The following is a 57,671-nucleotide window of genomic DNA, read 5'->3' as shown; positions in this document are numbered from 1 at the left end:
CAGCTCATTATGCAACTGATTGCTGGTTATTCGGCAGACTCGTCAGCTAATCTGTTACGACAGGATCCAGTCTTTCAAATGGTGTTAGGCAGAAAACAATTAGCCTCACAATCGTCAATTTCACGGTTTCTGGATCGTTTCACCACGGAAAATGTGGGTCAATTACAATCATTAAATCAGTCGCTCATTGATAAAGCGCGTTTGATTCGCAATGACACCGAGTTAATCATTGATCTCGATTCCACACATTCAGATACTTTTGGTCATCAAGAACAAGCAGATTATAATGCCCATTATCAAACCTACGGCTATCACCCATTAGTTGCCTTTGACGGATTGACCGGAGATTTTTTGAAAGCTGAACTGCGTTCAGGCAATCAGTACACATCTAAAGGGGTGAAAGCCTTTATCGACCCGCTGTTACACCACTACAAGAGCACGTTACCTCATACCGAGATATTAGTTCGTGGGGACAGCGGCTTCGCAACACCAGAGGTGTATGAGGCTTGTGAAGAAAATGAAAGTCAGTATGTGATCCGATTAAAGAACAATCGGAGGTTAAGTCAATTAGCTGAGCAATCCGTTCTTTACGGGGATAACCAAAAATGGGAAGATCGGGAAGTTCAGTATTTTTCAATGCCTTATCAAGCACAATCATGGTCGAAACCCCGTCGTGTCTGTATTCGATCAATCCGTGAAGCAGGAGAACTCCTCTTTCAACACGCATTCATTGTGACCAATCTGTCAGATAACGTATCGCCTCAAGTTATATTTTCTCTTTACGGCAAGCGAGGGACAATGGAGAATTTCATCAAAGAAGCGAAAGGTGGCTTTTATTTCGATAAAACAGATAGTCCACGCTTCTTAGAAAATCATGTAAGAATGATGATTAGTCTGCTTGCATACAACCTCATCAACTGTCTAAAGACTATCGGCTTTGATAAAAAGAACCAAGGGATGACTATTCATTCCATCCGACTAACATTCCTTAAAGTCGCTGGCAAACTTGTGCAAACAGGCAGACGAGCCTATCTAAAATTGTCGAGTTATCATGTGTATCAAACTGAATTCTATAGGGGCTTCGAGCGCCTACGGCGATCCAGTCAATGGATTTAAATCAGTCATCACGTTAATTTTTTGAATCAATCGTCTACAAGGGAGAAGTATGCCTTCAAACAAACAAGAGAATCGTAAGAAGGTTCATTTAGTTAAAATCTACTTCGAGAACGCACTATTTTGTAGAAAAAACCCCAATTTTTCCAAGAACGATTAATTTATTCAAGAAACCAGCTTAAATTATAGAGCTATGAATTATTCAGGTATTACCTTCAAAATTTATTTTTTTTATTTTAATATCCACTTTAAAACTTCCTTTCTGATAAACTTACAAGCCTTAATTGGCTTGTAAGTATTTTTTTTCTTCTTTATCTTCCTTCACCTTTTGACTTCCATACATTCCCCTTATTGTGTCCATATCATAATTTTTTCGACTACGTTTTTTATAATCGCTTGGTGCTTTATACCATGCGTATTTTTTTGGTGAATAACGAAATTCTAGGGCTTTTATGTCGTCCTTATAAGGTTTTGTATTACCTGTTAGCCATATAAATGTTCCTACTACTTCGATTGCTACGCCGTCCATTTTTAGGTTGAACAATTTATTAATAATATCCTTAAACTGTTCGGGTGTTTCTGTTGTTTCTTTGGTGTAAGTTTCACCTTCTTTATTCTTATGAGTGTTTTTAAGTTTGCTAAACAGTTCGTCATATTCATTGTTCAAAATTTTCATTTCTTCTTCATTCCCGCCACAATCGGGGTGTAACTTCAAAGCTAACTTTTTGTAGGCTTTTTTCAATTCTTCCAATGTTTCAACGTTTTTAATGTATTTCATTTTTATCATTCCTTTTCTTTTTTATTTTTGGCTTTTTGACAACCATTTTTGTTAGGCGTTTGAGGAAGTGAAGCTGTTTTCCTCGAATGGTAAAAGCTGTGAATGTTCTACATATCTTGCTCCTTTCTTTTTTCGTTTAGGTGGTTCATTTTCGCCAGTGTGTTCGTTTCGTTTGCTGTGGCGAGAACGCAACATAGACACAAAGAAAACACAAGGGCGAGCTTGCTCGTTTATATACCCTTGTGTTTTTGACTGGATATGTTAAGGTAACAAACAGTAAGTGACACGTTACAGACTGCAAAATGTACCAACTGAAAAAAGAAAGTATCTGAGGTAGAGTAACGAACGGTTAGCTTTTACCATTCGAGGAAAGGTGTTAGTCAAATACAAATATCTTTGCAAAGAAATAAGTTGGGTTTGGAACGAGGAGCAACTGCACCGCAAGTGGAACAACTTATTTTATCCTTCTTAGGTTTTTCTTTTTGGTGTTTTACCTAAAAGAAAAACCTAGCTTTTTTTGCTAGGCTTTTTTTTACATTTCTTTAATTTTCAAATTTTTTATTTCCCACTCAAACCATTCGCTAAAATCTTGTTTAAAGCCGTTAATAGAATATTGCTCTTGTTCTTCTGCTTCTTTATCGTTTTGAGGGTCTAAGTAGGTCGGTTTATCTTTTGGTCTTGCGTATACACCTATCCATGTTTTAAAATCGCCCTCAAAACTGCTATCTATGATAAAGCCTTGCTCTTTTAGCTCTTCTCTTACTTGAGCTTTTAGATATTGCTGTTCTTGTGTTCCATAAAACCCATTTTCTGTAAAATCTTCTAATTGTAATTTTTTTGTTTTTTCCATTTTCTTTTCCTCTTTTCTTTTTTTGATTTTTAGTTTTTTGACAACCATTTTTGTTAGGCGTTTGAGGAAGTGAAGCTGTTTTCCTCATGTTTTAAAAGCTAGAAATAAATTACAGTGTACGCTCCTTTCTTTTTTCGTTTTGTTGGTTCATTTTCGCCAGTGTGTTCGTGTCGTTTGCTGTGACGAGTACGCAACATAGACACAAAGAAAACACAAGGGCGAGCTTGCTCGTTTATATACCCTTGTGTTTTCGACTGGATATGTTAAGGTAACAAACAGTAAATGACACGTTACAGACTGCAAAATGTACCAACTGAAAAAAGAAAGAATACCGTTGTGTGCTTTATTTCTCGATCAGCTTTTAAAACATGAGGAAATGTTTTTATAAAAAAAGAGTAGTTACCGTTTTTTGGTAACTACTCTTTTCCTTTTTTAATGTTTAAAGTCCTGGAAGTTTAGGTGTCTTGGGTATTGGTGGTGTAGGTGGCTGCAAGCTTTCCATTTTTTGTTGAATTGCTTTAAATTCAGGGGTTTCTTGGTGTTGATTTTGAACCATTTTTTGCTCTATTCTCTCCAAAGTCGGTTGAATTTCTTTCCCTGATACTTTACGATTTAATTCTCTTTCTAAGGTCTCTTTCGGACTAATGGAAGGCGTTTCTAAGCTTGAATAGAGTTTCACTCCTTCTCTATTGTAAAGCCTTATATCGCTAAATAAGCCCGTTTTTTGAAGGGTTTCTAAATTGTTAGGTAAATTTTTAACCACAATATCATGTGCTTGTTTTGGTGTTGCCCTGGCTGTCATTGGATCATCTGCATACATGGTTTCATATCGTTCAATCGTTCCTAAGTATGATTCAATTTTCGGTACTGCCATGACGTATATTTTTGTTTCATAACCTTTGGCTTGAAGCATTGTTGCGGTTTGAATAGGAACGTCTGTTGTTCGTCCTGTTCCTTCAATCACTAAATTATAGCCTTGATCGCTTAAACGGCTAATAAGTGCTTCTGTCATACGATTAGAATAAGGGGTAACGTGTTTTACCACGTCTTTTTCATAAAGTTTCACTAATTCGTCAAAATTTGGGTGCTGTTGTTTGAAGGTATCATTATCAATGACAACAACATTCCCTTGTGTTTCTTCAAAAATTGCTGATCGCAAACTGGTTTTTCCTGACCCTGGTTGCCCACCAAGTAAAAAAGCGGTTGGCGATTCAACCGCTTTTTTTCCTTGAACCAATTCTTCTAAATTATCATTTAAGCGATTCTCAAACTGTTTGTCAGTAAAATTGACTATATTTGCCATATTAAGCCACTTTCTCTTTATTCAAAACTTGTTTTGAGTAACGATTCATTGACCGCCAATACTCATGAACGGCTTTTAATTCTTCTAAAGAATAATCAAAAAGATTTACACGTTTTGCAAGCTTTAATTGGTTTAATAAATTGACTTCCAATAATTGAGAGTCATTTTTATTTAATTCATGGTTCAAAACATAGTTTAATACTCGATTATAAACGCTTGCCGATAATTCGTTAATGATCTCTATTTCAAATGTTTTTTCATACGTAACTGCCATTTCATTTTCACTCCCTTTAAAGTTTGTCAGGTAAATATTTCCGTATATATTCTTCTAAGGCTTGATCCATAACTTCTTTTACGTTTCCGCCATTCTTTGCTGTTTCAATTTTTATAATATGGTGTAAGTCAGCACGAACACGAACCGTCTTATCTCCCATTATATCTTTTTTTGCACTGATTGGTGTATCATTTCGTTTTGCTTTTTGTGCGCCTAAATTTCCCACAATCACTCACTTCTTTCTATTTCTTCTTATTCTTATTTTATCATCAACAATCACAAATCACAAGTGATTTGTGATTAATCACTTGTGATTTGTGATTCTATTCTTTTTCGTTTTCTAATTGAATAATTCGCTCAAGCATTTCAAAAAATACGTTCTCATACATGGATAAAACTTTTTTGTCATAGCCTTTGTGTTCTGTAATTCCGTTTTTAGACCAGGTACTTACTTTATTACTTCGCTTGATAATATTTTGGAAAACCAAGTTATCTTCTTTATGTTGCTTGTACAGTTCTTCCAGGTTTGATTTTATCGTTGCGCTGTCCGTATCAACTAAATAAGGAACAAAACCGATCATATCTAGTCCAGGGTTAAATTGTTCTTGTAAATCAATCAAATAGGAAATATAGTTTTGAATGTTGTTTGTACTTTCTTCTTCTGCTTGTAAAGGGATCATAACGTAATCACTCGCCACAATTGCATTATTTGTATAAACGCTTGGCGTTGGTACAGTATCAATAATAATGAGATCATAGTCACTTTTTAAAGGTGCTAAAAGAGTAGCAAGCAATCTACTTTCATTTTCAAACGTCCATGAGCGAGTTAATTTTGGTAATAACATCAAATCAAACGTGCCAGGGATCAAGTCTAAATTATCAGTCAAATGAATAATAGAAGAAGCCAAGTTTCCGTTTTTCAGTCCTTCATAAAAATTGACACGTGGCAATTCAACCTTAAATGTTTTTGCTAAGTCTTTTGTCAATGTTGCTTGTAAGTCCTTATCGATCATTAAAACTTTTAAATTCAATTTGTCTGTCAAGTAAGCAAACATAGTCGATAATTTTGACTTTCCAACACCACCTTTAAAGTAATTATTCAAGATAACAATTGCTTCATTTTTATTGCTTAAAATACGTCTTAATTCTTCAAGTATTTTGAGTTCTTCCTTCTCCATAACTACGCCCCATTCTTTTTTTGTATAGTAATATTGTATCATTAAGAATCACAAATCACAAGTGATTTGTGATTAATCACTTGTGATTTGTGATAAGTGATTTGTGATTAATATATAAAAGCCCTATTTAAAGGGCTTTTATATTTATTTTGAGAAAGATATAAAATCAATATATCCCTTTTCCCCAATTTTTACAACGGCATTGTAGGGCTTTTTCTCTTTGTTTTTGATTCCTTTTACCAGAGTTTCTTTTCCCTCTAGTAATTCTTTTACATTTGTTTTGGTTAGTTTTTTCTTTCTAAAATGTTCAGCTAAAGTAAACTTACATTCAGGATAATTTGAACAACCATAAAACGATTTTTTTAATACAATATTGTTGCCACACTTAGGACATTTGCCTACAATACTTTTTTCTGCTTCTTTTTCTTTCTGTTCCTGGTAATCAGAAAAATTTAGTTTTTCTATATCGTTAGGTACAGCTTCCAGTAAATGAACAATGAATTTTTTGATATTCGTAATAAAGTTCTCTTGATTGCCTTCTCTTTTACCGATTTTTTTTAAATACGTTTCCCATTTAGCCGTCATTTCAGCACTCGTTAAAAGGTGCTGACTTTCAACTGCCTGGCACAATAATTTTCCTTTTTCAGTCACAACAAGCTTATTCTTAATCACTTGGATATATTCTTTTTGTTTCAAGGCTTCAATAATGCTTGCTCTTGTCGCTTCTGTTCCAATCCCCTCAACTTCTTGTAAAATCTTGATTGCTTCTTCATCATCAACCGTTTTATTCGCCGTTTTCATAGCAGTTAATAATGTACCCTCTGTAAAAGCTTTCGGTGGTTGTGTTTCTTTTTCGGCACTCTTAACGTCAACCTCGGCATGTTCTCCAATGATAACCAAGGGTAACGTTTGAACGTCCTCTTTTTCTTCTTTATTTTGTTGTTTGAAAAGAATTTTCCACCCTTCTTGTTTTGGTGTCTTTCCGATCGATTGAAACAGCAAATCAGCTACTTTCGTTTGTATCTTGGTTTCTTCATACAAGTAATCAGGTAAAAACATGGCAACGGTCGTTTTAACGACTAAAGCATAAATTTTTCGTTGTAAATCGTCCATTTTCGCTAATGCAGATTCGGTAGGTACTTGTTTTGTTGGGATAATGGCGTGGTGTTCCTGTACCTTACTACCGTCCACATAACGCTTTCTAGGCTCTGTTTGAACCATTTCAAGATCAAGTCCTAAAAAACCGCTATATTTGCCAAAATTCGCTTTTAAATAAGCAAATTCGTTCTCTGTAATAAATGGTGTATCTGTTCTTGGATAACTCAATAATTTTGCTTCATACAGCCCTTGCATAGCTTTTAAAGTTTGGCTCGCTGTCGCTTTATAAAGCTGATTGACTTTTGATTGCAAACTACTTAAAGAAAACAGACTAGGACTATTCGTTTTTTTCTCTTTGGTTTGCACGTCAGCGATTCTGCCCTCTTGATTGCCTATTTTAGCTTGTTTAGAAGAAACAAAAGCTAAAAGCTCCTCTTGGGTTTTAAAACGCTGTGTGGGGCTTAGAACGCCCTTAAACGAACCTTGGTTTACTTTTATACTAGCTTCCACCTCGAAAAAAGGTTCTTTCTTAAAGTTTTCTATTGATTCCTGGCGTTGATAAATGAGATATAAAGTCGGTGTTTGTACACGTCCTAGTGAAAATGTACCTTGTACGCCTTTTTGTTGTAAATTCAAGGTATATAAAGGGCTTGCGTTCATGCCAATCAACCAATCAGCAATTTGGCGTGTTTGCGCTTCTTGATAAAAGGGATAGTAATTCATTCCAGGTTGCAAATTTTGAAAACCGCTTCGGATCACATCTTTTTCTAAGCTATTGATCCATAATCTTTTATACGTTTTATCTTTAGAAAAGGCATTTGCTTTATGGATAATCGACCAGGCGAATATCGATAGGTAAACTTTTGAAATAATCTCCAGTTTTTCCCCCGATCCACACCGTGCATGCGATTTTCACCGCACACGGCGTTCTATCAACAAATTAAACCTTTTTTTTTTTTTCCTAAGTCTCGCAACCAAATTAATAATGTAGTGAAGTGTTTCTAACTAGCAACCTTAATCTATTTAGCTTTTTGATTTGTTCATCATTAAGATTTAACAAGGTCATATATCGCTGAATAGTATCTCCCTTGGTAGCATGTATTAGAATGTGAACTTCAGATTTAACAATAGTCAAGTTACTATACTTGTCATCTTTAGATACATGATAAGGTATCTTATGATGACAATGCATATCTAGAACATTTAGTTCTTCACCCGTTACCGAACACTTACCCGACTGAGCTATAAACAATGAGATACGATTATCGTTAAATTCCACTGTTGCTCTATCGCTGACTACAGGATTGCTCCTGATCCAACGAAGTGCTATTTCAGATACGGCTGATTGATTACGATGAATGAGTTTACGCCCCTCAGGAGTATATTTATTAATTTTAACTTTAAGGTACATTGGGTTCCTATGTTGTACAAAACTAACTGGTATAATTGGGCGTCCTGTCAGGTATCTAATATTCTTTGACTGGACGTAGTTCAATATCCCTTTATCTTTACCAGTATATTTACCCGTTTTTGTCAATCCATCAATAGACAATCGATTTCTCATTGTCAGAAGAACTGAGTAATGCATCTTTTTAAAGTCTCTATTAACGTGAGTTGCTATTCGATAGTAACCGTGCATGCCAATAACTTTACTATTATAATTTCCTATAGCTCTGATAGTATTAATGCTATTAGGTGATTTTTTGATTTCCTTGATTTGCTCTTTTAGTTCTATTCTCATACGGTTAATTGCTTTATCTGAAACATGAGAATGCATTACATATCTATTTTTCCCTTTTCTTTCTAGTTTCAAGTTGAAACCTAGAAACTCACTAGTTTCCTTACGAAGGTTCGTGATTTTGGATTTTTCAATAGATACGGGTAAATGCAATCGTTGTTCCAACCATTGTATCGAAGCATGATAAAGTTGTTCAGCCGTTTTTCGGTCATGGCAAAATAATTTAAAATCATCTGCATAACGAACTATATAGAACTCTTTTAGTTTTGTATGTGAGCGCATTTTCCTATGGTGATTTCCCATATGCTCGGTTCCATTAGCATTGTATTGTGTCTTAATTTCAGACATATGCCTTGTTTCCCATTGTTCCGATACCCACCAATCAAATTCACTAAGATTAATATTGGCTAATAATGGGGATAAAATCCCACCTTGTGGTGTCCCCTTTTCGGGAAATTGAATAGTACCATTAGGCAATACAACTGGAGCTTTTAGCATTTTGCGGATAATAGTGAGAAGTTCCTTATCCCGTATACCCATAGTCCACATTTGTCGCATTAATTTTGAGTGCCAAACTTCATCGAAGAAACCTTGAATATCTATATCAACACAATATCCCATTTTTATAATATTCATCTTCTTGGCACAATCAGCAATTGCATGTTCGGCAGACCGATTAGGTCTAAAACCGTGACTATGTGGATTAAATTTCGCTTCACATATTGGTTCTAATACTTGCAAGATACATTGTTGAGCTACCCTATCCCAAATAGAAGGAATTCCTAATGGTCTAGTTTTTCCATTTGGTTTGGGAATTTCAGTTCGCTTAACTTTTCTTGGTTTGTAAAATTTGAACCGTTTCTTAACTATATCAAGGTATCTTTCAGTTGTTAGTTTTTCAATATCTTTAATGGTTTTACCGTCAATACCTGCCGTAAGACTTCCTGAGTTGCGCTTTATATTACGATACGCAAGCAAGATATTGTCATCGGATATGATAATTTTCATTAATGACTTGAAATTTTGATTTTCTACACTACGTTGATACAAGTTATCATAAGCTTCTTGCATTCCATAATACTCAGAATATCGAAGCTTATTATTTTTCTTGTTTCGGTGGTTGTTCATAGTTCGTCACCCCCTAGTTATTGGTTGTGACCTTTTGGTCTTACAGGAATCTATGGTTTGACTTAGGTTACTTAATAAATTGATTTAAATTTGTTGACTTGTGGCTATTCCTCCAGTTCCATTACAGAACCTTCACCGGTCATGCCACTACTTTCACCAAGATAAATATAAGTTATATACTAATACTTTCCTTATATCCGCTTCATTGCGTGTGTGCGCTCCACGTTCTTGGCTTCCCACGTTCCTTCAGTTTTATCAATGTAATAGCTTAGGTGCTGGCTTTTGCCCTGTATCACTTCAAGTGCCTATAACACTTCACGGAGTTTCATAAAAACAATTCTTACTCCACCGCATGATACCGTAGAGTGACATGATTTCTTCAATCATGTTCTACCCGACACATTTCTGTGCCTTAGGCGTTTAGGACAGTACATTCGCCAGTTCGTCAGTGCTTTTACACACATTCTCACCATACTATACTTTTTGCGACCTCCGGCATATTAGATACAGTTCCTACCTCTAGGAAATTTTCGTGCAGACCAATGTTTATCATTTCTGCTTACGGTATCCTTCTGCCGACTTCACCGAGCTTCATACCATTTCTTTTAACACGTAAGAAATAGCATGTCGGAGTATTAAGGGAGGCGTTTCAAGGCGTTACCCTATCATTCCACCTCTCAAACTGAAAGTTCTCCACTAACGTCTGTTAAGCCGTTAGTGTGCCTAGTCTTTTCAACTAGAAACATGTCGCACTATTTTCACCTTCTCTGTCGCTATCTGTTGCGACAATAATTGTATTTGCCTTTTTGAGAAGTTCAGCAACAATTTTAAACTGCTTTCCCTTATCTTTTGCAACTTCAAAATCGTATCGATCAGGAAAGATCGGCAAAGATTCAAGTTTCCAATTTTGCCACTTTTCGTCATAATGACCTGGTTCTGCTAATTCCACTAAATGCCCAAAACCAAAGGTGATAAACGTTTCATCTGTAAATAGTGGGTCTTTGATCTCAAAATATCCGTCTTTTTTGCTACTTTGTTTTAAGGCACTCGCATACGCCAATGCCTGGCTTGGTTTTTCAGCTAAAATAACCGTACTCACTTAATTCCCTCACTTTCTTTTGAACGATAAATACCATACCGCTGTCGATACCTGGCAAACGTCCGCCGATTAATACCTGTACTTTCCTCAACTTCCTTATCTGTATAACCCTCTAAAAAAAGCTTAAAAGCATGTTGTAACCTGGAATCATTCTCTTTAAATTTACGCTGACCGCCTTTAAATTTTCCCTTTTGCTTTGCTAGCGCAATTCCTTGCGCCTGTCGTTCCTTAATTCGTTTACGCTCTGATTCCGCTTGATATTTGTATAATTCAATGACTAAGTTATTAATCAAACGTCTTAAATTTTCGTCCTCAATCCCACTCATGGACGGTAAGTTTAAGACTTCAAGCGTTGCTCCTTTTAACTGAATCTTATTCATAAGATTTGTAAGGTCTTGATTGTTCCTTCCTAAACGATCCAACTCGGTAACAACAACAATATCACCATGACGAATATACTTCAGCATAGCTTGCAATTGTGGACGTTCCATGGACTGACCGCTTGTCTTATCAGTAAAGACCTTAGAAACCCCCTCTAATGCCTTCAGCTGTCTATCTAAATTTTGATTTTTACTGCTAACTCTTGCATAACCAATTTTAAGCATTTAAATCACCTTTATTTTGTTTGAAATATTTAATATCATTTGCAATTCTCGAAGGTTTACCAGTTCTATTAAAAAGGATTTTTATTGGTTTAATAACTTGCAAAAACATTTTATTTTTCGTATAGAAAGACAATCGTATATGAAAATAATTTATATATTCTAAGATAAGAAATAAATACACAAAAATTTGAAATAACATTTGATAAAAACCAGTAACACTAGAAAAATATATGATTAGAATAGCTAAAAAAATCAACATAAAAATATTAAAAACTTTAAATTGATGAAATAACCGTCCAACCTCCCATCGTTTCATTACTTTCTTCCCATTCATTTTTTTTATCATATACTTCCAATATAAAGTTCCTTGTAATAAAACAATAGATAATCCTATCAAAATAAAAAATGTGGCAAAATTAAATTTTGAAGTTCTAGCCCACAATAAATAAAGTAAAGGAAACATGATACTACTGGATAGTTCTCCCCAAAAAAGAGATTTTAATTCATCATTTATTTTTTTCGTTTTAGACACTTTCTCACCTCATAATTGCACAACTTAGTTGTCATTCGACAAACCCTAATATAATACTAACTAATGAAAATGACAACTAAGTATACCCTGTTGGTCTTTTATTATCTTTAATTAATATGAATAATTAATTTGTACTCAAACTCTTTTTGTCTATCCAACCTCTTAAATCTGGACTATAAAAATAAGAACCTGCATCTTGAGTAATACTTACATAGTTATTTGCATAGCTATTAGCTCTTCCAATATTCTTAAACCCTTTTTGCCCCCAAGGCAATGTATCAATAGTCATGTTAGTATCTAAAACGGTTAAATGATTTCTTTTCTCTCTCATTATCCATTTTTTATTGGTTGTAACATTTGTACTCTTAATTGCATCTACTTGCCTTTGAATATTTACATTAAAAGCTTTTTTGTCAATCCATCCTAAATTAGGCACAAAATAATATGATCCACTCCGAGCGTTTATGATAACTGACTGATTAATATGATCTTTTGTATAGCCAATATGTGGTTCTGTTGCAAAGTTTCCAAAAAATCTATTTTAGTGTAAAATTGAGAAAAAAGACAGAGAGGACAGAGTAATGAATTATTTTAAAGGCAAACAATTCAAAAAAGACGTCATTATTGTCACTGTTGGTTACTACCTGCGTTACAATCTAAGCTATCGTGAAGTTCAGGAATTGTTATATGATCGTGGAATAAATGTTTGTCATACTACGATTTATCGTTGGGTGCAAGAGTACAGCAAAGTCCTCTATGATCTTTGGAAGAAGAAAAATAGACAATCCTTCTATTCATGGAAAATGGACGAAACCTATATCAAAATTAAGGGACGTTGGCATTATCTTTATCGTGCAATTGATGCGGACGGCTTAACCTTAGATATCTGGTTACGAAAGAAACGGGATACGCAAGCAGCCTATGCTTTCTTAAAACGACTCCATAAACAGTTTGGTGAGCCGAAAGCAATTGTGACCGATAAAGCACTTTCTCTTGGCTCCGCCTTTAGAAAGTTACAGAGTGTGGGTTTATATACTAAGACAGAGCACCGAACTGTGAAGTATCTTAACAATTTAATAGAACAAGACCATCGACCTATTAAACGACGGAATAAATTTTATCAAAGTCTCCGTACAGCCTCTTCCACGATTAAGGGCATGGAGACCATTCGAGGAATATATAAAAAGAACCGAAGAAATGGAACGCTCTTCGGCTTTTCGGTGTCTACTGAAATCAAGGTATTATTGGGAATCCCAGCTTAAATCATAGATACCGTAAGGGATTTTATTCTTTATTTAAAACTTTGCAACAGAACCAGTAGGCGAATAATGTTCCGACGAAGAACTTTACTTCCTCGTTCCTGTCGTCTACAATGAATAGTGCTTGTATTACTGATAAAGAGAGGTTGCTGTATGATTTTATATTACTTACTGGCAGCTGTTTTGATTGCCATAGATCAACTAGTGAAGTGGGGAATCGTCCAGAATTTCGCCTTGTACGATGAGCTGGAAGTTATCCCAAATATTTTTTCCCTGTACTACATCCAGAACCGTGGGGCCGCCTGGGGGATATTGCAAGGGAGGATGGGCCTCTTCTTCATCATCACCGTCCTGGTGGTGGGGTATCTGGTCTACACCTTCCATAACCTGCCGCAAAGGAGCATTTTGGCCGGTATCAGCTTCTCCTTCATCCTGGCGGGGGCTTTGGGCAACTTCATTGACCGCATGCGTCTCGGCTATGTGGTGGATATGCTCCGATTCGATTTCATTGATTTCCCGATATTCAACGTGGCAGATGTTTTCCTCACCATCGGAGTGGGTACCATGATCGTCTACCTCCTCTTTTTCGAAAAAGAAGAGGGAACTACGTCCAAAAGGGATTAGGAAGGGGCGAAAAGGAAATGAACTGCCGGGTTGCTGGATAGGCAGGCAAAAATGGCTAAGCTAGGCTCCAAGCCAAGGATAACTAAAGAGAGCTCAGGCAGTTTATCTCAGAAGCTGATTCCGGTATTCCACCGGAATCAGCTTCTTTAGCTTCCATTGTGGGTACAAAAAAAGACTCTATAAAGGATCTCTTTTTAAGAGCTCACTTTATAGAGTCCAGATTAAGGTTTTACTAGCTTTCTTTTTGCTTCAATCAGGTAACATTGATTGTCCCAGCTTTTTGGTTTCTACTTACTGTTTCTTATTGAGCATGTGGATAGCATGCCCCAAAACCCCTTCAGCAGCTTCCATGAGTGGTTCCGGCAAGGTTGGATGTGCATGGATGGTGAGGCTGAGATCTTCTGCAGTTGCTCCGGCCTCAATTGCAAAGACAGCTTCAGCAATGAGAGAGGATACCTCTGGTCCTACCATTTGCACACCTAGCACCAAATTGGTGTCCTTCTCCGCGACAATCTGGACAAAACCATCAGCGTCCGAAACAGATAGAGCTCTTCCGTTTGCTTGGAATGGAAAACGGCTGGCAATCGTTTCATATCCCTTTGCCTTTGCCTCGCTCTCCGTTAACCCTGTATAAGCGACTTCTGGGTCACTAAAGATGACAAAAGGCATTGCTTGAAAATCAATCGCACTCTTCATCCCACTAATCACTTCTGCAGCGATTTTCCCTTCGTAACTAGCTTTATGGGCAAGAAGATGGCCGCCTGCACAGTCTCCAATAGCATAGACATGTTCAACATTTGTTTGACATTTTTCATTGATTTTAATAAAACCGCGCTGGTCTAATTCGACCCCGATGTTTTCCAAGCCACTGTTCCCTGTATTGGGTTTTCTTCCAATGGAAACTAGACAATAGTCCCCATTAACAATTTCGTCCTTCCCATTTACCTGAACCTGAACATTTACTTCATTACCTGTATTCTCTCCGCCTTGGACGAAAGCATTCGTTATAACGGTGACTCCAAGCTCCTTCAAATGGCGTTTTACTACATTTGTAAGCATAGAATCCGTACCCGGGAGAATTGTATCGGTTCCCTCAAGGATGGTCACCTTAGCCCCAAATTTGGCATAAGCAGTCCCCAATTCTAAACCGATATAACCGCCACCCACTACAATCAAATGCTTCGGTATTTCCTGAAGCGTCAATGCCTCCGTTGAAGAGATAATCCTTTTTCTATCAAATGGCATATTTTTTAACTCAGTTGGCAAGGATTAAGTCTTTGTAAGAATAGAACTGCTCACCGTTTTCGGTTCTTATCCTTACAGTATGATGTTCAGTGAGATACGCTTCCCCACTAATGACTTCCACCCCATTGCCTTTTAGCAAGGATTGAACCCCACTCGTTAGTTTATTAACAATGCCGTCCTTCCACTTCACTACTTCCGGCATATCTACTTCCACTTCACCAGAAACTTTTATTCCCATTAGATTGGCGCCCTTTATGTGTTTGACTCGCTCAGAAGCGCTAATAAGAGCCTTGGAGGGGATACAGCCACGGTTGAGGCAAACCCCTCCCAATTCTGCTTTATCCACCAAGACCACTTTTCTTCCTAATTGAGCAGCGCGTATGGCAGCAACGTAACCGCCTGATCCCGCGCCTATAATTAACACATCTACGTCTTTTTGTGCTTTCTCAGTCATCTTTGTTTCCTCCTAGCGATTTTAAAGTATTATGTAAAGATTTTAACTATTCATCTACATAACCTGATATTTTTACATATACCCTATTTGAAAGGTTTCTATCTAAATCAAATCAACTATTTGAAAATTATGATAAAGAGGCTTTCCAAACAAACGGAAAGCCTTCACTTTTATTCTTTAACCCGCATAAGTCGTAAACTATTTAATGCTACCAAAAGAGTTGCCCCCATATCTGAAAGAATGGCAATCCAAAGCGTTAGCCAACCAGGTATAACTAGTAGTAATGCAATGACTTTAATAGCAATAGCAAAGGTAATGTTAGCCTTAATTATATTTAGAGCTTTACGGCTTAGTTTTACAGCAAATGGAAGTTTTCTCAAATCATCTCCCATTAACGCAACGTCTGCCGTCTCAATAGCTGTATCTGTACCAGCACCACCCATGGCAATTCCCACTGTAGAAGCTGCTAACGCAGGGGCGTCATTAACGCCATCGCCCACCATAGCTACCTTTCCATACTCGGATCTTAATTTTTTGATATAGTCCAACTTATCTTCAGGCATTAATTCTGCCTGAATATCAGATACTCCAACATGCTCTCCTATTGCCTTTGCAGTACCTTGATTATCGCCAGTTAGCATTATTGTTTGTTTGATCCCTAACTGATGTAGCTTTTGAATCACATCTTTGCTTGATTCACGAACTTCATCTGCTACGGCAATAACTGCAAGAATATTTTGTTCTGTACCAATTATCATCGCAGTTTTCCCTTGATTTTGGAGGTGTCTAACCTTATCCTCGAACTCTTGGCTAAAGTCGGGAACAAATAATTCCTTGAAAAGTTTTGGACTGCCTATATAATAGGTTGTTCCGTTTATAAACCCTTTTATACCTCGACCCGTAATAGAAGAAAAATCCTCCACATTTACATCTGAATAAGAGATATTTTCTTGTTCTGCTTTTTTCATAATCGCTGAAGCAAGAGGGTGCTGCGAACGGTACTCAAGAGCTGTAATGATGGAAAGCAATTCTTTCTCTTCCATTTTTTTATTTAATACTGTAAAGTCTGTTACAACTGGAACACCTTTTGTCAGTGTACCGGTTTTATCAAATGCGATGGCCTTTAAGGCTCCCAATTCTTCTAAATAAACCCCTCCTTTTACAAGGACACCTTTTTTCGCAGCATTCCCAATCGCTGAAACAATAGAAATAGGAGTCGATATGACCAACGCACAAGGGCAACCAACAACAAGAACAGCTAACCCTTGATAAACCCATGTTTCCCAACTGCCACCAAAGAATAAAGGCGGGACTATAGCAACTAATGCAGCAATGACCATTATGATTGGTGTATAATATTTAGCGAATTTTTCAACAAACGCTTGAGATGGAGCGCGTTCCCCTTGGGCTTCCTCTACAAGATGAATAATTTTAGAAATCGTTGTATCTTCTACTAGTTTGGTTATTTTTACTTCAAGTAACCCTTCTTCATTTAAAGTACCAGCAAATACTTCATCATCAACGATTTTGGCAACAGGGACTGACTCACCTGTTATAGCTGCCTGATTGACGGCAGAGTAACCACTGACAACGACACCATCCATGGCAATCTTTTGACCAGGTTTAACAATCATAATATCTCCAACCATGATATCATCAACATGGATCATGATTTCTTGCCCATTCCGCCTTACAAGGGCTTCCTTTGGCGCGATGTCCATTAATGAACGAATCGATTGTCTAGCTTTGTCCATAGAAAACCGTTCCAGAGCTTCACTAATCGCAAAGAGTATGACAACAAGGGAAACTTCAGCCCATTCTCCTATAATGGCACCACCTATAACAGCTACTGTCATAAGGGTTTTCATGTCAAAGTCAAAATGAATCAAGTTTTGTAAACCGACTTTAAAGAGTGATAATCCTCCGATTAACATAGATGCTACAAATAATAATGTAGTAACAATGTTCTCATCCCCATTAACAGATGAGGAAAGGTAACCAAAGACAAGAAATAAGGCTGAATAGAGTAAAGTGCTCTGTTTTTTATAGAATGGCACTTTTTCTTCTTTTTTAACCTCTTTCCCCTCTTGAGAAGCCTGTTGTCTCCGTTCATCAGGAGCCACCTTTAAGTTTTCAAAAGCGCCAGCCTTTTCTAATTCTTCAATGGAAGTTTCACCATAAACCGATATTTTTGATGCCCCAAAGTTTACCTTGGCATCTTGAACACCTGGAAGCTCTTTAACATTTCTTTCAAATTTCCCTGCACAATTTGCACATGAAAAACCTTGAACTCGGTATACATTTTTTTCTTGATTCATCTCTTGTGGTACTTGACGTCTCGTTTTTTCCGGAATTACTTTCAAGTTCTCAAAAGCACCCGCTTTTTCTAGCTCTTCGATCGTTGGCTCGCCGTAAACGGAGATCTTGGAGGCGCCGAAGTTCACTTTGGCGTCCTGTACTCCTGGTATGTCTTTGACGTTTCTCTCGAACTTCCCGGCACAGTTTGCGCAAGATAACCCCTCAACTCGGTACACATTTTTCTCTGCTGATGTTATTGTTTCACTCAACTTTAACGACCTCCTTTTGGTGTGCAAAAGCAATTTTTATGAGATTTTTTACATGGTCATCATCCAATGAGTAGAAAACTAATTTCCCCTCTTTACGATACTTGGCTAAACCTAAAGTTCTTAGCAACCTTAAGTGATGGGATGCTGTTGCAGTAGTAGAGCCTACGATATTTGCAACATCACAAACACATAACTCGTCCTCTAATAATAAAGCGTAGGCAATCTTTATCCTTGTATCATCAGAGAGGGCCTTAAAAACTTGTGCTGCCTCCACTGGTTTTTGCTCTGACAGGTTTCTTTTAGCCCTGGAAACTTTTTCTTGATCAAAAAGCGAAACTTCACAGTAATCTTTAATCACAGTATTTCCTCCTTTCGTATTATTCAAACACACATTTTAATGATGTAATATCATTCTATACATTTACACTCAAATAGTCAAACGTTTATTAGAGTATGAACTACTTTTGGTTCTGTTGCAAAGTTTTAAATCTACTATCAAATAAGGTAGAATAATAGAAAAAGATAGCAGGAGGAATGACGATGATAAAGTCCATATAATTGTGTAAAAGTTAAAAGGCCATGTAACAGCCCTTTTACGGTACAATGTTTTTAACCATTAAAAACATACCCAGGAGGACTTTACATGACCCAAGTACATTTTACACTGAACAACGAAGAGGTTCAAAGTATTATTGAACATTCCGTTAAAGATGATGTGTCTAAAAATATTTTAACGACAGTTTTCAATCAGTTGATGGAAAACCAACGAACAGAATACATTAAAGCTGATGACTATGAACGATCTGAAAGTCGTCAGAGTCAACGAAATGGCTACTACGAGCGTGACTTTACGACTCGCGTTGGTACACTTGAATTAAGAGTACCTAGAACACGTGATGGTGAGTTTTCACCGACGGTGTTTGAGCGGTATCAGCGAAATGAAAAGGCGCTGCTTGCTTCAATGCTTGAGATGTATGTTTCAGGCGTTTCAACACGTAAAGTCTCTAAGATTGTTGAGGAGTTATGTGGTAAATCAGTTTCTAAGTCCTTTGTTTCTAGTCTGACTGAACAGTTAGACCCTCTGGTCAATGAATGGCAAAATCGATCGCTTTCAGATATAAACTATCCTTACTTGATGACTGATGTCCTGTACATAAAGATTAGAGAAGATAATCGAGTACTTTCTAAGAGTTGTCACATTGCGATTGGAATAACCAAAGATGGCGATCGTGAAATTATTGGCTTCATGATTCAAAATGAAGAGAGTGATAACACATGGTCTAACTTCTTTGAATACTTAAAAGAAAGAGGATTACAAGGTGTAGAACTCGTTATTTCTGACGCTCATAAAGGCTTAGTATCTGCGATTCGTAAATCCTTTACCAACGCAAGTTGGCAGAGATGCCAAGTTCACTTCTTAAGAAATATCTTTACAACAATTCCTAAGAAGAATTCTAAACCTTTTAGAGAAGCTGTAAAAGCTATCTTCAAGTTTACGGATATTAATTTAGCACGAGAAGCTAAAAATCGTCTGGTTGAAGAATACTACGACCAAAAGAAATACACAAAAGCTTACGAGACCTTAGATAATGGCTTCGAAGATGCCTTTCAATATACTGTCCTAGGTAACTCCCACAATCGACTAAAAAGTACCAATCTTCTTGAACGATTAAACCAAGAGGTTCGCAGAAGAGAAAAGATCATTCGAATCTTTCCAAATCATGCTTCAGCCAATCGATTGATTGGGGCAGTTCTTATGGACCTGCATGAAGAATGGATTAGTTCTACAAGAAAGTATATAAATTTTAGCAAGTAAGAAACAATAGAAACGTTGTATAGTATTTTACACAGGATTATGGACTTGACTGTTTTGAAACACTTCTTTTAGTGGATAAAGACAATAAAAGTCTAGGCTACAAAAATAAAAGTTTTGATGACTTTTTATCGCTGTATGCTTTTGATAAAGAGTTAAGTAAGGAAATATTAGCGGTGATTTCTTTATTTGAAAGCAAATTAAAAACTTCGTTAGCATATCACTTCTGCGAGACATTCTGTTTTGAACCACTTGATACATTGGAGTATCTTTCAAAAGATAATTACGAAGATCCTTCTAATTCTTATGGACCTAGACATCCAGCGTGTAAAGATTATCGCGAGAATAAATTTATTTTATTCAAAACCACTTATTCGTATGGTCAACGTCATAATCTTGATTATGTTGAATATTTGAAGAACATAAAACCTTACATAGGTAGATATACAAAACCTCCATTTTGGGTTGTAATTAAGTCTTTTAACATGGGAGATCTTTTATCAATGGTTAGACTTTTGAAACGTCCTGTTCTTAAAGAGGTTCTTAAAGATTTTAATTTAATTCTTGCTAATAAAGATTTATTTATTAATTCTATAGAAATAATAAAAGATCTAAGGAATACATGTGCCCATTTTGAACTTATTAATCGATTCAGAAGTTCCGGATCATATCCTATCAACAACGATTTAATTACGAATTTAGAACTTAATACGTTATCTCCTAACTCTTATCAAGGTCGTAGAAGGAATAATCAATATCGGATTCGTCTATTTGACGCATTAAAAGTCCTAGCTCTTTTTAATGATATTAAACCTATTAGAAAAGTTGTAGTCAGATATTATGATAGAAATGTATCTATCAGAAAAAAATATTTAATATTACCATTACTCGATAGAATGGGAGAACCTAGCATTATAGAATGGAAAAAATTGGGAGATTTTAGTTGATTCTAAAAGTATTTGTGGTAATATAATAAACGTAGGCCGTAAGGCGGAGGAGCTTGTAAAAGGGCAGCCTCAAAATTAATTTTAATTTATATACTAGGCCGTAAGGCGAAGACGCTTGTAAAAGGGCAGTCTTGAGGAAAAGCTACTAGCATAAGCTAGTAGCTTTTCCTTTCTTCATTATAAGTTTCTTAAAGTTCTATTAAATTAAATAAAACTGGAATCAGTTATCAATTTTTCAGAAAAAAATTAGATTTTTTATGATCTGAAATACGTAGTTTTTCCGACGGAAAAGACGAAAAAATCCTACTTGATTTTACCCAAAAAAGGTCGTTTGCGCCACGAAGTGGCTAGCAAACATAGAGCTTACTAATCCCATATGTTCGAGCATAAAAATAGAAACCGAAAGCGTTTCAGTGTTTTATGCTCATTTCTGACCATTAGAGAAGAAAAACAAGGGGATAAGCTCGTAAAGCCGAAAATTGACCGACCAGGAGTCTTGGAGATTGCCAAGCAATTACGCGCAATTTGAAATAGTTTGCCGTGATACATGTATTTTTTCTTCTTGAGTCAGTTGTAAATCGTTTCTTTTTTGTTTTAATCTAGTCGCTAAATTCATATAATCTCCTTACATTTACTTTAGTGAATTTCTAGTAGTTTCACTATCAAAAGTCTTTATAATACTGCTCTCATAACACTAAAAGCCTTTTACATCTAAATTATAGTTAATAAAAGGTGCTAAAAAGGACTCAAAATTTAAAAACCTAATCTGAAATTTAACAAGGTTTCACTAATTTCGTCTTCATTGATCCCGATATAGCGTTTGGTGATTTTTTCGCTGCTGTGACCGAAAATTTCCATCAGTGTGGCAACGTCTTTGGTTTTCTTATAGTAATGGTAGCCAAACGTCTTCCGCAGCGTGTGCGTCCCAATATCGTCTCTTCCTAACAGCTTAGCGACCTTTTGAAACATCTGATAGACCGTATTGACTTCTAAATGACCGCCTTTGGTACTGGGAAACAAATAATCCTCTGGTTCCAAGTCTTTCGTGTAGTCCTGGATTAACTCCTGTAAGCTGCTTAAATATAAAATGCGTGTTTTTCCGGTTTTTTGCTCCACAATACGTGGGTTTTTCGAGGAAATCACGTCTTTTTTCTTTAATTTCACGATATCGGACATGCGCAAACCGCTATTAATGCCGATCAAAAACAAGAAAACGTCGCGTTCAGCGTTTTTGTTGCGTCTCAAACAGAATAAAAAGTCGTTGATTTCTTGCTGCGTTCGTAATGGTTGTACATTATAACTCATTGAAATGGTCTCTCCTCTCACAAAACAGATACATGATTTCGTTCATTATACCACGAAATCATGTATTGGACACCGGTATAAAAAAAGAACCCTATAGGTATAGGATTCTTGATACATGATTTTATCCAATTTCATGTGTTACAACTTAATAGGAATTTAAATTTTATTATTAGATTTTTTAAACTCAAAAAAGCGGAAAATCCCAGATTTAAAAATCTGAGTTTCCGCTTTTGTCATTTCAAGGATGGACTATTGTCTCAGCCTCTTCTAATTTATTCTTAAGATATTTTTACTTTCTCTGCAGGTGCTGATACTTCTTTTTGTTCTTTTCGACCTTTCAACTTATACTTCATTAATCTCATGGCATTGAAAATTACCACCAAGATACTACCTTCATGAACCAACATTCCGATAGACATATTCATCCATTCGCTGAAGAAGACGCTGGTCAACAAGACCAACACTACTCCAATTGAAATCGCGATATTTTGTTTCATATTATTTGCGGTGGCTTTTACTATTCCTAATGCGTGAGGCAAGTTGCTGAAGTTCGAGTTCATTAAAACGACATCGGATGTTTCAATCGCTACGTCCGTTCCGCTTCCCATTGCGATGCCAATGTCTGCTAAAGCTAAGGACGGACTATCGTTAACGCCATCTCCAACAAAGGCTACAATTTGACCACGTTGTTGAAGTTTTCCGATATAAGCCGATTTGTCTTCCGGCAACATGTGGCCGTGAGCTTCGGTCAAACCAAGTTCGCCGGCGACCACATCAACGGTTCCTTGGTTATCTCCTGAAAGAACGACTAGATTTTTCACGCCCAAGTCTTTTAATTCCTGCAAATTAGCTTTCACACCCGGACGGACTTGATCGCGAATGCCCATCAGTACTTTTAATTCACCGTCGACCGCTGTCAAAACGAGAGAGTTCCCTTGTTGTTCAAACCGTTTGACATCTTTTTGCACTTTTTTGCTGAGAGTGACATTTTCTTTTTCCATCAAGGCCACATTCCCAACAGCCACTCTATGTCCAGCTACACTTGAAACGATTCCGCCGCCTTTCACGACTTCAGTTCCTTCAACAGGATAAAAATTTGTTTCTCCAATTTGATTTAAGACCGCTTTTGCTAATGGATGATCTGATTCCCGTTCCACACTGGCCAGATAGCCAAGCGTTTCAGCAGAATCTTTTTCATACAGTTCAGTCGCTGCAACGGTTGGGTTTCCGACAGTTAAAGTACCTGTCTTATCAAATACAATTGTATCCACATTGCTGAAGTCTTGAATGACTTCACTCCCTTTTAAAAGAACACCGTTACGAGCACCATTCCCAATACCGGCAACGTTTGAGACAGGCACTCCGATAACTAATGCGCCTGGGCAACCTAGAACCAAGATGGTGATTGCTAACTCAATATTTTGACTGAACGCCCATACAACAATTGCCAGAACCAAGACAGCTGGTGTGTAGTATTTAGAAAAGCGATCAATGAACCGTTCCGCTTCGGATTTAGAATCTTGTGCTTCTTCCACGAGTTCAATAATTTTTCCAAATGTGGTGTCCTCACCAACTCGGTCAGCTCTGATTTGAATCGTTCCGTTTTCTAAAATGGTTCCTGCAAAAACTTCTGCATCAGCTAGCTTGTTGACCGGAACAGCTTCACCTGTAATGCTAGCTTCATTGATATGCCCTTCACCCGTAAGGACTGTACCATCTACTGGAACTTTCGCACCCGTTTTAACGAGCAAGATATCCCCTTCATCTACATCATCCACTTCTACTTCTTCAAATTCGCCATTATCCATTTGTTTCAAGGCGCTTTCGGGTGCCATTTCAGTCAATTCTTTGATAGCAGATCGCGTTTGGTTCAATGTTCGTTGTTCCAAGTAGTGTCCGAATAAGAATAAGAACGTGACAATAGCCGATTCTTCATAATTTTGAATAAAAAGCGCACCAATCGCTGCAATACTGACTAAGACATCAATACTGATGACTTTGACTTTCATTGCTTGAAACGCTTGAATGGCAATTGGCGTAATCCCAAAGACAGAGGCGATGATCAAAGACCACTCTGAAAGTCCTACGTTTTCTAAAACAAAGTGACTGAAGAAACCGAGTACGATTAACAATCCACTGATGACGGTGATAACATTTTTCTTGCTTAATATATATTGTTGCATGCTTTTTCCCTCCAAATTTAATTTCTCTTTTATTGATAAACACAGTATAAGATAATTGCCTAACTAATTAATTGACTGACATCAAGTTTAGAAAGTTCTCTTTTATCGTTTCTAAGCACCTCGAATCGGATTGCAACAAAAAAAGCAATCCTGGAAAAATAGCTTTTCTTCCAGAATTGCCTAGTTCATTTAATCTGTTAAGCGGCCTTGACTTTTGCTTTAAGGACCGGATAGCCTACGTTTTCGATAGCTTTTTGAATCTCTTCAATCGAAGTGACAGCTGAATCAAAATTGGTTTTGACTTTGCTGGAGTTGAATAATACTTTAATGCTGTCTTTATCAATACCGTTAACTGATTTCACGGCACCTTCAATTTTTTGCATACAACTTGGACAAGACAACGTTTCTAATTGCAATATAGCTTTTTCCATAATTCCTATCTCCTTTATGTGTTTTTATTTTATCGGCAGCAGATTAATGAACACTGCCTTTTCCTTTTTACAACTGTAGTATAGCTCACTTTTAGCAAACGAAAATTGACACATATCAAGTTTTGCACTTCTTTTTATCTTTTTGCTCAATTCACCATCTTAATAGTCTTTTTCTGCCCCTTATTGCCATCAGAATAATAAGAAATTGGTGGATAATCTTTTCTGCGTATAAACCATACTACAATCGCGCCAATAAACAGGGCCAGAGACAAGGCTTGCGAAACGCGGATCCACTCGCCAATCCATAAACTGTCCGTTCGCATACCTTCAATGAAGAACCGACCCACTGAGTACCACAAAACGTAACTCAAAGCGACTTCTCCTTGACGCAAAAGCTGTTTTCGGTTCCGTATAGTGACGATGAGGACAAAGCCCAACAAACTCCACAATGACTCGTATAAAAAAGTCGGATGGTAGTAGGTACCATTGATATTCATTTGTTCAATGATAAATTCAGGTAAATAAAGATTTTCCAAGAATTGACGAGTAACCGGTCCACCATGAGCTTCCTGATTCATAAAATTGCCCCAACGACCAATGGACTGGGCTAACAATACATTGGGCGCTAAAATATCAAGAACGAGTGCCAAAGAAGTACCTTTTTTCTTTGCTTCCTTGGTGCTCAACTGGAGAGCCGCTAATATGCCCGCTGCAATAATGACTCCATACCAATGAATCACAACAGAACCAATCTCCACCACATGGGGATTCAAAACGCCTAATACGAATCCCATTCTATTTGCTCCATTTCTTCAATTTTTCGCGTCATTCTAGTCATGGTGATGCTGAACAAGATTCCGGCTAAGCTCCATGGAAACCAAACAGTGAATACACTTTTATCTCCCTGGTCACTCGCTTCGTAATACGCCACTTTTCCGTGTCCGATTACACCGGCTCCTTTTACAACTTCCTCTTCTTTTTCCATAGCTAACCTATCTGCCTCAACAACGTTAGACGTTTTTGCTTCGCCGCCAATCGTGTTCTTGGTGAAAGGGACGACAAAGAATGCACCCGCTGCTGACAACGTGATGGCAACTATCACCCAAAAACAATGCACATTCACCCCTACTTATTTTTACGTTTTGTTCGACAACCCTATCTTAAAGAAAAATAAAACAAAAAAACTTGAGGGTTATCATGTTTGTGCTTTTATTTTTCCAATGAATGAAGGTCGTTCTGTCTTAAAAAAGCCAAAAACGGACAGATGGAAGCAAAAGCACTGAGTTCTGTCCCGTTGTTAATGAAGAGCGACAGAACACCAACGTGTAGAAAAAAGTGTGTCCGATTATTCGCTGTAAAGCAATAAATCATCTAAATCCTGAATCTTGATCCTTTTCCCAGACAGCTGTTGAATCAATCCCTCGTCCTCCAATTCTCCAAATTTGCGACTGATGGTCTCAGGTGTCGTTCCTAAATAGGAAGCAATGTCCTTTTTTGCCATCGACAGGGTGATGGTGGGAGAGTTGCCCATTTCAGGTTCCACATTTTCTGCCAAAAACAAAACTAAACGGGTAATGACACTCTCCACGGCTACTTGTGTCGTTTGACGTTCTGAACTTTCTAACCGTTTAGACATTTCCGCCAATAGTTTTAAAGAAATAGCTGGGTATTGTTCCAGAAAATCTTGGACATCTTTTTGCTGAATCATACAGACAACGGTATCTCGGGTTGCTTCGGCATATTCCTCGTGTACTGCATCCGGGTTGAACAAGGTCCATTCTCCGGTGAAATCACCAGGGTTCAAGATCCGCACTAGCTGCTCTTTGCCAGAGTCTGCCAATCGATAAATACGGATTTTCCCACGATTGATAATATATAAAGTATCCTCTTTTTCTTGTGAACGAAACAGAAACTCTCCTTTTTGATACTGTTTCGTGTGGGCTTTTTCAGCAATGTAATTCATCGCGCTATCCTCTAAGTGATTGAATATTGGAACCAAGCGGATACAGGCTGCGTGGTCGCCAATTTCATGATGGGTATGTTTAGTCAATTCATTCTCCCCCTTTATTTATTTTGTTTATATTCGCTGCTTTTATTATATAAGTCTCTTACTACAAAAAAATTGATGCACATCAAGAAAATGGAAAAAGGACTGGAAAGAATTCCAATCCCTAAATCAGCTTCTACTTTTACCTTAATCTTCATCCTCATCAAGAGCGTCATCATCTTCTAATGCTTCTTTACCAATGAACGCTTGCAGCATCCAAATGTTCTTGTCTAAGTCATTTTTAAAAGCAATCAATGTATCTTCTAAAGCATCGTCACCCTCGTCTTGAGCTAAACGAATCGCGCGAATAGTTAGGTCACGAGTGCTTCTGAAGTCCTCGATAATATTTTCAACCATGTCTTCTGCTTTAGCGTATTTATTAACTGCATCTTCCGAAAGCATCGAATATTTTTCAAATTCAACCGTTGTCGAAGCAGGTTTATGCCCAGAAGTAATTAGACGCTCCGCAAGTTTGTCGAACCATTTTTCATTTTCGTTATACAACTCTTCAAATTTTTCATGCAACGTAAAGAAATTGGCTCCTTTTACATACCAGTGATATTGGTGCAGTTTCACATGTAATGTATGCATGTTGCCTAAAAGATGATCCGCAATGGCCGCTGCATTAATTTTCGTATGATGAACATGTTCCTTGTGTTCTTGTTCTTCTTGCAATCTTTCTTGGGGTGTTCTTTCTTGAGTAGCTTTATTTTCAGTCATGATTTATTCCTCCTATAATTTTCGTTTGTTTAAAATAGCTTTCTTTGATTCCTCCTTTTTCTTTACTGAATTTAGTATAGGATAGATTTCCGTTAAAAAAATTGACGCTCATCAAGAAAAGTATTTCTTAATAGACGCCAGGCTTCTCTATTAAATTCAACTGAAATAATCAAAGGAATGAAGTCGTTCCCTCCAAACAAAAATTTCATTAAAGTAGGGCCTAAAAAAAGAATAGCAACTATACTTTGTCAAGAGACCTGACTGCTATTTTTTTGCTTGTTATTCTTCAATTACCAAATGTCTTGCCTTGCAGTATATTTAATGCTCTTTCTCACTAGTGTTGCATGCAACACTAGTGAGAAAGAGTATTAATAAGATTAACCTAGACGAATAACTTTACTTTATTTATATCATACCATAAATAAAAATTGAAAAGAATTTTTTTATTTATTTTTAGTAGATCGATTAATAGGAGTTTTAGCTTATGGAATACCTATATTATTAGTTTTGACTGGTTTTTATTTTTATGACGGTTTGTCAAATTAATCTCTTATTTTGCAATACATGATTCTAAGCAATTTCATGTATTCACAACATCTTTGACGTACTTAAACAAGTACGTTACAATAGTAAGAAAGATGTTAAAGGGAGGAATAGCTTATGTCTATCGTAAACCCTAGCCAAGCTAGAAAAGTCTTTTATCAACTATTGAAAGACGTCAATAAAACTAACGAACCCATTTATATCTCTGGCAAAAACGAAGAAAGTGAAGCCGTTATGGTCAGTAAAAAAGACTGGGACGCAATTCAAGAAACATTATACCTTCAATCTGCTGGCGTAGCAGATGTGATCCACCAGCGTGAACAAGAAAATGAGTTTGTTGCATTGGAGGATATCGATTGGGATACTCTATAAAGTTAGCAAAATCAACAATGAAAGACCTTAAAAATTTAAAATCGGCTCATTTAGAGCAAAAATTTAAAGATATAATGGAAATTTTAAAAGAGAACCCGTTTCAAAATCCACCGCCTTATGAGAAGCTAGTCGGAAATTTAAAAGATAACTATTCCCGACGATTAAATATTCAACACCGAGTGGTTTACTCGGTTGATAATGACGCAAAAGAAGTCATTATTTGGTCGGCTTGGACGCACTACGAAAGATAGAAATTCACTTTTTTAAAAGTGAATTTCTATCTTTTTTTTATGTAATGAGCTTGTCTTTTTTCGGACAACTACCGAAAAAAGACAGTGCATAAAGGGCCATTTTTTTCGACGCAAACGACGAAAAAAAACGGCTTGATCTTGCAAAAAAAAGAGACCGAAATGGACACATTTCCCGTCTCTTTTTCTGGCTCAAAACGGACACGTTTTGACCATGTTTTTCAGGGGGATTGGGGGAGCAGCGCGTCCCCCAACAAGGTCGTTTGCGCCACGAAGTGGCTAGCAAACATAGAGCTTGCCAAACCCCTTAAAGAAGCATAACACTAACAGCCAAGTGCGCCTTAGTGTTATGCTTCTTTCTGAACGACAGAGAAGAAAAACAGGGGGTGGGACTAGTGAGCGAACGAGAGATTTTTGAGGCCCCTTTTACGGAGGCCAAACCGAAGCGAAAAGAGCCGAAACAAATTAGCTTTCGAGTGAGCGAATCCGAATTTGAAAAGTTGAAGCGCTCCGCTGAAATTTTTCAAATGAGTGTGCCGGCTTTTGTAAAAAGCAAGGCACAAGGGGCTAAGCTCGTCACGCCGAAAATTGACCGACCAGGAGCCGTGGAGATTGCCAAGCAATTACGTGCGATTGGGAACAATGTCAATCAGATGGCACGAGCAAACGAACGCAACCGAATTAGATTCGAATTTAGCCGTCAACCTAACGGCTGAATTGCAAAAGATGGGGTCAATGGAACATCTTAACGAAAAGTTGCGGTATAATCGACTATTAAAAAATAGAAACGCTGATTTAACAGCATTTCTATTTTTTTTAGACTTTAAGGCTCCAAAATTGTCTGGAACAATCGAACGAAAAGTTGCGGTATCTTTATAAACACGAACATTAGAGAGAATCAGGTGTTTTTAATGGTCGTAATGATCCGTCTTCTAGACCTTGATTATACTGGAATGAATATTTACCAACAAAGTTTATATGCTCAAATAAAAGTGGAGATAATTTTCCTATAAGTTCTTCTGAACAGTCATATCCTTCTACTTTCATCTGCTCCAATACTTTTTCAAGATACAGTGTATTCCAATAAATTACTGCATTTGTTACAACGCTTAAAGAGGTTAACTGCTCCTCCATTCCATCAATATAAGTTTGATATAATTTTCCATTTCTTCCGTAAAATATACTTCTGCAAAGTGCATGACGTGATTCACCCTTATTTAGCTGTTCAAGTATTTGACGAGCATAAATTTCATCTGAAAGATAGCGTAGTTGATGTTTGGTCTTATAAACCTTTCCATATTCTGTAATTGCTTTTCCAAGTGAAGTTGGTTGACCAGATCGTTGTAACGCTCGAGTTAGTTCAGTTGCATTGACTTTACCAGATTTCAGGGAACCTGCTACTCGAAGTATATCTTCCCAATGTTCTTCAATTAAATCAGTGTTAATTCGACTTTTAGTAACATCATTCAATAAACCATAATCAGCATTTTTTTCAATTCTCCATAGTTTGGTACCATGTTTATTCGCAATTCTAGGACTAAATTGAAAACCTAGTAGTCCAAATAATCCAAAAATAAGGTCACTATATCCAGCTGTATCTGTCATTATCTGAGTGGGCTGTAATCCGCTGGTTTGATTAAGAAGTCCCTCTAATAAGTAAAGAGAGTCTCTTAACGTGCCTGATACAACCATTCCATGGAAACCAATATAATGATCTGAAACAAAGTTATAGAAAGTGATTCCTCGGCCTTTGCCAAAGTATTTTGGATTACTAGCAGAGTAAAGTGATCTTTGCGGTGTTATATACCGAATTCCATCTGCAGACGCCATTTCTCCATTTCCCCAAGCAAGAGCCAGTTCCAATTTCTTATGTGAATGAATAATTTTTTGATTAGCTGCAGTTAAGGTATCAATACGTAAGTATTGATGAGCTACATAGGTGAGCCTATCATACTTCAAACTATCAATATTATTTTTGGAAACTGGAGAAAATCCAATATTACATGATTCCGCTAACAATACTGCTAAAATACTAATATCTAACTGTTTCATTCTGGATTCTTTCTCATTTAAATGTTTAAAGGATTGAGTTAACCCAACTCGTTGGTTTACTTCCAATAATAAATCGGATAAATCAATGCTAGGCATGAGTTGGCGCACACGTGATTTAAACTCTTTTTCATTAGGCTGCTCATTTCCCTTTTTCAAATTTGAAACAACTACTTTTACTTCACCATTTATTTCTTCAAGCCTTGCCATATTAGATGCATCCCAATTTGATTGTGTTTCTATAAAAGATAGAGACAAATCTTCGCTTAATTTTTGTACAGCTAAGGTGCCTGAAGAAGGTAAGTCAAGTTGAGTAATCAAAACTTCCCGTTGCTCTATCCACGTAGAATCATCCAATAAATAGCTCATTGGGTCTGCATATTTTTCACTATTAGTAACAAATATGTCATGCTTTTTTAATCCTTGAAAGAGAAGTTCTAGCCCAGCAATTAACACGCACTGATTTACTGAAGTGGGATTTTCATGTATATAATATTGCCATTTTTTAGATAAACAGGGTTCAATATCATAAAAATGGTCTAGTGTTATTGGTTTTGGAAAAACTTCTTTTATCTTTTCCCAAACGACTAAGCTATCTGCCCCGTAATTGTTACCTTCAAAGTTAATGGATAAAAGAATAGAGGGGATGAACTTTTTAATTTTCCTGAATGCTTTGCGAAGTTCATTAATTGCAATGGGTTCTTGCTCGTTACGAACAATATCCTTAACTTGAAAAATGGCTGCATCCATTTCTTCTTTTTGAAATTTATCTGAAATAACTTTTCGAATTTCTTGGTTAGTAATGGATTCGTCAAATAAAAGTTCTACAATTTTTGATAACGTAAGAGCAGCTCGATCTAAATCTTTTATTGTTCTCATTCGATCTTTTATTTCTTTATTTTTTGCACGTCTAAAAATAGCATCTACATATTTTGATAGTGCTAAAAGTTGTTCGTCCATTGCTTTTTTCTGATGTTCATAAACAAATGCCACTAAATGAGCTATTTGGCGATTTAGTGGCATTCTTTGTATAGCTTGAGCTTTTGCTTTGAAAGCATAGCTGGCAAGTTTTTTTAATTTCCCTTCAGGAATTACAGAAAAGTCCCAGTTTTCTGTATGAAAAGATTGGAACATAATCAGTCTATTAAACCCACGAATAAGCTCCTTTTGACTTTCGTCAATCAAAGGGCTTCGTAAAATATCCATTTTAAGCGTTGCACCACGTATAGGCTCACCAACAAAATCAAATAATTCTAACAAACGTTCTACCTCTGATGTAGCAGGAATCTCAGAAAGTAATTTATAGAGTTGTTTTTCAGAAGAATCAATAATTTTAGATACAAAGCGTTCAAAAGTAGAAAAACCTGGTAAAATAATTTTTTCATCCAAACATTTTTTTAATAGCATATCAAAAAGCATATTATCCGTCTCAGTTGTATACCATGACCGATCAAGTAACCAATCAGATAAATATTTTTCTACTGCATTATCAGTAAATAGTACATAGTTATAGTAGTCTTGTATAAGTTTCATATGTTGCCAAATTGTTTGTTTACGTGTGTACCCATAAAATTCCTTGTAGTCAATATTTAGTTGCGCAGCTAAATGCTGAATGACCACTATTGGAAGTGTTTCAAAATCAGATGTAAAGCATCCGAGGAACCTGACGGTTCCTAGTTGAACTGCGAATCCTAATTTTGTGGACGATTTTTTCATTTTTGCAATAACCTCTTTATCAGAATCATTTAAATAAAAGTAGAGATTAAGTTGTTCTTTAGATGGCTCATTTATAAATTTCCCAAATCCTTCTTTGTGGTGTCCCTTCAATTGTTCAATTTCTACCATTTTAATCCCCCTGAGTGGTTACCAAAAACCAATGTTTTTGTAACCTCATATTTTTTGAAACTCGATACTGAATAACTAGCTTTTCTAAGTTACAAAAACTAGTTATAAATAAGTTTACAAGAAACACTTGCAAAAATATAGTTATTTACCGATAATAAAGTAAAAGAGCATCAGGAGGAATTATATGATAATAGGATACGCAAGAGTGTCAAAAGATGAGCAACATCTAGATCGACAATTAGATCAGTTAAAAAAATATGGAGTTGAAAAAATTATTAAAGAAAAATATACTGGAACAAAAAAGTCACGGCCAGGAATTGAAGAACTGTTAAAAATAATCCGGACAAATGATACAGTAGTTGTAGAAAGTATTTCTCGACTTGGTAGAAATACTTTGGATATATTGACTCTTCTTCAGCACTTAGAAAAAGAAAAGGTAGAATTCATTTCGTTGAAAGAAAATATGGATACTTCTACGCCTACCGGAAAAGCAATGCTCCAGATGATGAGTGTGATTGCTGAATTAGAGAGGAATTTATTAGCCGAGCGTGTAAAAGAAGGAATAACTGCAAGCAGGAGACGTGGCGTAAATATTGGAAGACCAAAAATTCCTCAAGAAAAATTGAATTTAGCAATGAGAATGTATGACAGTGGAGATTATTCGATTAAAGAAATTCTTGAATCTACCACTATTTCTCAAGGAACGCTTTATCGAGAAATAAATAAAATGAAATTGAAAAAAATAGAAGATATAAAAAACGAAAGCTAAGTTGTTACTCCAACCTAGCTTTCGTTTTTATACCGCAACTTTTCGTAAAGATGTTCCATTGACCCCTAGTTAATCAAACAAAAAACAAGAACGAAAAACAAAGGCCTCATCGTCGCAAAGAGGGTAAAAATCCCTTTAAGAGATTTTTACCCTCTTTGCGACGATGAGGTCTACTTGGAATTTCTTCTATCAAATTAAGCTTAAGTAAATTTTCAATCGCTCCATACATAGTTCCTGCTGCTACCTTAACTGATCCATCATTTAACTTATCAATTTCTTGAATAATAGCATATCCATGAACGGGTGTAGTTAAAACTAAAATAATATAAAAAAGTTCTTTCCGTTAAAGGTAAATATGGATTTCTAATCATACAAAGAAAGTCAAGTATTAGAAAAAAGTTCACTAGGATAATAGTCTAAGATTCTATTAAAAATGCAAAAGATCAAGTGTTCACTTCGCTCTCACTGCCCTCGACGTTTTAGTAGCCTTTCCGTAACTTCGTTCAGTCTAAGCCAACTAAAAGTTTTCGTGCTACTCTCTCCTTCACCCTAAAAAATAAATCGAGTTGTGTGTCTGTTTTCGGCCATTTTGATATCTTATTTAAACTTTCTTGAATAAATGTACGCTCTAAACGAGGTCACTGGAACATCTGTTTCAAGCCTTTCGTGTAAGAATGATGAAAAAGCTGCAATTAAAAGGGCTCAAAAATGAAGCACAGAAACTGAAAGTAAATTGGCGTTTCTTAACTAAAAACAGATGGAATATGAAAAAACTTGGTATAGTTTCCGTGCACCTAAATTCCCACTTCTTACAGAAAGTTTAGACGAAGAATTTAGAAAAAACTACAAAATTTACTCAAATATAACGAAGGTATACGAAGTGCATTGATTTATCCCCATACCAATGACAAAATAGAAGCTAAGAATACCCATATTAAACAATGAAACGTGTATCTTATGGATTTAAATCATTTGATAACATGAGCATTTTTTATTTGACTTCTAGCATTCTTTCTTCTTTTAACATAACTTTTTTCTTATTTATCTTCCAAATCTTGGATGGCCTCTTTTTTTTCTTCAAACCAAACTGCACCAACCAACTCTTGCCCAATTTCAAACGATAGCAATCCCCTGGTAGATCGGTAAAAGTGACTTGTCCGGTTTGATCTGTTTGTTTTTGATAGGCTTTTCCATTACGCCGCAGGGCCTTTTTCCCTTTTTTATCATAGAGTGCGATTGGTGTATGTTCTGCCACGCCTTCTAAGCAAACAGTGAAATCAAAACGCACTTTCCGCAGTCGGTAACGGGCGATCACATGATACAATTGATAAATAGCGGCTAAGATCAACAGGGCCGTCCCCGCCAAGATAGCGATTTGTTTCAACTTACGAAAACGATCACCTTTGACTTGTTTTTTCTCGGCAGCCGGTGTATATGGCACGCGTTTTCCTGTGACTAACAAACGGTGACTATTGATCATATAAGGGGTACAGGTCATGAGCGTCACCAAGTCTTGGCCTGGTTCGATCTTTAAAACCGAAGTCTGATCTGGCGTCACGACTTGGCTGTCGAACACTTCATAAGCCAAGGTTTCCCCTAAGACATTTAGCAGAAAAATATCACCGTTTTTAAGCTCCGGCAGATTGGTGAAGAGTTCCCGTTCTGGCAAGCCACGATGAGCCGAGATCACCGCATGGGTACTTGCGCCACCAACAGGAAAGGACGTGCCATCTAGGACCGTCGCACCTTGTTCCAATAAATCATCATTGGTCGTATCAAACAGCGGTAACTCAATGGCCAAATCAGGAATATTGATGGTCCCAATCAAATGCTTTTTGTAATAAGCAGCTGAAACCGTACCGCCATTCGGATTCGCAAACGGATCAGCACCCGGAGCTAACCCACTTTCGCTCAATTTACTATTTTCTTCCGCCAGTCGCTTGCGTTCGGCTTCAAATTCTTTCTGGCTTTCCTTCAAATAGCGATCGACGCGCACTTGATCGATCACATTATTCAACGCATCGACATAAAAGGGATAGAGCATGGTCAAGATGCCGACCAAAAAAATGAGGATGATCGCAATTTGCGAGCTCACTTGCCGATTTTTCTTCATTTTTTCGCTCCATTCTCCAGATAATAAGTAACTTTCTTACCGTGCTTTTTCTTCGTGACGCGGCTTAAAACAAACTGCCGATCTTTTAAACGGCGGACCTTGCCCTTAACTGGTTTTGTCGACCCATCGATCGCCTTGGCATAATAACGACCCCCTCTGATCTCAGGGAAAGACACCCATCCATCCACCTGGCTTACAGCAACTGGTTGGTTAGTGACATCTGTTGCCCAGCGTTTTTTACGCACTAAGGTAAAAGTCACGCCTGCTTTGGGTTGACCATTTTCCAATAAGTAAAAACAAAAGTCATAACTGTGTTTGCCACTTTGATAATAGACGAACTTGCGATACATCCAATAGAAAATCATGGCAAAGAAAAGCGGGATCAGTAGTAAATACAAGCGAAAACGCCGTTCGACCGCTTTTTTGGTACTGGTCACTTCCTCCGCCATTTCCTCCACATAAGGCACACGGTGTCCAGTGACTAATAAACGATGGGTATTGATGCCATAAGGTGTACAAGTCAATAAGGTCACCAAGTCCCGCCCCGGTTGGATGACCACTTTGTCGATATCCGACGGTAAAACGATCTGGATGTCATCGACCGCATAAGCCAATTTTTCCCCAGCAATGGTCAAATAAAAATCATCGCCAATCACCAACTTTTCTAAATCTGTAAAAAGTTTACGTTCCGTCAAGCCACTGTGGCCTGAGATCACCGAATGGGTACTATCGCCACCGATCGGATAAGACGTTCCTTGTAAAATCGTCGCGCCTTTTTCCAAAAGAGCAGCATTGGTTTCATCAAATAAAGGTAAGCTGACCGAAATTTTTGGAATATAGATAGCACCCACGGTATGCTCTTCATAATAGGCTTTACCCGGATCTTTGGCATCATCGACCGCATTTTCAAACGGGTCTTCTACCAGTCCCATGCCAGGAATATTGGTCATGTTCTTACTTTCAGCTAGCTCTTTATTTTTTTCGGCCATTTCTTGGTACCTTTTTGCTTGTTCTTTGGTATTTGTTCCGGCCATCTCAGCCAAGTTTTTTTCCATCATCTTTTGGTCATAATAGGAATTCACCGCATTGGACAAAAAGGGATAGCTGAAAATAATGGCACCGGTCGTAAATAAAATCGCCATTAGCAGTTTTAAAATCAAATTGATCCGTTCATTTTTTTGGCGCTGATCCATGCTTGCACCTCCTTCTCCCTATTTAAAAGAAAGAAAAGGCAACTTCAAGAAATGAAGCTGCCTTTTGCTATTTTAAAACTATATCTTAGACTTCAGCTTGTGTTTTAGATTTCTTGAACCAAGCGTAAGCACCGATCATAAGAGCAGAACCGATAATTAAGAAGGCATAGATCCCGTTACCACCTGTTGATGGAAGCAGACCTTTAGGCGTGTTAAGAACAGACTTTAGTTCTTGACTGCCATATTGACCGTGTTCAACAGTGAAATCGACATCTTCATCAAGTAACACATATTTATCACTTGAAGTCGCTTTTTCTTCTAATCGATAGCCACCATTTTTCAAACCAATTACTTTCAACTCACCTTTGTCGTCAGAAACGATTTTCGTTGCTTTTGCTTCATCAGTCGTCCATTCTTTAAAGATATATTCACCTTTAGTGTTTTTAGCATCTTCAAATATTGCAAAGTTAGAGTCTTGTTTTACGACAAATTCCGCACCAGATAAGGTTGCACCAGATTGTGAATCTTTTTTGACGAATTTATAACCACCTGTACCAAATTGTGTTGGAGGTGTAATTTTATCTTGAAGGTTGTTACCAATTTTTACTTGGGCACTATTGTTTACTAAATCGTCAGGATTTACTTCAGCAGTTAATTTCATTTTGTAAGTAGCAATCAATTGACTACCAGCTAATTTTCCTACATTTTCACTTTGTTTCAAAGTAACAGTAAATCCGCCAGTTGCAGAATCTTCAGCTAATTCATAGTCAGTTCCAGCTACTAAACCAGTTGCTGCAAAAGAATCTTTTACATAAGCAAGTCCAGCAGTTGGCGTATCAGTTACAGAGTAAGTGACGCCATCTTCCAGAATGTCCGCAGGAATATTTAAAGTTAATTTATATTCGATTTCATCGCCAGTTGTAAGGTTATGATATAAAACATTTCCATCAGCACCCTTAACTTCAGTGAACTTATCTAAATTGGCAACTTCTTTTTTATCAGTCTTGGTTTCGTTCTTTGGATAGACTTGAACGTTGGTATTGATTGTATCTGAATATTTGCCATCTTTAAACGTATAGATTGGCATTGCTAAAACGATTGGAGCGGCTTTTGTCGTTACGGAAACATTGCCTGGCGTGCTTGTTTCAACAAACATATAGACTTTATCTTTGTCACCGTCTTTTAAAGCAAGTCCTTCAAAAGTTGTTTGACCATTGGCATCCGTTTTTTGTTCTGCTTTTGCTACAGTTGTGTAATCTGACGCATTATCAGCAATTTCTTTTGTTGCTTCTGCTTGTGACTTACCACCTGCAATCAGAGCAAGATAAGCATCTGTTACATCATAGGCTGTAAAGCCGGCTCCTTCAAGTGGATCTCCACCAAAGTCCATTTCTTCCCCAGTATTTTGCATGGAACCTTGTGCTGGAGCTTCGCCATCTTTCCAGATTCGTTTGTTGATCGTTACATTTGTCGTTGTTGCTTCAGCAGCACTTACTGTTTTCGCACCAAACACGCCGGTGAATAAAGGCACTACAAGTAGTGCTGCAAAAAGTGTTTTCCATAATTTCTTCATTTTCTAATTCCTCCTTTATTTTTTGTACAATATTCCAATAGACCTTAGTCTTTTGTACCTTTGATTAATTGTTTCGTACAGAGTGTTTCCGCCATAAAATGATCGCCGTACCGATCAAAAGAATCCCCAATATACCTAGGAAGGATTTTGCTTCACCTGTTTGTGGAAAGCGTTTCTTCGGTTTACTTGGTTTTTTAGGTTTAGTTGGTGTCACTGGCTTTTCAACGATTGTTTCCACATTTTTAGGATAAAGGTGAACGGTAGCTAATTCTTTGTCCGTATAGGTTTTACCGTCTGTGCTCATTTCATATACTGGTAAAGCCACTACTAAGGGTTCGGCCGCTTTTTCGACTTTTACCTTTTCAGGATCAGGCAATGCCGTTTCAACAATCAGGTAAACCGCATTTTTACCGCCACTGCTTTTAGGTAGTTGGGTAAATTTGATTGTGCCTTTTTCATCAGTCAGGCCTTGTTCTCTGATAATTTTTTGATAATCAGCAACATTTTCTTGAATCATTTGAATAGTTGTTGTTTCGTCAGAGCCTTTGACCAATTTATAATAATCCTCTGTAATGTCATAAATCGTAAAGCCGACCCCTTCGATTGGATCTTTGATATCTTGATCGGCCGCTCCCGTATTTTGAATAGCTGCATCAGGTGCTTGGTCCCACAATTGTTTGTGGATCACAATATCGATCGTCCCGTCATCCGCAAAGGCTTGTTGCCCCGTAAAGATCCCTACCAGCAAAGTTGAAAGAAGTAAGGTGATTTTGATGAACAATGATTTATTCTTCATCTTAGTTCAACTCCTTTCGATTACGGTAGAAGTAGCAGATCGTAAGAGCACCTGCTGCTGTGACAAGAGCTAAGGCTACTATGATGAAAGTCTGTATACCTGATCCGCCGGTTGCTGGCAGTTGTCCTTTGGGTGTATTAGCAACCGTCAATTCGATGACGTTATTGTCCTCATCTTTTAGATTTACTTTGATAGCATCTTTATCAAGATCCTTACCATCATAAGTCACGTCGCCGACAGTTCCGTCCGCATTTATAGTGACCTCGAAAGTCCCTTCTAAAAGGACAAACCCTTCTGGTGCTTTCGTTTCTTTGATAACGTAAGTTCCTGGACGAACACCGTAATGATTACCCGAAGCATCTAAAAACTGACCCGTTCCTTCATCATTGGTCTTCAGAGTAGCCAAAATCGTATTGGAATCCTCTTTTGTGGCTAAGCTGAATTCAGTATCTGCTAATGGTTTGTTGCTTTGCGAGTTCTTTTTAAGAATTGAAAAGTCAAAATCACGCAGTTCATTGTATTTGATTAAAACAATCTTATTATCACTCGTTAAATAGAAACCATCTGTCGTTGGTTTTGAGTTAGCGGTGATTTCTTTGCCATTTGCATCAAGTAGTTTCCCAGCGCTATCGATTTGGAACTTAAAGACTGTATCGTCTTTCTTATAGCCTGTCGGTACCTTCGTTTCTTCCAAGCTGTAATAGCCTGGTGCCAGGCTAGCAAAAGATTTGGCATCATTTCCGATCAAATCATCACCGACAACTTCACCATCATTCGTCCACTTATCGCCATATTGCTTCAACGTGAACTTCGCACCGTCTAATGTTTTACCACTATCTTTATTATATTTTTCAACCAATAAAGGACGTTTGGTAAACTCATTTTCAATGGTGTACTTGATAGTGTTGTCTTTGATTTCAATACCCGGTACAGCATCGTTGATGGTTACTTTACCTTCTGCACTAACGTTGACTTTCCAACTAGTTGTAGTAGCCGTATGTCCAGCTGGTGGTGTAACTTCTGTCAATGTATACTCAGTATTTAATTGCAGCTTGTACTTATCATCAGACAACGTATAGGTTCCATCCCCGTTGTCCTTAAGTTCAACGCCTGCATTTGGCAAACTACCTCCACTTAGTTTAAAGACTGCTCCTTTAAGAGGTGTCTTTCCTTGATCAGAAATTTTAGTGATCTCTAAAGCAAGTGGTGTGTAGATTTTTTTATTGGTCCAAATGGTTGTAGCAGCATTACTTGAAGATTCATAGCCATTGACCGTTGCTTCTTCAAAGCTATAAGCAAAATCTTTCCCTTTATTGTTGAATTGTGGCAACCAAAGCGATTCAGTAGCTCCTTGTGTTTCGGCTACTTTTTCAATATTGGTCTTTTCCCAGACATTAGTATCTGTAGCAACATCGCTTTTAGAAAGACGAATAAAACCTTGCTTCCAAGAATTGCTCTCTGTGGTATCTTTTCGGTTCAAGGTGAAATCAAGAGAATCGGGACGTTTACTCGTATCCTTATCGTATTCTTCCCAAATCTTTTTCAGATCAAGTTTCACCCCCGGTGCCTTTGCGGAAGGAACGCCAAAGTCTACTTTATTATCCGGATTGTCTCCGTTTGGTGTCAAAGTTGTTTGACCATTCATCGGATACCATTTTTCCGGCGTGAAATCTTTATCTTCTGTATTGATACGCACTTGATAATGGATCTGAATTTCTTGATCTTTGCCTAAGTTCAACTCAGTAGTGGTCACTTTACCATTCGACTGGTTTACGGTCGGTAAATTCGTTACAGCACTATTCCCTGTACTGATGCTCTTCACAGTTGGAGTGCCTTCATAAGAGAACTGATCACCCAAAGAATCATTGATCGAACCATTGACTATGGTGTTGAAAGATTTCACTACATTTTTAGCTTGTTCATTCAAATAATCAGAAACATCGTCTGTTGTTTCAGCATCTTTATATTTACCCGGTGTAGCGATAAGACTTGCTCTATCGCGAACTTGTTGTTCAGTTAAAAAATCTCTATCCTTACTCAGCTGAATTCCCAGCGTGTGGATAGTTAAGCCCGCATCTTTGGCGATTTTAGCTGCTCCTAATGTGGCCGGCCAAGTACTATCAATATTTGTTCTATTTCCCCAAGAACCAACCGCATAACTACTATTGAGTTTAGAGGTAGTGCCTGGTTCATCCAATCCATTACCAAATTCAGTAGCATAGGTAGTCCCATCAATCGTTTGCGCAGCGGTTACCTTCTTAGAAAAAGTAGGAACCCCATCGGTCAATACGATCATCATTTTGTTTTCATTGGAGCTTCCCGCAAGCATCTGCTGACCTTGCTCGATCCCGATTTGAGTGTAAGTGCCTCCTGTAAATTTTGGTTTTAAAGTATCATTGATTGCATTTATATGACTAGTATCCGAAACTTTACCTATCGGTACAGTAAGATAACCGTTAGCCCCTGTTACATATCCTGGACTAGAAAATCCGACTAAACCAACATTGACGTAATCCCCAATGCCTGCGTCTTTAATGGTTTGCAAGAAATTTTTCACACCATTTCTGGCTGCACCAGCACGATCATTCCATCCGTTACTTCGACTCGATTCCATACTTCCTGACATATCCACTATCAAAACAATATCAACTGGTTTGATATCTTGTTGCTCATTACCTTTTACATTCAAATAAACGTCGTAAAGCCCTGGTTCACTCGCTTCTTTGGCATACTTACGAATGGCAAAATCTGTTTGTTTTTCACCATACTGGATATAAGAATGCGTTGTGTCCGATGGATCGCCATTCCAGCTAGTTACACCATCCCAAGTGGCAAAGTTGCGTTCCTTGTTCCCTTGGTGGTTGATCACATTTGTTTGCCCAGCTGGTTGCCAGCTATTAGTCGGATAAGTTCCTTTTGTGGCATCTGTCGTATATTCTGGCGCAATATTGCTGTAATTAATGGAAGAAAATGCACTTATTCCACTAAGATATTCAAGTTTGCTAGCGCCCACTGTTGCCGTCGAGGCATTTATCTCAGACGACGTTGCTTCACTGGCTTCTTCCGTTTGTGTCGTCGTTTCGGTCGCTTGGCTACTAGTGGTTTCTTCAGCTGTTGTCTGAGAAGTAGCACTTACTTCTGTCGTTTTTTGTGTAGCCACTGCTGGTAATTTCAACGCATGCGGACCTTCTACCGCACTAGTCAAAATATTCTTGTTAATAGTGACAGCTTGTGTTTCATCCGTTTTTGTTGCATCGGCTTGAATTTCAAGAGCTACCTTGGAGACATTTAGCACCGTTGTAAATGAAAGAGAACCCTGCGATTGTTTCGAAAAATCTTTTTCCGCAAACCATTGGTCATCATTAGTAGCAAAACTGGCATCTTCATTAAAAGCTATTGCTTCTCCATCAGCCGTCACTTTGAATTTCAGTGCTTGATCATTGCCATCACTTGCGACATCTTTTTCATACTGTAATTTCCAATTTAAAGAATTTCCATCTGATGAAACAGAGGAACTGACTTTTAAACCTGATTGATCTACGATTTTATCCGGCTGAGTTTCTATAGCCTGTGCGATACTCGAATAAGCAGTCAAGATTGGCGGGATAAAGCCCATCAAAATAGCAACCATCATAAACCAGACCGATTTTTTCTTCTTCATTTCTTCCCTCCTCAAAAAAACATGATATCTATTCTTAAACAAAATTTAAATAGCACTACCTAAGATTTTATACTTCCATCTTAATTATAAACAATTTATAGCGCTAATGCTACTGTTATTAATATAAATGTAAATACGTATCATAGATATAAATGTAATGGCATAGTGCGGGTTTTATTTTCAGCCTGTATCATAGCTAAACAAATCGAGTTGTGTGTCCGTTTTAGGGCGTTCTGCTAGCTTGTTTAAAGTCTCTTGAATGAATGTATGCTCTAAGTCAAAAGAATTTGTCAGCGCCTTTATATAGCTTTGTTTTTCTTCTTTTTTTACTTTAATGATCGATAGCAACAATGATTTAACACTAGCAAGTTGAATGCCACCATTTCTTCCTGGTTTAATCTTAAAGAAAATTTCCTGATTCGCCTTCAGTACCTTCAGCAATTTATCTAATGTCCGTTCAGGAATGCCTAGCACTTCTCTAATCTCTTTTTTGGTCGTCACTAAATAAGGCTTGTATACATCGCTTTTTTCGCTAATATAAGCCATTAAATCTTCTTTCCATTCTGACAAATGAACACGTTGACGTTCGCTTCTTTTTTTCTTGAATTTAAACCACCCTTGACGGACAAATAAATCTTTACTGGTTAAATCACTTGATACCCAAGCTTTGCAAAGAATGGTAATGTATTCCCTATTAGCCCCTTGATAGTTTTCTGAATAGGCACTTCTAACAATTTTGATTACTTCTTTTTCTTCTAAGGGTTGATCTAATCGATTATTAAACTCAAACATATTATATTCGCACGTTTCGATTGAATAGCCTGAACTAAAGTAGGCTAAAGAGAGGGTAAACATAACGCTATTGCGCCCTACTAAACCCTTTTCTCCTGAAAATTTCGTTTCGTGCAATAAGAGATTAAACCAGGGTTCATCTACTTGTTTTTTGCCTTCTGTACCGCTTAAAACCGTTAGACTTGAACGAGTAAAGCCCTTATTATCTGTTTGTTTGAAAGACCAATCTTGCCATTCTTTGAAAGAATAACGGTAATTGGGATCAAAAAATTCTACATTGTCCGTTCTTGGTATGCGAGCAATCCCAAAATGATTGCACGTTAGATCAACTGGCAAAGACTTTCCAAAATATTCTCGGATATTTTGCGAGATTATTTTGGCTGCTTTGACAGATTTAAATTCTGATTTTGAAGTCACATAGACTGGCGTTTCTAAAACAAAATATGCTTGATAACCTTTATCAGATTTGATAATCATAGTAGGCATAAACCCTAAATCAATAGCTGTTGTTAAAATATCGCTTGCTGAAATAGTTTCTTTTTCCGTGTGAATATCAAAATCAATAAAGAAGGTATTGATTTGTCTTAAATTGTTTTCAGAATGTCCTTTTGTGTATGAACGGTTTTCGTCTGCATACGTACCATAACGATAAACGTTTGGTGTCCAATGCGTAAATGTATCTTGATTTTCGTGAATCGCTTCTTCGGAAGTCAGAACAACGCCACGTCCGCCAATCATGCTTTTTTTTGAGCGATACGCAAAAATAGCCCCTTTGCTTTTACCTGGCTTGGTAGTGATTGAGCGAATTTTACTATTTTTAAATTTGTACTTTAACAAGCCGTCATGAAGCACAGTTTCTACAACAAAAGGGATATTCATTCAGCTGTTCTCCTTTCTTACGAAAATTAATTAGTTAGAAGCTACGATCAAAGTTGAATCACAACAAAAAAGGCAATCAACTAAGTTTTTCTTAATTGATTGCCTGGTATCTTCTTAAAGACTTGAAATCCCCTCAAAAACCCGATATAATGGGTTTACAGATATTTAAGTATCTGATTAATAAAGTAATTAAATACTTTACCAAATTTTGGGTCTCGACTTCTTTAATTGATTGGTGGTAATCAATTAAGGCTCGCAGTTAAAGTTTCTCAGGCTTTAACTGGTCGTGGCTCTTTTTTTGTATTCTTTATTCAGTTCGTTGTTTCGTTATATCTAGTATATCGCTTTTTAAAAAAATAAGCAATGATTTCGTGCATTATTCACACGAAATCATTGCTTTTTTCTTCTTCCATTTCTAACTCCAATGTTACTTGTTCTGTTTCTGGTTCTGGTTCTGTTGGCTCATTTGGGATTAAATCCACTACTAGCGTTGAGTTAGTTAACTTTGCAATTTGTTCTAGTGTTTTTATGGTTGGATCTGATTTTCCTGATTCTATTCGTGAATAATTTGATCTACTCATTTCTAATTCTTGGGAGAATTTTTCTTTTGATTTGGTACCTCTCATCTTTTTTAAGCTTTCTCTAAATGCTAGTTCCAAGTTTCTCCCCCCTCTTTTTGTGTCATAAAATTCACGCTTTATTTAAATTATAGCTTTTAATCTCTTAATAAACAAGTGATTAATCACTTGTGATTTGTGATTAATCACTTGTGATTTGTGATTATTCCAAAAGTAGGTAATTTCACCAACCTTTTTCAAAAGTTTTTATCGACGATTATTGGACTGGATCGTGTTTCCTAGAACGATTCTAAGCACATGTTTAATTTTAAAGTGGGCAATTATCTTTAAAATGTCCTACAATGATTCAATAAAAGCATGGCTGCTAGTGAAACTTGCGACCATGCTTTTATAAATACTTAATTAGATTCTCTTTTTAAAAATGAATGCTGATCCTAATACCATTAATGACCCTAGGACAGACAATGCAATATTTTCTGTTTCTCCTGTTTTTGGTAAAACTTTCATTTTTCCGTCTGAACCTTTAACCGTTACTGTTCCGTCTTTTTGAACGTTTGCGCCAATTTCTTTCGCTTCAACTTTCTTTGTTGTTCCGTCTGCTAATTGAATGATTGGTTTACTATCTTCAACTGCAACAATCACTTCGCCTGTATCTGTATTAACTGGGTTTTCGATTGGGTTTGTGTCTACTGGTTTACTTGGTTCTGTTGGCTCTGTCGGCTTGCTTGGCTCTGTCGGCTTGCTTGGCTCTGTCGGCTTGCTTGGTTCCGTTGGCTCTGTTGGTTCCGTTGGTTCCGTTGGCTCCGTTGGTTCCGTTGGCTCTGTTGGTTCCGTTGGTTCCGTTGGTTCCGTTGGCTCCGTTGGCTCTGTTGGTTCCGTTGGCTCCGTTGGTTCCGTTGGCTCCGTTGGTTCCGTTGGCTCCGTTGGTTCCGTTGGTTCCGTTGGTTCCGTTGGCTCTGTTGGTTCCGTTGGCTCCGTTGGTTCCGTTGGCTCTGTTGGATCGACTGGATCAACTGGATCAACTGGATCAACTGGATCAACTGGATCAACTGGATCAACTGGATCAACTGGAGTAGTTGGATCGGTTGGTTCTACTGGATCAACTACATCATCAGCTAGAACATTGACACCTGAACTACCTGTTGCTTCGTCCGCAAAACTAACAAGTGGGGCTGATACCAATAGCGCTGTACTAAAAAGTGTTAAAAGGGCAATTTTTTTCATTTTCTTCTCTCCTTAAAAATTAATATTTGTGTACATAAATAGTATATCATAAATATGCTTTATCTGACATTTTTATTCATCTTTTTTTTAAAAACTTCTAGCGATTCTTTCGTTAAGAATAATGTTTTACCTGTATAAATGTGATCGATTCCCTCTAGTCTATGAGGAAACCGTTTATAAATGTGGGCAAAGTATTCATCATTCTTTCCTAACAACTGGCTTGCTTCTTTTGCTGTAATCAATTGCGATAAATCATTATTGGGATTATCAGAGAAAATAATTGTTCCACCAATTTTTCGATAATTAAAATTTTTAAGTATTTCATGTTTGTTGTTACGGTAAGCTTGGGATAGGTAATTTCTATTCTTACCTATCCTTTCACTCATTTCTTTTGCTGTGTAAATTTGATTTAAATTAATTTTTCCCATTGTTTAAGCACTCTCTTTTTAGCGTATTTCAGTTAAAAGAGAAGTCTGTAAGTTTTGGTTGAGTTGTCACAAGAAAGCCGTTTTTAGTTGGTTCAACCTCAAAAGTGATTTTTTGCATTTTACTACGATTGTCTACTGAAACATTTAGAAGGTATTCAACGCTATACCCTTTTTTTGTTTGTTCACTACCATAGTAATTGACACTCTTAAGCGTTTTCCCTAAAGCTTTCCAATCGGATATATCTACCTTTTCGGATACATATGTTCTTAAACTTGACTGATAATTTTCTTGATTTTTTTCCTGTGAAAAATAGTAAGTCAAAAAGTATCTTCCAAAAGTATCTATTTTCGATTGAGAAATATCCGTTTCTTTGACACGTTCAATTTGTTCTTCCAATAATTCGCTCTCTTTTTTGACTGATTGAAGTTGTACTTGTTGAAAAACACTTATTCCTATCAATAATACAATAAAAAGAGTCAAAATAGATATGAACAAATGAATTCTGGGAACATTTTTCTTGGTTATGGATTCTGATAGTGATTCTTTTCTACTATTCGTTTGTTTTGCTTGGTTCTTTTTCGATATTTCCTTAATAACACTAGGTTCATTTACTGTTTCAGTTGGAATTTCTGTCTGCGGTATTTCTTGGCGTTCATTACTCGTTTTTAACTCCTGACGATTTAATTCTTGCGTATTAAGCGTTGGTTCTGTTGGTTCATTCAAGTAAACTAAAACGTGTTGATCTGTTACTCGATTTAATAACAAGTTAATTACGTCCGTTTCTTTGGTATTTTTTGTATTCAGCGTAACAGACATAATTTTTGTTTGATCTTCTACTCTAAAAATACCTACACGAAATTTAACTGGAATTCCTCGACTTGTCTTTTGTTGTAAATAGTGTGTGACTTCGGATAATTCGCTTTTACTTAATTTTCGATTCAAAAATTGTTTTTCTTCTTCGGGAAGAATAATTCGTATTTCAAAATAATAAGACAATCGTTATCCCCCTCTCTTATTTTCTAAACATAGCCATCATTGCTAAGTTTCCAAGTCCGCCACCTTTTGACACTTTGGTTGAATACCACATATTTTGTAGGGCAGACGGTGTTTTGATAATCAACAAGCCACAACCAACCATTAACATAAAGTTTGGTAACGTGTATTTTTCAGCAATCATGAGTGTAATCATCAGTAAGTACAAAATAAGCTTAATAAGCATTGTGAGTGCTTCGGATAACAGTTCTTTGATCCATATTTGAAAGTAATTTTGTTCGTCTGTTAAAAGCGATAAGGCAACTAATGGTGTTAACATAGTCAGTACCAAGAAATCGGCATAAAAGACACAGATCGCTACAAAATACTTGGCAATGGAAAAGGCAAAGAAGATCACAAAAACAAAGAGAACAACGGCACTAACGCCACCATTAAAGAAATTGGAAACTAAGAAATTACGCAATCGTTCGCCGATCGTTTCCACGTTCAAATCATTAGCGACTTGTTGAATCACATATTCCCCGATTGGTGCAACAATCTTTTTGATAAAAAAGTTCATTGCCCAGGGCAACGTTGCTAAGGCAATAGACGAGTAAAACAGCTTTTGAACAATATTAGCGGTCAATGCGTCACCACTCCCATTAGAAGCTTGTATTTGCGCTTCAATGACCTTATACAACACAATACAAATCGCAAAGGTTGTCGTTGCAAAGACAAACACGTTGGTAATGGTACTAATCAATTCGATATTGGGAATATCAAACGTTGTCTTATTGGCAATTTTCATGCTGGCTTCTAAAAGGTCACTGCCCCAATTGCCTAACAAGCTATCGATTGGGTGCAACACACTATCTGTGGTTTCTTTTATACCCTCAAAAACTCCTGAAACTGTATCTGATATTTTGTCTGCTACATCACCTGCGACCTCTCCTGCTTTATCTATTAAATCCATTAGTAAACACCTCCAACATTACCTGTAACTTGCCACTTCCCGATTTTTTCATTGTAGTGCATTTGTACAAATAAAATCTGATTGGTTTCAATATTTTTAGTAGCTTCTGTAAAATCAATCCCTATCACTTCATAACTTAAATCATTATCCCAATCAACATTTTTAAATATTTTTCCTACTTTTTCATCATGTTGTCCTTTGTTCCGCCAATCCACCCACTCAAAAGGAAAATCATTACGAACAATAATTTTTGTGTTTTTCTCCTTTTTTTCGGTATCTAAGAACCAGGTACTAAACCATTGACTTTCATCATCATTTTGCTTAGAAATCGTTAGCCCTTTGGTACCGTCAACAATGACTGGATTGAAATTGAAGCTCGCTTGCAAGCCTGTATAGAAATCATCTGACACCTTATCGCCGAACTTGGCTTTTAAGTTATCGATCAATTTCGTTTGTAATTCAATCGGGCTTGTACCGCCTGATCCTTCTTTCAATAATTCTTTGTTGATTTCTAAAATCACGTCACCATTAGAGAAAGACTTGTACCAACTCTCAAAAGCTTCTGTCGCTTCGTCTGCTCGCTCTTTCGCACTTAATTTGAGTAAATGGTCGCTTGACCCTTGAACGGCTTGTGAGCTGTTTTCTGTGGCTTCTCCGCTTGTTTCTGACTGGTTGCTTTCTTTGCTTGCGGTGGTGGCTGTTGGTGTCACTGGTGGTTGATTCTTATTGTTAAAATAAGAAATGCCCACAAAAGCAAGAATACCGACAACTAAAACGCCAATCACTAAGTTACGGATCACTTGACGGCTAAATTCCATTTTTTTAATACCCTCACTAGGTTCAATCCCTTTTTCTTCGATTTCTCGTTCGACTTGCTTTTGAAACATTGGGATATTCCCAAAAAATTCTTTCAGTCCATTCATTTGATTTCCTCCGATCTTTAAAATGGTAATTCGCTGTTGTCATTGTTGGCTGTGTTTTCCTCTATACCTTCATCAAAACTACTTAGAATATCACTCATTGATAGTTCTTTTTCTTCCTCTTCTTCTGTTACTTCTGATTCGATCGGTTGTTCAGGTAGATTTATTTCTTTTTTATTCAAATCATCTTCTTTTTTCTTCTCATGAAAAATTGGGGCGCTTGCTAGTTGCACTTTTCGTTGTTTGTGCTGTTTTTCCAATTCCTCAATGTATTCTTTGGCAAATTCCGTTTGACTGCTTATATAATCTTGCTGTGAAATTTCATGCTTTTTAAGAAGATTTCCGAACAATTCAAATTGTGGCGTTTTTCTTAACATGTAAGGTTTACCGTCAATTAACACAATACTTTTTCTGCCATTTTCTTCTTGTTGTAAATTGATAACTTCCCCTTCGGTAATCAATCGCCTTTTTTGGTAAGCGTAGCTTTCTGACTTACTTCCACTTCGGTTAGTTGTTTTTGCGGACGTTTTACTTTCACTTGTTCCGCCTGTATATACTTTGATTGTTGTATCATTTACTTGTCTTGAAAAGTATTCGGCGGTCGTTTCCTCTACACCACCTAGACATATTTTAATGGCATGATTCCCAATGATCGCTTTAAATTTCTTATCTCCGTAAAGTTCAAAGCCCTGGGGCAAAGATTGCAATATGGTACTAACTGAAATACGATACCCTCGACACGTTGCAAGAAAATTCTCGTATGTTGGAAAGTAGCCCAAATTGACAAATTCATCTAGTAACATAACTAAAGGTACTGGCAATTTTGCGTTGTGCTTATCCCCTAAAAAATATAACTCTGTAAACATTTGTTGGAAAAAGAGATTCACTAAGCCGTCCCAAGTTCGATCTAGGGGTGAAATTAGCACGTATAAACAAATTTTTGACGTTCCTAATTCCTCAAAGAAAAAATCGTTTGTACTGGTAAATTCTGATACTTCTTTATCAACAAAATCTTGTAAAGTCGTCAATAGACTAATAACAATGTTTGGTCTTGCTTCACTTTGTGCTTGTCGGAAGCCTAAATAGTAACTGCGTTTTGCTTCGTGTCCGTCTGGCAACCGCTCAAATTGTTCATCAAGTTCTGATACACCTTCTTCATTATAGCGTGGGTCAAATTCTTCTAAGAAATCTAAAATTCCCTCAATAGTTCTTGAACTTGGTTCATATTCAAAATAAACATATTTAATCAACGTATTTAATAAGCTTAATTGTGCATTGAACCAAAAATCTTTCCGTTTGGGGTCATTCTTTGCTGATACTATGACGTTCGCAATCTTGTTTGTATCATTTGATTTGCGAATGTAAAGTAATGGATTGTACCTAGAACTTAGTAAAAAATCTTTAAAATTTATCACAACTGTTTTGAAGCCCTGGGCTTTTTTTATTTCATTGGTTAACTCGTAAATTTCCCCTTTTGGATCGGTTACAACAATTGACGTACTGCGATTATTTACAACATTAGGCAAAACATAACTTTGTGTTTTAAATGAACCTGGGCCGCCTACAACAAAAATATTTCGATTGCTTATTTTGCTATCTTCGGGTTGGATCACAACTTTTCCACTTGGAAATTTCCCTAAGATTAAACCGTCTGATTCTGCTAATAAACTACTCATTTTTCCCCCTCCTCATTGATTTTTCTAATATGCTTTTCATTGATTTTTCAGGGATCAAATGAACGTTTTTCGGTGCATTTATTTCTGATTCCTCCCCCCAATAAGCCGAGCCATGAACAGGATTTGTTTTTCCGACAACCTCAAACGGTTGGCGTTTGGTAGGGTGTAGAAAGACAAATAAAACGATTAAAACAATAATTTGTACAATGAAGAACGGGATCATGTAAGTAGATTGAATGATCTCTAAGAAAGTATTGATTGGGTGCTTTAAAATAGTTGTAACAAAGGTACTCAATTCAATATTTGTATCATTCGCAATGATAAAAGGTAATAATTTAAACACAATCAATGTTACTGGTAATAATAGTAGATAGAGTATAACTAGGATAATCAGTTTCACTTGCTCTTGCTTCTTCTTCGCCATGCTTCTACTCCTCTCCTAATTGAATGGTCGTTCTTTGGGTAATTTGTTGGTTTTTAATTTGGATAATTTGGTTTATTTCAAAATCATTTTTTGTACCGTTAAAAACCTGGTGAATCGGTGCTGTTACTAGATATTGCTGTGAATTATCCTTACTTTCATAAGCCAGAATTTTTATTTCATTTTCGTTTACTGAAGACTTTTGAATCGTGTTTTGCTGTGGGCTATATGAATTGTTTACGTTGATCTCGTTTTGTAATTCTTGATAAACGTTGTCTGTCGCTAATTCTTTAACCGTTGTCATAGATATTTCTTTTTGGCTTTTTTCGTAGTTATAAACTGTCTTGTAAAATTCTTTGATAATTTTTTCCGATTCGCTTTGGTTAGTGTCTTGTTCCTCTTGTTTGTCTGCTAGTTCCGTCTGTACGCTTTTTAATTCGCTCTTTAACTGGCGGATCTGCTCGCCTTGTTTAATCCCAAAAACAACCATACCTATGGTAACCACAAGTAAAACAAGCGTTGAGATAAACAAACTAACTTTTATTTTGTCAAACTCCATTTCTTCCTCTCCTTATTCAATATAACTTGCAATATTTGCAATAGAAGCTGGCACTACTCGATAACTGATTGTTCCACTTCCTGGGTTTACTACATTACACTCTGATACAAGAAGCGTACCGTCTGCATTTACGACTTCTACAAAGGCAACGTGTCCGTAAACTGGATCAGAACCGAAAGAACCTGGAGGGAAAGAAATTGCCGTACCTACTTTGGGCTTATTTGTTACTTTATAGCCTAAAGCTTTCCCTTTATAGCCCCATTCGCCACCATTGCCCATAAAATCATCAACTGGTTTTCCTATTTGAGCCATACGATTAAAAGCGTACCAAGTACATTGCCCAAAAGGATAACTGCCACTAGTATTATAGTTGTGTCCATCATATCTTGGATAACGTAATTTATTTTTGTACTCACTAGGTACATCAACTTGAACAGCGCCAGTATTATTAGAATTGTTTTGAACGCCCTCTGCGCTTGCCTGGCTTTCGTTAACGTATTCAAGTAATTTTGGCACATAGAACATATTTCCGTAGTTATAGCGGTAATTGTAGCCCATTGTAGTAGATAAAGCATTTACATAAGGTACCTTTTCGCCACCTGACATATTAATAGAAAATTGTTTAGCCAACTCAAAAGAATACGTTCCGCCATTTTTAACTACAAAATCAACAAAACCACCGCCATAATTATACGCTTGAAGGGCTGTTTTTATATCTGATCCTCGGTTTATAGCGCTTTTCATATTTTCTACAAAAAACTCTACTCCTCGTTGTATGCTTCGTTCGGGGTCTTGAATAGTGTTCGGGGGCAGTCCTAAACTTTCGCTTGATTGCATAGGGTCGCCACCATTACCGCCTGATTCAATTTGCATAAGGGCTAAGATATAAGGCACATATTCCATACCGTCATATTGTCTAGCGTACTTTTCAACGGTACTTTTGTACCTCAAAACAGATTCACTTAAATTTTGGTTTTCTGTTGCTAGTCCGCCACTAGGGGCTGTTTGATCGTTATTAAAAATAAGAAGGAAGATTACAATGATAAAGACGAAAAAGCCTAAAATTGCTTTCGCTATCGGTTTTCGATAACGAATAAGCAGTTTAGCAGCTGTTGCTCCCATGATATGAAATCACCAACCTTCCTAATCTTTTTCAGCGTTTGTTAATTCAATCTTTTCACTAAGCAATGTGTTGTTTTCTTCTAACAAGTCATTGGTTTGTTTTTTCTTCAAGTCGTCATTTAAAGAATTATCCTTATACATGTTTTCTAATTCTTCACTGTTATTTTCAATCAATAAGTCAATCATGCTGATTTGACGTTTAGGATCGATTGCTAATTTCTTTTGTGTAATTGATACCTGACGAATATTTTTCACTGTTGGAATGTCTTTTTCTTTTACTGATTTATCGATTAAAGCTTCAACAATTGTTGTATCGGTACTAGTTTGAACCAGATACTCAATATCTGTTGAATTGTCATATGCTAAAATCTTTTTGAAGTCTGCTAAATAGTCGCTTCCTGGTAAATCAAGACTTTCTATTTTTTCGGTTTCCCCTTGTTTGTACAAACTTTGAATAATTTTTTGATCTGCTTTTTTATCAAGTTCATAAGCTTTAGTGTAGTCACCAAGTTTCACGTAAATATCAACTTGTTTTTTCTTAGGATAGTTGAGTTTTTGCATATCTTCTTCGATATTCTCACTATCATTATCAATAATCTTATTTAAAATAGTGATCTCTGTTTCTGCGCTTTGCTGTGTAGCCGTAACTTGTTTCTTCTCATTTACTTTCATAAGAAAAACCGTACCGCCATATAACGCAATAACACCTACAACTAACGCAATTTTTAAGCTTTTATTTCTGCGAATTTTTCGGACGTCTGCTTTCTTGTCCTGTAATTCAGCAGAAAAGAAATTCTTTTGTTCTTCGGTTAGTCGATTTTTTATTAAATCTCTTAATGATTCCAAACTTTCAACTGCTTCTACATCATTTAAAAATGAATTTTTTTCTTTTGCTAGAACTTCGATACGGTTCTTCTCATACTTTTCAAGCGTGTATTTACCAAAAAAACTACAAATAAAATTTTTCCATTGCTCTAATTCTTCTTTAGTTGAGTAAGGCAAATTACCAAAATGATCTGCTTTATAAATAAATAGCAAGTCACGTGTATCTTTGAGTAGAATATTTTGCATTGCTAGATAAGTGTTCGTTTTCTCAAGTACATTCATTTCAAGTAATCGATTCACTATATCCAATTTATAAAAATCAGCATATTCTTTTAAATCAAGTAGTGGTGTATAGCCATTAGGACGGTGATAAACAATTTCTAGTTTTCCGTCTTTGGTTAAAATTTCCTCGACATCAACAAAATATTGTTCACTTTCTTCTATATCAAAAATATGTTCTCGATTCGTCAAATATTTTTCGTTTATTTGAACGACAATTACATTCTCTTGATAGTAAAATTGCAAATTTTTCAAGATTTTGTATTTCATTATTTTCTCCCTTCTATTGAATTTTCGATCTTAACAACCAGTTGATCTCTTTCTTCGGACTAACGCCGTAAATATCTTCATATTCGCCTGGGTTAAGCAAACGCATTTCTTCCTGTGTTAAATCTACTTTTATCTTTGCTCGCTTTGTACCATGAAAAAGCAAAGCTTCCCCTTGACGTTTTGAGGTAATGAACGATAATTCTTTTTTTGTGAGTTTAAGTTTCAACTCATTTGAAATACCTTGTGCTTCCGTTTCATCAAGTCCAAAGAATACTTTTGTAAAGCTATTCCCAATAATTGCTTTACCGATATTATCAGGTGCTTTTAATACATCATCAATCTGTTGGGTTGATACGGTACAATCAGCATTGTATTTTCTAAAGCGTTTATATGCTTGGAAGAAAAAGTCAGCACTAATTTTATTCTTCAATAAAAAGTGAAATTCATCTGCATAAACAGACGTTACAATTTGCGGATTGTTGGTTATTTCTTCAAATAGATAACTAAAGCTGTTGAGGTATGCTAAATCTCTGATCCCTTCTTCGGTCTGTAAATCTCGCAAAGAAAAGCAAATTAACGGATTGTTTAAGTCTATATTTGTATGACCGTTAAAAATGGTACGACTTCCGATTGTAAAATCTTCTAATGAATAAATAAAATCTTCAATTCGTTTGTATCTTTTTGGATCAGTTTCTTCTAAGGCTTTCAATCGATTTTCTAAGTCTGAAAATGTTGGAAAATCGGTATTTTCCATTTTTGACAAGTTTTTCTTCTCGTACAAAGTGGTATAGCATTTTTTTGCTTCTAATTTAATAATGGATAATTGACTATCAGTCAAAGAATGATCCACCATTAGGAAATAAGGCGTTAAAATATTCATTCGTTTGCTGATTTCTTTATCAATATCATTGTCAGTCATTTCAAAATCTTTATGCTTTATTTCAATATTTTCTACAAGTTCGTCCTCTTCAAAATCGGATAACGATTCTTTTAAATCGACATCAGGTGTATTGCGTGAGTAGATTTGAAATGGATTGATACGGACGTCTGACATAGACGATAGATTGATTATTTCGCCCCCTAGAGAACGTACACGTTCTGTTTGTTCATCTTCGGGATCAAATAAAACAATTCTGTGTTTTAGTTCTGTTGAGTTATCAGCAAAAGCATATTTTTTCAAATAGTCTGACGTTAGGTAAGTGGTCTTTCCCCCACCAGATAAACCAAAAACGAATTTATTACGATTGACTACTAATTTTCTGTTGGTGTAATCAATACTAACGATATTTTCAGTATCTTTATTAATTCCCTCAATAATCATATTTTTAGTAAATACACTTAATTCATTATCATCAAAAGGAAAAATACTGCTTGCACTGATTGAATTAGCGATTGTGTACGTGTATTCAGGCACTTCATTAGATTGTAAAGGTAAGGCACTCCAATACGCTTTATCAATCATAGTATATGGAATCAAGGCTTTTACTCCACTTGCGATACAACGTGTTTCAAAATCTTCACACAATTTTTTCAGCTTATCTTCGGACTTACTTTTGATCAAAACATAGGTATATAAATAAAGATAAGAAGTGTTTTCGTCAACGGCTTGTTCTAACTGCGTTTGTGCAATTTTCATTTCACGTTCTAAACGGATAATCGTCAACGGATCATGCGAACGATCGATCTCTGCTTGCTTGTTCTTAATGGTTCTGTTGTAATAATCATTCAATGAGTTACCGTTTGCTTTAGTGTAATAATGAGATATGGTTATATCTCCACTCATTTTACGAATACGATTAAACCAATTTCCTCTTGGTTTATTATTGTATTTTGTAATGACATAGGGAACTGCGTATGAATCATCAATCAATAATTTGTCACGTTCTACTGTAAAGTTAAATGGTGCTAAATCAGATACAACGTCCGTATCAACTTCGGGTATTACAATAATTTTCTCTTTTGGTATCTTCTCCATTTTAACGCTCCTAACTATTCAAAACCTTTTTCATCTCGCCAATCGTACAAATTTCAACCTGACAATCATATTTACTTAAAAATGCAATTAAAGCTGTTCTGATTGTTCTTGTCTTATCACGTAACACTTGATAAGACAATTCCAAACTTTCGTATGTTTCCTTTGAAATTGGTTCAGAATTAATTACAAAATGTTGTTTCTTTGAAGTTTCCATGTTACTTGCTAAATTTCTATAATGATAATAGTAACTAGCCTTTAGTTGTAATAAAGCTTCGTTATGCCCTGGCATTTTGCGATAATTTTCTACTGTATTCCCCCAGGCTTCTACAAAATCGTCAATTTCTACTGGTACATTCTTAGAAGTGATCTGCGGTTCATATAGAACGTTTTGAGATAGAAAGACACCAAAATCTTCGTTTAAACCTTCTTGCTCTGATACTGGCAATGTATCAACGTTTAAGCCGTCAACTTTTAGCATACTCACAAGGCTGAATTGCTTTTTTTCTGGCTGATAAACGACAAAAAAGTCTTTAAAAACGCCTTGAAATCGGGAACTATCTTCCCAATAAATCATTTCTTTTATAGGATCGTTTTTTTTATTATCGTTACTTTTGGAACTTGTTTTTAGAAAATCAAACAATGAAATCACCTCTCTTTTAAACTCGTTCTTTTGGCTTTTTATAATAGACTTTTGGTCTTTTAGAAAAGTCTTTTCTTTGCTTCATAAAATCAGATATAGAAATGTTAGGTCGGTCTGTAATTGGTTTAATCGTATAAAACGCCCATACACCACCAAATGACACCAAACCAACAATGACATAGATAATTAAAGGAAAAACGGCTGTGCTACGGAAAATAAGAATTGCCAATAGCACGCTTATTAATGCCGTACCGATCGCTTTTGCTGATTGTTTTAAATCTAGCCCTAAAATGACTGTGTACCGATCAGATACATTGGACGGAAAAAACCAAGTCCGCCCTTTTTCAGTGTCTGCATTTAACAAATCTAATAGGGCTTGTTTCACTTGATCGCTATTCATAACTAACTCCTTTCTCTATTAAGCAAGTAAGCCATACGCCCAAGGTACTAACCAAACCAACGCCCCACCTAATGCCGTAACAAGCAAAGCTGTTCCTAATGCTTTATACATGGTATTTTTTTCTTGTGGATCATCAATAGACGGCAAATATTTAATAACAATTTTTGCACAAGCAATCCCACCAACTACAACAATTAAGGCTGTTAAAACACCTTTTATAGTGTTACCTGCTTGAACTAATTTTGCTTGTGGATCAGTGGCTGCAAATACTGGATCGGTAATAA

General features: G+C 36.7%; 54 protein-coding genes and 2 pseudogenes (1 of these 56 running past the window's edge). 10 read left to right on the top strand and 46 right to left on the bottom strand.

Annotated elements, in window-relative coordinates:
- Nucleotides 1-1,116, top strand: the 3' portion of a protein-coding gene (locus BR43_RS00265) for an IS1380 family transposase (RefSeq protein ID WP_034558171.1). Its footprint begins 204 nt before the window's first position; 1,116 of the gene's 1,320 nt are visible here — the last part of the coding sequence; its start codon lies off the left edge, out of view; it ends in the stop codon at nucleotides 1,114-1,116.
- A 277-nt stretch (nucleotides 1,117-1,393) separates the two neighbouring features.
- Here BR43_RS00265 and BR43_RS00260 read toward each other — a convergent pair whose 3' ends face one another.
- The 12 genes from BR43_RS00260 to BR43_RS20275 all read right to left on the bottom strand — a co-directional run bounded on the left by BR43_RS00260 (nucleotide 1,394) and on the right by BR43_RS20275 (nucleotide 12,132).
- Nucleotides 1,394-1,891, bottom strand: a complete 498-nt coding sequence (locus BR43_RS00260) for a DnaJ domain-containing protein (protein WP_002325587.1) — start codon at nucleotides 1,889-1,891, stop codon at nucleotides 1,394-1,396.
- 532 nt (nucleotides 1,892-2,423) lie between these two features.
- Nucleotides 2,424-2,741, bottom strand: coding sequence for a hypothetical protein (locus BR43_RS00255; protein ID WP_002326830.1), 318 nt, complete (start codon nucleotides 2,739-2,741; stop codon nucleotides 2,424-2,426).
- 439 nt (nucleotides 2,742-3,180) lie between these two features.
- On the bottom strand, nucleotides 3,181-4,044 hold the full coding sequence (locus tag BR43_RS00250) for a zeta toxin family protein (protein ID WP_084679662.1): 864 nt from the start codon (nucleotides 4,042-4,044) through the stop codon (nucleotides 3,181-3,183).
- Between the two features lies 1 nt (nucleotide 4,045).
- Nucleotides 4,046-4,318, bottom strand: a complete 273-nt coding sequence (locus BR43_RS00245; protein WP_002333002.1) for an antitoxin — start codon at nucleotides 4,316-4,318, stop codon at nucleotides 4,046-4,048.
- Between the two features lie 16 nt (nucleotides 4,319-4,334).
- Entirely contained in the window at nucleotides 4,335-4,550 is a 216-nt protein-coding gene (locus tag BR43_RS00240; RefSeq protein WP_001835296.1) for a peptide-binding protein, read from the bottom strand.
- A 91-nt stretch (nucleotides 4,551-4,641) separates the two neighbouring features.
- Nucleotides 4,642-5,538 carry a ParA family protein gene (locus tag BR43_RS00235; RefSeq protein WP_157463882.1) on the bottom strand — a complete coding sequence of 299 codons (897 nt, stop codon included), beginning with the start codon at nucleotides 5,536-5,538 and terminating at the stop codon, nucleotides 4,642-4,644.
- A 102-nt stretch (nucleotides 5,539-5,640) separates the two neighbouring features.
- Nucleotides 5,641-7,317: a DNA topoisomerase gene (locus BR43_RS00230; RefSeq protein ID WP_084679664.1), complete on the bottom strand. Its 1,677-nt coding sequence runs from the start codon at nucleotides 7,315-7,317 to the stop codon at nucleotides 5,641-5,643.
- 256 nt (nucleotides 7,318-7,573) lie between these two features.
- A complete protein-coding gene (gene ltrA, locus BR43_RS00225; protein WP_010718345.1) occupies nucleotides 7,574-9,460 on the bottom strand; it encodes a group II intron reverse transcriptase/maturase in 1,887 nt (628 codons plus the stop codon).
- Between the two features lie 736 nt (nucleotides 9,461-10,196).
- A complete protein-coding gene (locus BR43_RS00220) occupies nucleotides 10,197-10,559 on the bottom strand; it encodes a toprim domain-containing protein (protein ID WP_034558155.1) in 363 nt (120 codons plus the stop codon).
- Nucleotides 10,556-11,164 (bottom strand): recombinase family protein, encoded by a 609-nt coding sequence (locus BR43_RS00215; RefSeq protein WP_034558152.1) that lies wholly within the window; start codon nucleotides 11,162-11,164, stop codon nucleotides 10,556-10,558. Before BR43_RS00215 ends, BR43_RS00220 begins: the two co-directional genes overlap by 4 nt.
- Nucleotides 11,157-11,696 (bottom strand): hypothetical protein, encoded by a 540-nt coding sequence (locus tag BR43_RS00210; protein ID WP_034558150.1) that lies wholly within the window; start codon nucleotides 11,694-11,696, stop codon nucleotides 11,157-11,159. Before BR43_RS00210 ends, BR43_RS00215 begins: the two co-directional genes overlap by 8 nt.
- A gap of 124 nt (nucleotides 11,697-11,820) precedes the next feature.
- Complete coding sequence (locus tag BR43_RS20275) at nucleotides 11,821-12,132, bottom strand: GW dipeptide domain-containing protein (protein WP_245617782.1); 312 nt, start codon at nucleotides 12,130-12,132, stop codon at nucleotides 11,821-11,823.
- A gap of 145 nt (nucleotides 12,133-12,277) precedes the next feature.
- Here BR43_RS20275 and BR43_RS00200 point away from each other — a divergent pair, with 145 nt between their 5' ends.
- Entirely contained in the window at nucleotides 12,278-12,958 is a 681-nt protein-coding gene (locus BR43_RS00200) for an IS6 family transposase (RefSeq protein ID WP_034558148.1), read from the top strand.
- 150 nt (nucleotides 12,959-13,108) lie between these two features.
- Nucleotides 13,109-13,579 carry a signal peptidase II gene (gene lspA / locus BR43_RS19380; protein WP_007725803.1) on the top strand — a complete coding sequence of 157 codons (471 nt, stop codon included), beginning with the start codon at nucleotides 13,109-13,111 and terminating at the stop codon, nucleotides 13,577-13,579.
- 291 nt (nucleotides 13,580-13,870) lie between these two features.
- Here lspA and BR43_RS20530 read toward each other — a convergent pair whose 3' ends face one another.
- From BR43_RS20530 to BR43_RS00180, 4 genes are all read right to left on the bottom strand, one after another.
- Complete coding sequence (locus BR43_RS20530; RefSeq protein WP_211252884.1) at nucleotides 13,871-14,824, bottom strand: FAD-dependent oxidoreductase; 954 nt, start codon at nucleotides 14,822-14,824, stop codon at nucleotides 13,871-13,873.
- A 10-nt stretch (nucleotides 14,825-14,834) separates the two neighbouring features.
- Complete coding sequence (locus BR43_RS20525) at nucleotides 14,835-15,278, bottom strand: FAD-dependent oxidoreductase (protein ID WP_211252883.1); 444 nt, start codon at nucleotides 15,276-15,278, stop codon at nucleotides 14,835-14,837.
- 170 nt (nucleotides 15,279-15,448) lie between these two features.
- Nucleotides 15,449-17,845 carry a heavy metal translocating P-type ATPase gene (locus tag BR43_RS00185; protein WP_034558144.1) on the bottom strand — a complete coding sequence of 799 codons (2,397 nt, stop codon included), beginning with the start codon at nucleotides 17,843-17,845 and terminating at the stop codon, nucleotides 15,449-15,451.
- Nucleotides 17,838-18,203, bottom strand: a complete 366-nt coding sequence (locus tag BR43_RS00180; RefSeq protein ID WP_034558141.1) for an ArsR/SmtB family transcription factor — start codon at nucleotides 18,201-18,203, stop codon at nucleotides 17,838-17,840. Before BR43_RS00180 ends, BR43_RS00185 begins: the two co-directional genes overlap by 8 nt.
- A 285-nt stretch (nucleotides 18,204-18,488) precedes the next feature.
- On the opposite strand from BR43_RS00180, the gene BR43_RS00175 reads away from it, so the two are divergent.
- The gene (locus BR43_RS00175) at nucleotides 18,489-19,661 is read left to right on the top strand and encodes an IS256 family transposase (RefSeq protein ID WP_034558139.1); all 1,173 of its coding nucleotides are present in this window, start codon (nucleotides 18,489-18,491) and stop codon (nucleotides 19,659-19,661) included.
- Nucleotides 19,662-19,732: 71 nt separating this feature from the next.
- Nucleotides 19,733-20,605: an Abi family protein gene (locus tag BR43_RS00170; protein WP_034558137.1), complete on the top strand. Its 873-nt coding sequence runs from the start codon at nucleotides 19,733-19,735 to the stop codon at nucleotides 20,603-20,605.
- Between the two features lie 753 nt (nucleotides 20,606-21,358).
- Here BR43_RS00170 and BR43_RS00165 read toward each other — a convergent pair.
- The 7 genes from BR43_RS00165 to BR43_RS00135 all read right to left on the bottom strand — a co-directional run bounded on the left by BR43_RS00165 (nucleotide 21,359) and on the right by BR43_RS00135 (nucleotide 27,291).
- On the bottom strand, nucleotides 21,359-21,910 hold the full coding sequence (locus BR43_RS00165; protein WP_034558135.1) for a tyrosine-type recombinase/integrase: 552 nt from the start codon (nucleotides 21,908-21,910) through the stop codon (nucleotides 21,359-21,361).
- Nucleotides 21,911-22,188: 278 nt separating this feature from the next.
- Entirely contained in the window at nucleotides 22,189-24,093 is a 1,905-nt protein-coding gene (locus BR43_RS00160; protein ID WP_034558133.1) for a heavy metal translocating P-type ATPase, read from the bottom strand.
- 197 nt (nucleotides 24,094-24,290) lie between these two features.
- Nucleotides 24,291-24,524: a heavy-metal-associated domain-containing protein gene (locus BR43_RS00155; protein WP_003103602.1), complete on the bottom strand. Its 234-nt coding sequence runs from the start codon at nucleotides 24,522-24,524 to the stop codon at nucleotides 24,291-24,293.
- Between the two features lie 146 nt (nucleotides 24,525-24,670).
- Nucleotides 24,671-25,318, bottom strand: coding sequence for a prolipoprotein diacylglyceryl transferase (gene lgt / locus BR43_RS00150; RefSeq protein WP_034558129.1), 648 nt, complete (start codon nucleotides 25,316-25,318; stop codon nucleotides 24,671-24,673).
- Nucleotides 25,303-25,641, bottom strand: a complete 339-nt coding sequence (locus BR43_RS00145) for a hypothetical protein (protein ID WP_002300938.1) — start codon at nucleotides 25,639-25,641, stop codon at nucleotides 25,303-25,305. Before BR43_RS00145 ends, lgt begins: the two co-directional genes overlap by 16 nt.
- Before the next feature lie 228 nt (nucleotides 25,642-25,869).
- The gene (locus BR43_RS00140) at nucleotides 25,870-26,574 is read right to left on the bottom strand and encodes a Crp/Fnr family transcriptional regulator (protein WP_002293764.1); all 705 of its coding nucleotides are present in this window, start codon (nucleotides 26,572-26,574) and stop codon (nucleotides 25,870-25,872) included.
- A gap of 144 nt (nucleotides 26,575-26,718) precedes the next feature.
- Nucleotides 26,719-27,291, bottom strand: coding sequence for a Dps family protein (locus tag BR43_RS00135; RefSeq protein WP_002292150.1), 573 nt, complete (start codon nucleotides 27,289-27,291; stop codon nucleotides 26,719-26,721).
- Nucleotides 27,292-27,951: 660 nt separating this feature from the next.
- Here BR43_RS00135 and BR43_RS00130 point away from each other — a divergent pair.
- The 3 genes from BR43_RS00130 to BR43_RS00120 all read left to right on the top strand — a co-directional run bounded on the left by BR43_RS00130 (nucleotide 27,952) and on the right by BR43_RS00120 (nucleotide 29,170).
- Nucleotides 27,952-28,206 carry a type II toxin-antitoxin system Phd/YefM family antitoxin gene (locus tag BR43_RS00130; protein WP_010620828.1) on the top strand — a complete coding sequence of 85 codons (255 nt, stop codon included), beginning with the start codon at nucleotides 27,952-27,954 and terminating at the stop codon, nucleotides 28,204-28,206.
- Complete coding sequence (locus BR43_RS00125; protein WP_022797157.1) at nucleotides 28,191-28,457, top strand: Txe/YoeB family addiction module toxin; 267 nt, start codon at nucleotides 28,191-28,193, stop codon at nucleotides 28,455-28,457. The genes BR43_RS00130 and BR43_RS00125 overlap by 16 nt, the downstream gene beginning before the upstream one ends.
- Before the next feature lie 392 nt (nucleotides 28,458-28,849).
- On the top strand, nucleotides 28,850-29,170 hold the full coding sequence (locus tag BR43_RS00120) for a plasmid mobilization protein (protein WP_087064520.1): 321 nt from the start codon (nucleotides 28,850-28,852) through the stop codon (nucleotides 29,168-29,170).
- A gap of 172 nt (nucleotides 29,171-29,342) precedes the next feature.
- Here BR43_RS00120 and BR43_RS19365 read toward each other — a convergent pair whose 3' ends face one another.
- Nucleotides 29,343-32,348: a Tn3 family transposase gene (locus tag BR43_RS19365; protein WP_084679661.1), complete on the bottom strand. Its 3,006-nt coding sequence runs from the start codon at nucleotides 32,346-32,348 to the stop codon at nucleotides 29,343-29,345.
- 184 nt (nucleotides 32,349-32,532) lie between these two features.
- Here BR43_RS19365 and BR43_RS00110 point away from each other — a divergent pair, with 184 nt between their 5' ends.
- The gene (locus BR43_RS00110; protein ID WP_010051903.1) at nucleotides 32,533-33,117 is read left to right on the top strand and encodes a recombinase family protein; all 585 of its coding nucleotides are present in this window, start codon (nucleotides 32,533-32,535) and stop codon (nucleotides 33,115-33,117) included.
- A 106-nt stretch (nucleotides 33,118-33,223) separates the two neighbouring features.
- On the opposite strand, the pseudogene BR43_RS19360 reads toward BR43_RS00110, so the two are convergent.
- A pseudogene (locus tag BR43_RS19360) lies at nucleotides 33,224-33,488 on the bottom strand (PadR family transcriptional regulator).
- A gap of 270 nt (nucleotides 33,489-33,758) precedes the next feature.
- Here BR43_RS19360 and BR43_RS20380 point away from each other — a divergent pair.
- Nucleotides 33,759-34,106, top strand: a pseudogene (locus BR43_RS20380) (transposase); the annotation flags it as partial.
- A gap of 2 nt (nucleotides 34,107-34,108) precedes the next feature.
- On the opposite strand, the gene BR43_RS00105 reads toward BR43_RS20380, so the two are convergent.
- The 21 genes from BR43_RS00105 to BR43_RS00005 all read right to left on the bottom strand — a co-directional run.
- A complete protein-coding gene (locus BR43_RS00105; RefSeq protein ID WP_034558116.1) occupies nucleotides 34,109-35,230 on the bottom strand; it encodes a class C sortase in 1,122 nt (373 codons plus the stop codon).
- A complete protein-coding gene (locus tag BR43_RS00100; protein WP_034558114.1) occupies nucleotides 35,227-36,423 on the bottom strand; it encodes a class C sortase in 1,197 nt (398 codons plus the stop codon). Before BR43_RS00100 ends, BR43_RS00105 begins: the two co-directional genes overlap by 4 nt.
- Nucleotides 36,424-36,508: 85 nt before the next feature.
- A complete protein-coding gene (locus BR43_RS00095; RefSeq protein WP_034558112.1) occupies nucleotides 36,509-37,996 on the bottom strand; it encodes a SpaH/EbpB family LPXTG-anchored major pilin in 1,488 nt (495 codons plus the stop codon).
- Nucleotides 37,997-38,060: 64 nt separating this feature from the next.
- Nucleotides 38,061-38,792 (bottom strand): pilin N-terminal domain-containing protein, encoded by a 732-nt coding sequence (locus BR43_RS00090; protein ID WP_034558111.1) that lies wholly within the window; start codon nucleotides 38,790-38,792, stop codon nucleotides 38,061-38,063.
- 1 nt (nucleotide 38,793) lies between these two features.
- Nucleotides 38,794-42,453: a SpaA isopeptide-forming pilin-related protein gene (locus BR43_RS00085; protein WP_034558109.1), complete on the bottom strand. Its 3,660-nt coding sequence runs from the start codon at nucleotides 42,451-42,453 to the stop codon at nucleotides 38,794-38,796.
- 180 nt (nucleotides 42,454-42,633) lie between these two features.
- Nucleotides 42,634-44,124 carry a primase C-terminal domain-containing protein gene (locus BR43_RS00080; RefSeq protein ID WP_034558107.1) on the bottom strand — a complete coding sequence of 497 codons (1,491 nt, stop codon included), beginning with the start codon at nucleotides 44,122-44,124 and terminating at the stop codon, nucleotides 42,634-42,636.
- A gap of 380 nt (nucleotides 44,125-44,504) precedes the next feature.
- Nucleotides 44,505-44,783: a helix-turn-helix transcriptional regulator gene (locus BR43_RS00075; protein WP_024407057.1), complete on the bottom strand. Its 279-nt coding sequence runs from the start codon at nucleotides 44,781-44,783 to the stop codon at nucleotides 44,505-44,507.
- Between the two features lie 321 nt (nucleotides 44,784-45,104).
- A complete protein-coding gene (locus BR43_RS00070; protein WP_034558104.1) occupies nucleotides 45,105-45,926 on the bottom strand; it encodes an LPXTG cell wall anchor domain-containing protein in 822 nt (273 codons plus the stop codon).
- 59 nt (nucleotides 45,927-45,985) lie between these two features.
- On the bottom strand, nucleotides 45,986-46,354 hold the full coding sequence (locus tag BR43_RS00065) for a hypothetical protein (RefSeq protein WP_000516429.1): 369 nt from the start codon (nucleotides 46,352-46,354) through the stop codon (nucleotides 45,986-45,988).
- Between the two features lie 28 nt (nucleotides 46,355-46,382).
- On the bottom strand, nucleotides 46,383-47,351 hold the full coding sequence (locus tag BR43_RS00060; protein WP_034558101.1) for a hypothetical protein: 969 nt from the start codon (nucleotides 47,349-47,351) through the stop codon (nucleotides 46,383-46,385).
- 16 nt (nucleotides 47,352-47,367) lie between these two features.
- Nucleotides 47,368-48,300, bottom strand: a complete 933-nt coding sequence (locus tag BR43_RS00055; protein ID WP_034558099.1) for a conjugal transfer protein TrbL family protein — start codon at nucleotides 48,298-48,300, stop codon at nucleotides 47,368-47,370.
- Nucleotides 48,300-49,223: a hypothetical protein gene (locus tag BR43_RS00050; protein WP_010711847.1), complete on the bottom strand. Its 924-nt coding sequence runs from the start codon at nucleotides 49,221-49,223 to the stop codon at nucleotides 48,300-48,302. Before BR43_RS00050 ends, BR43_RS00055 begins: the two co-directional genes overlap by 1 nt.
- A gap of 17 nt (nucleotides 49,224-49,240) precedes the next feature.
- Nucleotides 49,241-50,896 carry a VirD4-like conjugal transfer protein, CD1115 family gene (locus BR43_RS00045; RefSeq protein ID WP_034558096.1) on the bottom strand — a complete coding sequence of 552 codons (1,656 nt, stop codon included), beginning with the start codon at nucleotides 50,894-50,896 and terminating at the stop codon, nucleotides 49,241-49,243.
- Nucleotides 50,889-51,320: a hypothetical protein gene (locus tag BR43_RS00040; protein WP_034558095.1), complete on the bottom strand. Its 432-nt coding sequence runs from the start codon at nucleotides 51,318-51,320 to the stop codon at nucleotides 50,889-50,891. Before BR43_RS00040 ends, BR43_RS00045 begins: the two co-directional genes overlap by 8 nt.
- A gap of 4 nt (nucleotides 51,321-51,324) precedes the next feature.
- The gene (locus tag BR43_RS00035) at nucleotides 51,325-51,876 is read right to left on the bottom strand and encodes a hypothetical protein (protein ID WP_034558093.1); all 552 of its coding nucleotides are present in this window, start codon (nucleotides 51,874-51,876) and stop codon (nucleotides 51,325-51,327) included.
- A gap of 12 nt (nucleotides 51,877-51,888) precedes the next feature.
- A complete protein-coding gene (locus tag BR43_RS00030) occupies nucleotides 51,889-52,998 on the bottom strand; it encodes a lysozyme family protein (RefSeq protein WP_034558091.1) in 1,110 nt (369 codons plus the stop codon).
- 21 nt (nucleotides 52,999-53,019) lie between these two features.
- Nucleotides 53,020-54,372, bottom strand: coding sequence for a hypothetical protein (locus BR43_RS00025; protein ID WP_034558089.1), 1,353 nt, complete (start codon nucleotides 54,370-54,372; stop codon nucleotides 53,020-53,022).
- Nucleotides 54,373-54,385: 13 nt separating this feature from the next.
- On the bottom strand, nucleotides 54,386-56,347 hold the full coding sequence (locus BR43_RS00020) for a VirB4 family type IV secretion system protein (protein ID WP_034558087.1): 1,962 nt from the start codon (nucleotides 56,345-56,347) through the stop codon (nucleotides 54,386-54,388).
- A 10-nt stretch (nucleotides 56,348-56,357) separates the two neighbouring features.
- Entirely contained in the window at nucleotides 56,358-56,987 is a 630-nt protein-coding gene (locus BR43_RS00015) for a hypothetical protein (protein WP_034558084.1), read from the bottom strand.
- 16 nt (nucleotides 56,988-57,003) lie between these two features.
- Entirely contained in the window at nucleotides 57,004-57,387 is a 384-nt protein-coding gene (locus tag BR43_RS00010) for a glycosyl transferase (RefSeq protein WP_001083514.1), read from the bottom strand.
- Nucleotides 57,388-57,405: 18 nt separating this feature from the next.
- Nucleotides 57,406-57,671 (bottom strand): CagC family type IV secretion system protein (locus tag BR43_RS00005; protein ID WP_034558080.1); only part of this gene is annotated, 266 nt, incomplete at its 5' end.

It is taken from the genome of Carnobacterium gallinarum DSM 4847, from assembly GCF_000744375.1.
GTDB lineage: Bacteria > Bacillota > Bacilli > Lactobacillales > Carnobacteriaceae > Carnobacterium > Carnobacterium gallinarum.
This window is presented reverse-complemented; position numbering and strand designations above follow the sequence as displayed.

Coding starts and splice junctions, on each gene's coding strand:
- BR43_RS00260 (WP_002325587.1), bottom strand. CDS start 1,891: ATGAAATACATTAAAAACGTTGAAACATTGGAAGAATTGAAAAAAGCC.
- BR43_RS00255 (WP_002326830.1), bottom strand. CDS start 2,741: ATGGAAAAAACAAAAAAATTACAATTAGAAGATTTTACAGAAAATGGG.
- BR43_RS00250 (WP_084679662.1), bottom strand. CDS start 4,044: ATGGCAAATATAGTCAATTTTACTGACAAACAGTTTGAGAATCGCTTA.
- BR43_RS00245 (WP_002333002.1), bottom strand. CDS start 4,318: ATGGCAGTTACGTATGAAAAAACATTTGAAATAGAGATCATTAACGAA.
- BR43_RS00235 (WP_157463882.1), bottom strand. CDS start 5,538: ATGATACAATATTACTATACAAAAAAAGAATGGGGCGTAGTTATGGAG.
- BR43_RS00230 (WP_084679664.1), bottom strand. CDS start 7,317: ATGAATTACTATCCCTTTTATCAAGAAGCGCAAACACGCCAAATTGCT.
- ltrA (WP_010718345.1), bottom strand. CDS start 9,460: ATGAACAACCACCGAAACAAGAAAAATAATAAGCTTCGATATTCTGAG.
- BR43_RS00215 (WP_034558152.1), bottom strand. CDS start 11,164: ATGCTTAAAATTGGTTATGCAAGAGTTAGCAGTAAAAATCAAAATTTA.
- BR43_RS00200 (WP_034558148.1), top strand. CDS start 12,278: ATGAATTATTTTAAAGGCAAACAATTCAAAAAAGACGTCATTATTGTC.
- lspA (WP_007725803.1), top strand. CDS start 13,109: ATGATTTTATATTACTTACTGGCAGCTGTTTTGATTGCCATAGATCAA.
- BR43_RS20530 (WP_211252884.1), bottom strand. CDS start 14,824: ATGCCATTTGATAGAAAAAGGATTATCTCTTCAACGGAGGCATTGACG.
- BR43_RS20525 (WP_211252883.1), bottom strand. CDS start 15,278: ATGACTGAGAAAGCACAAAAAGACGTAGATGTGTTAATTATAGGCGCG.
- BR43_RS00175 (WP_034558139.1), top strand. CDS start 18,489: ATGACCCAAGTACATTTTACACTGAACAACGAAGAGGTTCAAAGTATT.
- BR43_RS00165 (WP_034558135.1), bottom strand. CDS start 21,910: ATGAGTTATAATGTACAACCATTACGAACGCAGCAAGAAATCAACGAC.
- BR43_RS00160 (WP_034558133.1), bottom strand. CDS start 24,093: ATGCAACAATATATATTAAGCAAGAAAAATGTTATCACCGTCATCAGT.
- BR43_RS00155 (WP_003103602.1), bottom strand. CDS start 24,524: ATGGAAAAAGCTATATTGCAATTAGAAACGTTGTCTTGTCCAAGTTGT.
- lgt (WP_034558129.1), bottom strand. CDS start 25,318: ATGGGATTCGTATTAGGCGTTTTGAATCCCCATGTGGTGGAGATTGGT.
- BR43_RS00135 (WP_002292150.1), bottom strand. CDS start 27,291: ATGACTGAAAATAAAGCTACTCAAGAAAGAACACCCCAAGAAAGATTG.
- BR43_RS00130 (WP_010620828.1), top strand. CDS start 27,952: ATGTCTATCGTAAACCCTAGCCAAGCTAGAAAAGTCTTTTATCAACTA.
- BR43_RS19365 (WP_084679661.1), bottom strand. CDS start 32,348: ATGGTAGAAATTGAACAATTGAAGGGACACCACAAAGAAGGATTTGGG.
- BR43_RS00110 (WP_010051903.1), top strand. CDS start 32,533: ATGATAATAGGATACGCAAGAGTGTCAAAAGATGAGCAACATCTAGAT.
- BR43_RS00105 (WP_034558116.1), bottom strand. CDS start 35,230: ATGAAGAAAAATCGGCAAGTGAGCTCGCAAATTGCGATCATCCTCATT.
- BR43_RS00100 (WP_034558114.1), bottom strand. CDS start 36,423: ATGGATCAGCGCCAAAAAAATGAACGGATCAATTTGATTTTAAAACTG.
- BR43_RS00095 (WP_034558112.1), bottom strand. CDS start 37,996: ATGAAGAAATTATGGAAAACACTTTTTGCAGCACTACTTGTAGTGCCT.
- BR43_RS00090 (WP_034558111.1), bottom strand. CDS start 38,792: ATGAAGAATAAATCATTGTTCATCAAAATCACCTTACTTCTTTCAACT.
- BR43_RS00085 (WP_034558109.1), bottom strand. CDS start 42,453: ATGAAGAAGAAAAAATCGGTCTGGTTTATGATGGTTGCTATTTTGATG.
- BR43_RS00080 (WP_034558107.1), bottom strand. CDS start 44,124: ATGAATATCCCTTTTGTTGTAGAAACTGTGCTTCATGACGGCTTGTTA.
- BR43_RS00070 (WP_034558104.1), bottom strand. CDS start 45,926: ATGAAAAAAATTGCCCTTTTAACACTTTTTAGTACAGCGCTATTGGTA.
- BR43_RS00065 (WP_000516429.1), bottom strand. CDS start 46,354: ATGGGAAAAATTAATTTAAATCAAATTTACACAGCAAAAGAAATGAGT.
- BR43_RS00055 (WP_034558099.1), bottom strand. CDS start 48,300: ATGGATTTAATAGATAAAGCAGGAGAGGTCGCAGGTGATGTAGCAGAC.
- BR43_RS00050 (WP_010711847.1), bottom strand. CDS start 49,223: ATGAATGGACTGAAAGAATTTTTTGGGAATATCCCAATGTTTCAAAAG.
- BR43_RS00045 (WP_034558096.1), bottom strand. CDS start 50,896: ATGAGTAGTTTATTAGCAGAATCAGACGGTTTAATCTTAGGGAAATTT.
- BR43_RS00040 (WP_034558095.1), bottom strand. CDS start 51,320: ATGGCGAAGAAGAAGCAAGAGCAAGTGAAACTGATTATCCTAGTTATA.
- BR43_RS00035 (WP_034558093.1), bottom strand. CDS start 51,876: ATGGAGTTTGACAAAATAAAAGTTAGTTTGTTTATCTCAACGCTTGTT.
- BR43_RS00030 (WP_034558091.1), bottom strand. CDS start 52,998: ATGGGAGCAACAGCTGCTAAACTGCTTATTCGTTATCGAAAACCGATA.
- BR43_RS00025 (WP_034558089.1), bottom strand. CDS start 54,372: ATGAAATACAAAATCTTGAAAAATTTGCAATTTTACTATCAAGAGAAT.
- BR43_RS00020 (WP_034558087.1), bottom strand. CDS start 56,347: ATGGAGAAGATACCAAAAGAGAAAATTATTGTAATACCCGAAGTTGAT.
- BR43_RS00010 (WP_001083514.1), bottom strand. CDS start 57,387: ATGAATAGCGATCAAGTGAAACAAGCCCTATTAGATTTGTTAAATGCA.